At 45.6% G+C, this 56,980-nt stretch carries 53 protein-coding genes, 7 tRNA genes and 1 pseudogene (2 of these 61 only partly in view); 22 read left to right on the forward strand and 39 right to left on the reverse strand.

Features of this window, described 5'->3' with window-relative positions:
- Both ACE3T3_RS05695 and ACE3T3_RS05700 read left to right on the forward strand, forming a co-directional pair.
- Positions 1-364, forward strand: the 3' portion of a protein-coding gene (locus ACE3T3_RS05695; RefSeq protein ID WP_374664930.1) for a VIT family protein. The gene continues 338 nt to the left of window position 1, outside the view; the window shows 364 of its 702 coding nt (coding positions 339-702); its start codon lies off the left edge, out of view; it ends in the stop codon at positions 362-364.
- Between the two features lie 127 nt (positions 365-491).
- Positions 492-1,703 carry a YeeE/YedE family protein gene (locus ACE3T3_RS05700; protein WP_374664932.1) on the forward strand — a complete coding sequence of 404 codons (1,212 nt, stop codon included), beginning with the start codon at positions 492-494 and terminating at the stop codon, positions 1,701-1,703.
- A gap of 86 nt (positions 1,704-1,789) precedes the next feature.
- Here the strand turns inward: ACE3T3_RS05700 and ACE3T3_RS05705 are convergent, their stop codons facing one another.
- From ACE3T3_RS05705 to ACE3T3_RS05715, 3 genes are all read right to left on the reverse strand, one after another.
- Positions 1,790-2,308 carry a hypothetical protein gene (locus tag ACE3T3_RS05705; protein ID WP_374664934.1) on the reverse strand — a complete coding sequence of 173 codons (519 nt, stop codon included), beginning with the start codon at positions 2,306-2,308 and terminating at the stop codon, positions 1,790-1,792.
- A gap of 90 nt (positions 2,309-2,398) precedes the next feature.
- The gene (locus tag ACE3T3_RS05710) at positions 2,399-3,178 is read right to left on the reverse strand and encodes a TIGR03915 family putative DNA repair protein (RefSeq protein WP_374664936.1); all 780 of its coding nucleotides are present in this window, start codon (positions 3,176-3,178) and stop codon (positions 2,399-2,401) included.
- 2 nt (positions 3,179-3,180) lie between these two features.
- Positions 3,181-4,440 (reverse strand): putative DNA modification/repair radical SAM protein, encoded by a 1,260-nt coding sequence (locus ACE3T3_RS05715; RefSeq protein WP_374664937.1) that lies wholly within the window; start codon positions 4,438-4,440, stop codon positions 3,181-3,183.
- Positions 4,441-4,701: 261 nt separating this feature from the next.
- On the opposite strand from ACE3T3_RS05715, the gene ACE3T3_RS05720 reads away from it, so the two are divergent.
- Positions 4,702-5,745, forward strand: a complete 1,044-nt coding sequence (locus ACE3T3_RS05720) for an NAD(P)H-dependent flavin oxidoreductase (RefSeq protein WP_374664939.1) — start codon at positions 4,702-4,704, stop codon at positions 5,743-5,745.
- A 207-nt stretch (positions 5,746-5,952) separates the two neighbouring features.
- Positions 5,953-6,162, forward strand: coding sequence for a hypothetical protein (locus tag ACE3T3_RS05725; protein ID WP_374664941.1), 210 nt, complete (start codon positions 5,953-5,955; stop codon positions 6,160-6,162).
- 81 nt (positions 6,163-6,243) lie between these two features.
- Here the strand turns inward: ACE3T3_RS05725 and dusB are convergent, their stop codons facing one another.
- The 5 genes and pseudogenes from dusB to pgaB all read right to left on the reverse strand — a co-directional run.
- On the reverse strand, positions 6,244-7,287 hold the full coding sequence (dusB, locus tag ACE3T3_RS05730; RefSeq protein ID WP_374664943.1) for a tRNA dihydrouridine synthase DusB: 1,044 nt from the start codon (positions 7,285-7,287) through the stop codon (positions 6,244-6,246).
- A gap of 131 nt (positions 7,288-7,418) precedes the next feature.
- Positions 7,419-7,640, reverse strand: a complete 222-nt coding sequence (locus ACE3T3_RS05735) for a hypothetical protein (RefSeq protein ID WP_374664945.1) — start codon at positions 7,638-7,640, stop codon at positions 7,419-7,421.
- A gap of 29 nt (positions 7,641-7,669) precedes the next feature.
- Positions 7,670-8,086: a poly-beta-1,6-N-acetyl-D-glucosamine biosynthesis protein PgaD gene (gene pgaD / locus ACE3T3_RS05740; protein WP_374664947.1), complete on the reverse strand. Its 417-nt coding sequence runs from the start codon at positions 8,084-8,086 to the stop codon at positions 7,670-7,672.
- Positions 8,076-9,368 carry a poly-beta-1,6-N-acetyl-D-glucosamine synthase gene (gene pgaC, locus ACE3T3_RS05745; protein WP_374664949.1) on the reverse strand — a complete coding sequence of 431 codons (1,293 nt, stop codon included), beginning with the start codon at positions 9,366-9,368 and terminating at the stop codon, positions 8,076-8,078. The genes pgaD and pgaC overlap by 11 nt, the downstream gene beginning before the upstream one ends.
- A gap of 10 nt (positions 9,369-9,378) precedes the next feature.
- A pseudogene (gene pgaB / locus ACE3T3_RS05750) lies at positions 9,379-11,268 on the reverse strand (poly-beta-1,6-N-acetyl-D-glucosamine N-deacetylase PgaB); the annotation flags it as partial.
- Between the two features lie 706 nt (positions 11,269-11,974).
- On the opposite strand from pgaB, the gene ACE3T3_RS05755 reads away from it, so the two are divergent.
- Together ACE3T3_RS05755 and ACE3T3_RS05760 are read left to right on the forward strand one after the other, a co-directional pair.
- Positions 11,975-13,183 carry a DUF1615 domain-containing protein gene (locus ACE3T3_RS05755; RefSeq protein ID WP_374664951.1) on the forward strand — a complete coding sequence of 403 codons (1,209 nt, stop codon included), beginning with the start codon at positions 11,975-11,977 and terminating at the stop codon, positions 13,181-13,183.
- Positions 13,150-13,797: an HAD-IB family hydrolase gene (locus ACE3T3_RS05760; protein ID WP_374664952.1), complete on the forward strand. Its 648-nt coding sequence runs from the start codon at positions 13,150-13,152 to the stop codon at positions 13,795-13,797. The genes ACE3T3_RS05755 and ACE3T3_RS05760 overlap by 34 nt, the downstream gene beginning before the upstream one ends.
- A gap of 279 nt (positions 13,798-14,076) precedes the next feature.
- Here ACE3T3_RS05760 and ACE3T3_RS05765 read toward each other — a convergent pair whose 3' ends face one another.
- Positions 14,077-15,171, reverse strand: coding sequence for a fatty acid desaturase (locus ACE3T3_RS05765; RefSeq protein WP_374664954.1), 1,095 nt, complete (start codon positions 15,169-15,171; stop codon positions 14,077-14,079).
- Positions 15,172-15,186: 15 nt separating this feature from the next.
- Complete coding sequence (locus ACE3T3_RS05770) at positions 15,187-16,254, reverse strand: ferredoxin reductase (RefSeq protein ID WP_374665080.1); 1,068 nt, start codon at positions 16,252-16,254, stop codon at positions 15,187-15,189.
- A gap of 178 nt (positions 16,255-16,432) precedes the next feature.
- Between ACE3T3_RS05770 and fabR the strand changes: the two genes are divergently transcribed.
- Positions 16,433-17,089: an HTH-type transcriptional repressor FabR gene (fabR, locus tag ACE3T3_RS05775; RefSeq protein WP_374665082.1), complete on the forward strand. Its 657-nt coding sequence runs from the start codon at positions 16,433-16,435 to the stop codon at positions 17,087-17,089.
- 207 nt (positions 17,090-17,296) lie between these two features.
- Here the strand turns inward: fabR and ACE3T3_RS05780 are convergent, their stop codons facing one another.
- A complete protein-coding gene (locus ACE3T3_RS05780; RefSeq protein WP_374664956.1) occupies positions 17,297-18,106 on the reverse strand; it encodes an alpha/beta fold hydrolase in 810 nt (269 codons plus the stop codon).
- A 311-nt stretch (positions 18,107-18,417) separates the two neighbouring features.
- Positions 18,418-18,684: a PAAR domain-containing protein gene (locus ACE3T3_RS05785; protein ID WP_374664958.1), complete on the reverse strand. Its 267-nt coding sequence runs from the start codon at positions 18,682-18,684 to the stop codon at positions 18,418-18,420.
- A gap of 227 nt (positions 18,685-18,911) precedes the next feature.
- Between ACE3T3_RS05785 and ACE3T3_RS05790 the strand changes: the two genes are divergently transcribed.
- The gene (locus ACE3T3_RS05790; protein ID WP_374664960.1) at positions 18,912-19,199 is read left to right on the forward strand and encodes a hypothetical protein; all 288 of its coding nucleotides are present in this window, start codon (positions 18,912-18,914) and stop codon (positions 19,197-19,199) included.
- Between the two features lie 131 nt (positions 19,200-19,330).
- On the opposite strand, the gene rapA is transcribed toward ACE3T3_RS05790, so the two are convergent.
- From rapA to ACE3T3_RS05805, 3 genes are all read right to left on the reverse strand, one after another.
- Positions 19,331-22,168, reverse strand: coding sequence for an RNA polymerase-associated protein RapA (rapA, locus tag ACE3T3_RS05795; RefSeq protein ID WP_374664962.1), 2,838 nt, complete (start codon positions 22,166-22,168; stop codon positions 19,331-19,333).
- Positions 22,169-22,309: 141 nt separating this feature from the next.
- On the reverse strand, positions 22,310-22,954 hold the full coding sequence (locus tag ACE3T3_RS05800) for an RluA family pseudouridine synthase (RefSeq protein ID WP_374664964.1): 645 nt from the start codon (positions 22,952-22,954) through the stop codon (positions 22,310-22,312).
- Between the two features lie 132 nt (positions 22,955-23,086).
- The gene (locus ACE3T3_RS05805; protein WP_374664966.1) at positions 23,087-23,791 is read right to left on the reverse strand and encodes a phosphopantetheine-binding protein; all 705 of its coding nucleotides are present in this window, start codon (positions 23,789-23,791) and stop codon (positions 23,087-23,089) included.
- A 278-nt stretch (positions 23,792-24,069) separates the two neighbouring features.
- Here ACE3T3_RS05805 and ACE3T3_RS05810 point away from each other — a divergent pair, with 278 nt between their 5' ends.
- Together ACE3T3_RS05810 and ACE3T3_RS05815 are read left to right on the forward strand one after the other, a co-directional pair.
- Complete coding sequence (locus ACE3T3_RS05810) at positions 24,070-25,281, forward strand: ATP/GTP-binding protein (RefSeq protein ID WP_374664968.1); 1,212 nt, start codon at positions 24,070-24,072, stop codon at positions 25,279-25,281.
- A gap of 8 nt (positions 25,282-25,289) precedes the next feature.
- Positions 25,290-25,739, forward strand: coding sequence for a hypothetical protein (locus ACE3T3_RS05815; RefSeq protein ID WP_374664970.1), 450 nt, complete (start codon positions 25,290-25,292; stop codon positions 25,737-25,739).
- Positions 25,740-26,397: 658 nt separating this feature from the next.
- Here the strand turns inward: ACE3T3_RS05815 and ACE3T3_RS05820 are convergent.
- The 4 genes from ACE3T3_RS05820 to ACE3T3_RS05835 all read right to left on the reverse strand — a co-directional run bounded on the left by ACE3T3_RS05820 (position 26,398) and on the right by ACE3T3_RS05835 (position 29,907).
- The gene (locus tag ACE3T3_RS05820; protein WP_374664972.1) at positions 26,398-26,811 is read right to left on the reverse strand and encodes a heme-binding protein; all 414 of its coding nucleotides are present in this window, start codon (positions 26,809-26,811) and stop codon (positions 26,398-26,400) included.
- 105 nt (positions 26,812-26,916) lie between these two features.
- Positions 26,917-28,215 carry a glutamate-1-semialdehyde 2,1-aminomutase gene (gene hemL, locus ACE3T3_RS05825; RefSeq protein ID WP_374664974.1) on the reverse strand — a complete coding sequence of 433 codons (1,299 nt, stop codon included), beginning with the start codon at positions 28,213-28,215 and terminating at the stop codon, positions 26,917-26,919.
- A 40-nt stretch (positions 28,216-28,255) separates the two neighbouring features.
- Complete coding sequence (thiE, locus tag ACE3T3_RS05830; protein ID WP_374664976.1) at positions 28,256-28,876, reverse strand: thiamine phosphate synthase; 621 nt, start codon at positions 28,874-28,876, stop codon at positions 28,256-28,258.
- 647 nt (positions 28,877-29,523) lie between these two features.
- Positions 29,524-29,907 (reverse strand): Mpo1-like protein, encoded by a 384-nt coding sequence (locus tag ACE3T3_RS05835; RefSeq protein ID WP_374664978.1) that lies wholly within the window; start codon positions 29,905-29,907, stop codon positions 29,524-29,526.
- Positions 29,908-30,229: 322 nt separating this feature from the next.
- Here ACE3T3_RS05835 and ACE3T3_RS05840 point away from each other — a divergent pair, with 322 nt between their 5' ends.
- From ACE3T3_RS05840 to ACE3T3_RS05850, 3 genes are all read left to right on the forward strand, one after another.
- Positions 30,230-31,690 (forward strand): CYTH domain-containing protein, encoded by a 1,461-nt coding sequence (locus ACE3T3_RS05840; RefSeq protein ID WP_374664980.1) that lies wholly within the window; start codon positions 30,230-30,232, stop codon positions 31,688-31,690.
- A 239-nt stretch (positions 31,691-31,929) separates the two neighbouring features.
- Positions 31,930-33,468 carry a CHAD domain-containing protein gene (locus ACE3T3_RS05845; protein ID WP_374664982.1) on the forward strand — a complete coding sequence of 513 codons (1,539 nt, stop codon included), beginning with the start codon at positions 31,930-31,932 and terminating at the stop codon, positions 33,466-33,468.
- A gap of 346 nt (positions 33,469-33,814) precedes the next feature.
- A complete protein-coding gene (locus ACE3T3_RS05850) occupies positions 33,815-34,321 on the forward strand; it encodes a hypothetical protein (RefSeq protein ID WP_374664984.1) in 507 nt (168 codons plus the stop codon).
- 82 nt (positions 34,322-34,403) lie between these two features.
- Here ACE3T3_RS05850 and ACE3T3_RS05855 read toward each other — a convergent pair whose 3' ends face one another.
- The gene (locus ACE3T3_RS05855) at positions 34,404-35,036 is read right to left on the reverse strand and encodes a hypothetical protein (protein WP_374664986.1); all 633 of its coding nucleotides are present in this window, start codon (positions 35,034-35,036) and stop codon (positions 34,404-34,406) included.
- Between the two features lie 109 nt (positions 35,037-35,145).
- Between ACE3T3_RS05855 and ACE3T3_RS05860 the strand changes: the two genes are divergently transcribed.
- Together ACE3T3_RS05860 and ACE3T3_RS05865 are read left to right on the forward strand one after the other, a co-directional pair.
- Entirely contained in the window at positions 35,146-35,541 is a 396-nt protein-coding gene (locus tag ACE3T3_RS05860) for a DUF3144 domain-containing protein (protein ID WP_374664987.1), read from the forward strand.
- A 196-nt stretch (positions 35,542-35,737) separates the two neighbouring features.
- Positions 35,738-36,802 carry an amidohydrolase gene (locus ACE3T3_RS05865; RefSeq protein WP_374664989.1) on the forward strand — a complete coding sequence of 355 codons (1,065 nt, stop codon included), beginning with the start codon at positions 35,738-35,740 and terminating at the stop codon, positions 36,800-36,802.
- A gap of 178 nt (positions 36,803-36,980) precedes the next feature.
- Here the strand turns inward: ACE3T3_RS05865 and ACE3T3_RS05870 are convergent, their stop codons facing one another.
- The 3 genes from ACE3T3_RS05870 to ACE3T3_RS05880 form a co-directional block, all read right to left on the reverse strand.
- The gene (locus tag ACE3T3_RS05870) at positions 36,981-39,749 is read right to left on the reverse strand and encodes a M16 family metallopeptidase (protein ID WP_374664991.1); all 2,769 of its coding nucleotides are present in this window, start codon (positions 39,747-39,749) and stop codon (positions 36,981-36,983) included.
- Between the two features lie 230 nt (positions 39,750-39,979).
- Positions 39,980-40,813: a PhzF family phenazine biosynthesis protein gene (locus ACE3T3_RS05875; RefSeq protein WP_374664993.1), complete on the reverse strand. Its 834-nt coding sequence runs from the start codon at positions 40,811-40,813 to the stop codon at positions 39,980-39,982.
- 137 nt (positions 40,814-40,950) lie between these two features.
- Positions 40,951-42,339 carry an L-cystine transporter gene (locus tag ACE3T3_RS05880; RefSeq protein ID WP_374664995.1) on the reverse strand — a complete coding sequence of 463 codons (1,389 nt, stop codon included), beginning with the start codon at positions 42,337-42,339 and terminating at the stop codon, positions 40,951-40,953.
- Between the two features lie 224 nt (positions 42,340-42,563).
- On the opposite strand from ACE3T3_RS05880, the gene ACE3T3_RS05885 reads away from it, so the two are divergent.
- Positions 42,564-43,145, forward strand: a complete 582-nt coding sequence (locus tag ACE3T3_RS05885; RefSeq protein ID WP_374664997.1) for a flavin reductase family protein — start codon at positions 42,564-42,566, stop codon at positions 43,143-43,145.
- Between the two features lie 186 nt (positions 43,146-43,331).
- Positions 43,332-44,063 carry a hydroxyacylglutathione hydrolase gene (gloB, locus tag ACE3T3_RS05890; RefSeq protein WP_374664999.1) on the forward strand — a complete coding sequence of 244 codons (732 nt, stop codon included), beginning with the start codon at positions 43,332-43,334 and terminating at the stop codon, positions 44,061-44,063.
- 154 nt (positions 44,064-44,217) lie between these two features.
- Here gloB and ACE3T3_RS05895 read toward each other — a convergent pair whose 3' ends face one another.
- On the reverse strand, positions 44,218-44,490 hold the full coding sequence (locus ACE3T3_RS05895) for a hypothetical protein (RefSeq protein ID WP_374665001.1): 273 nt from the start codon (positions 44,488-44,490) through the stop codon (positions 44,218-44,220).
- 421 nt (positions 44,491-44,911) lie between these two features.
- On the opposite strand from ACE3T3_RS05895, the gene ACE3T3_RS05900 reads away from it, so the two are divergent.
- On the forward strand, positions 44,912-45,115 hold the full coding sequence (locus ACE3T3_RS05900; protein WP_374665003.1) for a hypothetical protein: 204 nt from the start codon (positions 44,912-44,914) through the stop codon (positions 45,113-45,115).
- 214 nt (positions 45,116-45,329) lie between these two features.
- Here ACE3T3_RS05900 and ACE3T3_RS05905 read toward each other — a convergent pair.
- The 9 genes from ACE3T3_RS05905 to ACE3T3_RS05945 all read right to left on the reverse strand — a co-directional run bounded on the left by ACE3T3_RS05905 (position 45,330) and on the right by ACE3T3_RS05945 (position 48,679).
- Positions 45,330-45,415 (reverse strand) — tRNA-Leu (locus ACE3T3_RS05905).
- A gap of 53 nt (positions 45,416-45,468) precedes the next feature.
- Positions 45,469-45,553: transfer RNA gene (locus ACE3T3_RS05910), tRNA-Leu, on the reverse strand.
- 37 nt (positions 45,554-45,590) lie between these two features.
- Positions 45,591-45,664: transfer RNA gene (locus ACE3T3_RS05915), tRNA-Trp, on the reverse strand.
- 37 nt (positions 45,665-45,701) lie between these two features.
- Positions 45,702-45,786: transfer RNA gene (locus ACE3T3_RS05920), tRNA-Leu, on the reverse strand.
- A gap of 104 nt (positions 45,787-45,890) precedes the next feature.
- Positions 45,891-45,975 (reverse strand) — tRNA-Leu (locus ACE3T3_RS05925).
- Positions 45,976-46,012: 37 nt separating this feature from the next.
- Positions 46,013-46,086 (reverse strand) — tRNA-Trp (locus tag ACE3T3_RS05930).
- Between the two features lie 37 nt (positions 46,087-46,123).
- Positions 46,124-46,208, reverse strand: a tRNA-Leu gene (locus ACE3T3_RS05935).
- A gap of 106 nt (positions 46,209-46,314) precedes the next feature.
- Complete coding sequence (locus ACE3T3_RS05940) at positions 46,315-47,190, reverse strand: protein kinase (protein WP_374665005.1); 876 nt, start codon at positions 47,188-47,190, stop codon at positions 46,315-46,317.
- Positions 47,168-48,679, reverse strand: coding sequence for a DUF3336 domain-containing protein (locus tag ACE3T3_RS05945; protein WP_374665007.1), 1,512 nt, complete (start codon positions 48,677-48,679; stop codon positions 47,168-47,170). The genes ACE3T3_RS05940 and ACE3T3_RS05945 overlap by 23 nt, the downstream gene beginning before the upstream one ends.
- 198 nt (positions 48,680-48,877) lie before the next feature.
- On the opposite strand from ACE3T3_RS05945, the gene ACE3T3_RS05950 reads away from it, so the two are divergent.
- A complete protein-coding gene (locus tag ACE3T3_RS05950) occupies positions 48,878-49,750 on the forward strand; it encodes an ATP-binding protein (protein ID WP_374665009.1) in 873 nt (290 codons plus the stop codon).
- Between the two features lie 72 nt (positions 49,751-49,822).
- Here ACE3T3_RS05950 and ACE3T3_RS05955 read toward each other — a convergent pair whose 3' ends face one another.
- On the reverse strand, positions 49,823-51,166 hold the full coding sequence (locus tag ACE3T3_RS05955; RefSeq protein WP_374665011.1) for an amidase: 1,344 nt from the start codon (positions 51,164-51,166) through the stop codon (positions 49,823-49,825).
- Complete coding sequence (locus tag ACE3T3_RS05960; RefSeq protein WP_374665013.1) at positions 51,163-52,443, reverse strand: MFS transporter; 1,281 nt, start codon at positions 52,441-52,443, stop codon at positions 51,163-51,165. Before ACE3T3_RS05960 ends, ACE3T3_RS05955 begins: the two co-directional genes overlap by 4 nt.
- Positions 52,444-52,555: 112 nt before the next feature.
- Between ACE3T3_RS05960 and ACE3T3_RS05965 the strand changes: the two genes are divergently transcribed.
- Complete coding sequence (locus ACE3T3_RS05965; RefSeq protein ID WP_374665015.1) at positions 52,556-53,524, forward strand: Lrp/AsnC family transcriptional regulator; 969 nt, start codon at positions 52,556-52,558, stop codon at positions 53,522-53,524.
- Positions 53,525-53,569: 45 nt separating this feature from the next.
- Here ACE3T3_RS05965 and tsaD read toward each other — a convergent pair whose 3' ends face one another.
- Positions 53,570-54,586: a tRNA (adenosine(37)-N6)-threonylcarbamoyltransferase complex transferase subunit TsaD gene (gene tsaD / locus ACE3T3_RS05970; RefSeq protein ID WP_374665017.1), complete on the reverse strand. Its 1,017-nt coding sequence runs from the start codon at positions 54,584-54,586 to the stop codon at positions 53,570-53,572.
- Positions 54,587-54,732: 146 nt separating this feature from the next.
- On the opposite strand from tsaD, the gene rpsU reads away from it, so the two are divergent.
- Positions 54,733-54,948: a 30S ribosomal protein S21 gene (gene rpsU, locus ACE3T3_RS05975; protein ID WP_001136722.1), complete on the forward strand. Its 216-nt coding sequence runs from the start codon at positions 54,733-54,735 to the stop codon at positions 54,946-54,948.
- Positions 54,949-54,987: 39 nt separating this feature from the next.
- Positions 54,988-55,434, forward strand: a complete 447-nt coding sequence (locus ACE3T3_RS05980) for a GatB/YqeY domain-containing protein (protein WP_374665019.1) — start codon at positions 54,988-54,990, stop codon at positions 55,432-55,434.
- Positions 55,435-55,612: 178 nt separating this feature from the next.
- Here the strand turns inward: ACE3T3_RS05980 and ACE3T3_RS05985 are convergent, their stop codons facing one another.
- The 3 genes from ACE3T3_RS05985 to ACE3T3_RS05995 all read right to left on the reverse strand — a co-directional run.
- Positions 55,613-55,975, reverse strand: a complete 363-nt coding sequence (locus ACE3T3_RS05985) for a hypothetical protein (protein WP_374665084.1) — start codon at positions 55,973-55,975, stop codon at positions 55,613-55,615.
- Positions 55,976-56,071: 96 nt separating this feature from the next.
- Positions 56,072-56,443, reverse strand: coding sequence for a GFA family protein (locus ACE3T3_RS05990; protein ID WP_374665021.1), 372 nt, complete (start codon positions 56,441-56,443; stop codon positions 56,072-56,074).
- A gap of 100 nt (positions 56,444-56,543) precedes the next feature.
- Positions 56,544-56,980: the 3' end of a M48 family metalloprotease gene (locus ACE3T3_RS05995; RefSeq protein WP_374665086.1), read on the reverse strand. It continues 991 nt past the right edge of the window; the window shows 437 of its 1,428 coding nt (coding positions 992-1,428); its start codon lies beyond the right edge, outside the window — the gene reads right to left on this strand; it ends in the stop codon at positions 56,544-56,546.

Genomic DNA, 56,980 nt, shown 5'->3' on the forward strand with positions numbered 1-56,980 from the left:
ACTTGCGCATGAGGTTGCTGTTCAGCTGACGGCCAAAGATGCTTTAGAGGCGCATGCCCGTGATGAAATCGGCATTCATGAAAACACAGCGGCCAATCCATTGCAGGCAGCAGGCTCATCCGCCGCCGCCTTTTCTCTAGGCGCGCTCTTCCCTATGCTGTCTATATTGCTCAGCCCAGATCAATATGTATCAAACGTGGTTATGGTGGTTGGGGTGCTGTCACTGGCTTTTTTAGGCGCGCTCTCAAGTTATTTTGCAGGCACGTCCATGCTGCGCGGCAGCCTGCGTGTCAGCATCTGGGGCATTATCGCCATGGCCTTTGCCGCGTGGATCGGCTCTATGTTTAATGTTTCACCCATCTAAACATATAAATTAAACTTATATTAAAAATCAAATATACACATTATGTATTTATACATAATGTGTTCTGAAGATATGTGAATTGCGTACAATATCCCGACTTTTTTAGTTTGAATTATCTCCTGTTCTTATGTCTGTTATTGCAGCACCTGCAAATCGGTCTAATGTGTCGATTTGGGTATCTTTTTTACTTTTAATTTTAGGTACACTTGGCGCATATCAAGTGGTTGGCATCACTCAAGCCTTATTATTCCTTATTGGCGGCGCGCTAGGCATGACGCTCTATCATGCATCTTTCGGCTTTACCTCAAGCTGGCGCGTCTTTATTAAAGAACGCCGCGGCCGCGGTTTACGCGCGCAAATGATCATGCTGGCCTTAGCGGTCTTGCTGTTCTTCCCCGCTTTAGGCGCAGGCGAACTGTTTGGCCAACCAGTCAAAGGCAATGTGAATCCAGTATCCATATCGGTGATGATTGGCGCATTCATTTTCGGCATTGGCATGCAGCTGGGCGGCGGCTGCGCTTCCGGCACGCTCTACACAGTCGGCGCAGGCAGCATGCGCATGATCGTGACCTTGATCTTTTTCTGCACTGGTTCTTTAATTGCGACAACTCACCTCGACTGGTGGTTCAGCTTACCGCATTTAGCGCCTATTTCCGTGGTGCAAAGCCTCGGGGTTATTCCCGCTTTGCTGGTCAATTTCGTACTCTTTGCCGCAATTGCAGCAGCAACCGTGTACTTTGAGAAAAAGCGCCATGGCAGTTTAGAAATTGAACCGGAAAGCCTAAACCAAGGCTTGAAACGCTTTTTGCGCGGCCCTTGGCCATTGGTTTGGGGCGGCATCATTCTGACTCTGCTGAACTTTGCGACACTAGCACTGGCTGGACGCCCTTGGGGAGTCACTTCCGCGCTGGCAGTCTGGGCAGCAAAAACCGCAAGCTTGATCGGCATTGATGTTGCCTCTTGGGCCTATTGGCAGCAGCCTGCCAATGCCAAAGCACTGACTGAATCTTTATGGTTTGATGTCACTTCCATGATGAACTTCGGCATTATGCTTGGCGCGCTCTTAGCCGCCAGCCTTGCCGGAAAATTTGCGCCGAACTTCAATATTCCAAAACGCTCACTCTTGGCAGCCATCATTGGCGGCTTAATGCTCGGCTATGGCGCGCGTTTAGCTTACGGCTGCAACATTGGCGCATATTTCAGCGGCATCGCCTCAGGTAGTGTGCATGGCTGGCTCTGGCTGGTCTTTGCCTTTCTAGGCAATAGCATTGGCGTAAAACTCCGCCCAATTTTCTTCCCAGGCGAACGCCCGCAGCCTGAAAAGCTGACAGGCTGCTGATTCAGATCTGCATCCTTAAAATAAAAAAGCCCATCTTTGGATGGGCTTTTTTGATTCAGCATGAATCTCAGTAAAGAGGCTTGAAATTATGGCGTTAAAGCATCACGCAAATTGCAGCCAAAGCCCATGATTTGCTGCGCTTGCTTATAGCTGCTGTAGTCATCCAATGCATAGGCATAAAAAGCATCGGCTGCTGCAAATTTCGGTTTCAATCCAGTCTGCGCTTTGCCGTTCAATACCGCGCCATCCAGCACATTCAAATTAAAATGCCCTAAGCGGTACAGCTCATTGAAATAGGCATTCATCATCTTGCAATACGCATCTTTCGTCGGCTTTAGCGATGTCGAGCTGACAGCATGCAAATGCAGGGTTTTAAAATTATTGACATCCAAAACAGACTGATCAGAAAAAGCCAAACTTTCTGTTTTTTTGAAGTTTTGGAAATCTTTAGAGAATTGCGCATTCAGCTGATCAATTTTCCGCTGCAAATCCTGCGTATTTTGGACGCGGTATGCTGCGGCATCTATCTCTGCCTGCGGTTTTTGATCCTGAGCACAGGCGGTCAATACGGCACATAAAAACACAGCAGCATAAATAGGTTTCATTTCACACTCGATTCAACATTCAATCTCGTGCGCCATTATGCCTGAAATCAGCTGCTAAAAAAGCCCATTGCCGATTTTAACCGTATCGTCTTACAGCATTTTCTCATTCATATAGCGCCAGTAGCGTTTAGGCACATGCTGGATGTGAAGCTTGATATTTTTACGCGCTTCAATGTTCACGCTGCGGAAATAGTCCTTCCAGAGCTGATCATACAGCGCCTCGTCTTCATCCAGTTCAATGCTGAAATCCTGGCTATGGCCTATCGCCGTTTGACGGTCCACAGCATGCGCATCCATCTGCACCTGATGCACATGGTTTAAATCATAATACAGGCCGTATTTGCGCTTTTCATCGTAGATTAACCAGCGCTGATCCTGATAACGGCGTTTAAAATGCCCTTCAATAACCGGCAGCACATTAAAATCCGGCGCAATCAAACTCAGGAATAAGCCATCCTTGCACTTTTTAAAGCGCACAAAGGCTTCCATGCGGTGCTTTTCCCGCCCGACCTGCTTCGCCCATTGCGACACTCCCAGCACATCGGCATGGCCATAATCCTGATCGACAGGCCGCTGTGACTGGAACACATACACTGCAAAATTAAAGCAGTGCTGAAAGGCCTGATCCTGCTCAGACAAAAAGCTGTAATAAAACCGCTCTAGCGCGCCCGCGGAGGCTTTCTGCTGCAGTCCTTGCCAAACGCGTCGTGCATGCTCATCTTTGGATACTACCTCTATAGAATCATCAAACAGCCCAGACTGCGCATGCGGATCGGCGCTCACAGACACATCAAATTCTTTAAATTGAAATGCTCTGAAGATGCAGCTCAGCAGGCCGGTCATGGTGCCGTCAAAGACATAGCGCGCCATGCTTAAAAGCCAAAGCCCAATTGCGGCGACAGCTGCTGCCTATATTTCGAATTTCCTGCCTGCAAAATCTGATTGCGGATTTGGCTGGGGCTTTGATCAGGCAGAAATTTAGGCGTACCTGCACAGCGGATAAAATGCTGAGCGCGGTTATAGGCTACCCCTATGCGTTTCAGCTGATCAATATGGATTTGGCCAAAACGGCGCGCCTGCACGATCTTTTTCGCCGAAGTGACACCGATACCGGGAACACGCAGAATCATGCGGTAATCCGCATGATTGATATCAACAGGAAAAGCTTCGGGGTGGCGCAGCGCCCAGCTCAATTTCGGATCGACATCCAAATCTAAATTGGGATGTGCATCGTCTACAATTTCCGCAGCGTCAAAACCGTAAAAGCGCATCAGCCAATCACTCTGATACAGCCGATTTTCCCGCAGCAGCGGCGGTGCAGAACCGATGGCAGGCAGCGCGCTGTCCTGTTCATTGATTGGGATATAGCCTGAAAAATACACCCGCTTCAGCTTAAATTCCTTATAGTGCCGATCCGCCATCATAATGACGTCCTGATCTGTTTCCTGCGCCGCGCCCACCACCATTTGCGTGGTTTGCCCTGCAGGTACAAATTTCGGCACAGAACGGATAATGTTGCGCTCATCTTTCAGCTGAATCAGCCGGTCGCGCACAATGCCTAAATCTTTTTGCACTTCGGCATGGCTTTTTTCCGGCGCAAACTGCTGTAAGCCTGCTTCGGTTGGCATTTCTAAATTAATGCTCATGCGGTCGACATACAGCCCCGCTTCCGTAATGATTTCCTGCGATGCGCCCGGTATGGTTTTTAAATGGATATAGCCATTGAAATTTTCTTCCAAACGCAATTTTTTCACCACTTGAAGCATGCGCTCCATGGTGTAATCGGCAGATTTAAAAATCCCCGAACTGAGGAATAAGCCTTCAATATAGTTGCGGCGGTAAAAATTCATGGTCAAATTAACCACTTCCTGCACCGTAAAAGCTGCCCGTTTCACATCATTGGAACGGCGCGACACACAATAAGCGCAGTCATAAATGCAGACATTGGAGAATAGAATTTTCAGCAGCGAAACGCAGCGGCCGTCTTCGGTATAGCTGTGGCAGATGCCGTTGCCCGCATTGCCGATGCCTTTATCTTTATTTTGGCGCTTGCTGCCGCTGGAAGAACACGACACATCATATTTAGCCGCATCTGCCAAGATTTGCAGCTTTTCACGGATCCGTTCAGACATGGGGACGCTTCACAGCAGATTGAATGTGGAGCGTGCATTATATGCTGCGCAGCTGGGCCAGACGGCTCGGGCCAGCTCTTTCACGACACAGCATGTCGTTTTGAAATGATGATTCGATCGTTTTCAAATCCTGCCTACATGCCCTATCTCAAATACTCATCAGCTTATTGCAGGCAAAACCATTCGGCAAAGAAATAATGAATATTATTTGCTTAATCTGCTGTGCTTGGGCAAAGTGAAGATATACAAGGAGATGCACCCATGACTTTATTAGAACAATTAGGCATTAAACATCCATTTCTTCTAGCGCCCATGGCTGGCGTATCTACACCGGAGCTGGCTGCAGAAGTTTCCAACCAAGGCGGTTTAGGTTCTTTAGGTTTAGGCGCCAGCACAGCATCTTCTGCCCGCGATCAAATTTTAAAAACCCAGTCGCTGACTGATCAGCCTTTTCAAGTGAACTTTTTCTGCCATCAGCCGGCTGTTTTAGATGCGCAAATCGCGCAACAATGGATTGATTATCTCAGCCCGCAATTTCAGAAATACGGCGCAACTGCGCCAGAACAGCTGCGCTGCATCTATCCCAGCTTCTTAGACAATGATGATTTCTTGAATATTGTACTGGAAACAAAACCGAAAGCGGTCAGCTTCCATTTTGGCATCCCGTATGCGCATCAAATTCAAGCGCTTAAAGCGGCCGGCATCATCACAATGGTTTCCGCTACAAATTTAGCAGAAGCTCAAGCGATAGAAAGCGCCGGGATTGATGTCATTATTGCGCAAGGCATTGAAGCCGGCGGACACCGCGGCATTTTCAACGAATCTTTTGACAGCAGCGTCAGAACGGCTGATCTGGTGCAATTGATCAAAAAGCATTGCCAGCTGCCGATTGTGGCTGCGGGCGGCATTATGTCCGGCCAGCAGGCGAAAGCGTTACTGAATTTGGGCGCCGATGCCGCGCAGCTGGGAACCGCATTCATTCAATGCAAAAGCTCAAATGCCAACCCTGCTTACCGCAAAGCGCTGTTTGATCAGCCCATTACACAAATCACCGCCAGCATTTCAGGCCGGCCCGCGCGCGGCTTGATCAATCATTGGCATATGGAAGTGGATACCCCGACCCGTCCGCAGGTTCCGGCCTATCCATATACTTATGACTTAGGCAAACAGCTGCATGCTGCGGCCGTTCAGCAAAATGATCATGGCTTCGGCGCTTTTTGGGCAGGCAGCAATGTTGCGCAGATCCGTGAATTGGCAGCCGCGGATTTAATCAATCAGCTGGTTTTGGAAATGAACTTTGCCTGATGCTGGATTGCAATTTTCTCATGCATTCACAGGGCAAATCGCGGGCGCTGCTTGATTCAGCCCCGCTATGGCCAAAGAGCTGATGAAGCATCGTTTTTTCTACGCAAGCGTTTAAAAATAATAGGAAAATACCCGAAAACAGGGATGCATATGAGTGCGGGCATTATGTTAGGATAAACACACTATTTTAAGAAACAGTACAATCGTATGGCTATCGCACTGCTTGCATTGGTTTTGGTTGGTTTTTCAGCAGATGCCATGATTCATTTCAAAAAAGACCGTGATGCGGCCAGCATGACGGTAGAACATCAGCCCTCAGAAAAATTGCAGGCTGCACCAACAGCGCAAGCGGCAACACAGTCACTTTCAGAAACAGAAGTTAAAGCTGCCAGTGAGCCTTCTCCAGCCGCAAAATAAAATGCGCTTAGAGCATTTTATAATTTAAAAAAGAATGCAATCACAGCGCGGGCAGATGCATCAGCGCTGTGAAATCCGCATTTAACTTTCTAGCAAATTCACGCTTTCAGTCTGCACATCGCTCATCAGATCGCCATGTGCAAGCAAATGATCGAAATAAGCCTCAACGACTTTATACTGATCTGCTGTTGATTCCACCTTATACATATTTTGACGGAATTCATTGCTGGAGCGCAGGCCTTTGGTGTACCAGGCAATATGCTTGCGCGAGATGCGGCAGCCTGAATATTCGCCATAGAATTCATACAATTCGCTTAAATGTCCAAGCAATACGGTTTTCACCTCTTCAATGCTCGGTGCCGCCAAATGCCCGCCGGTTTCCAAATAGTGCGCAATTTCCCGAAAAATCCATGGGCGGCCTTGCGCCGCACGGCCGATCATGACGGCGTCAGCGCCAGTATAGTCCAGCACATATTTGGCTTTTTCTGGACTGTCGATATCTCCGTTGGCAATCACAGGGATATTCAGCATGGCTTTCACTTCTTTGATCAATGAATAGCGTGCTGTATTCAAGTACATATCTTCACGCGTGCGGCCATGCAGCGCAAGGGCAGCAATCCCCGCGTCTTCCGCACGTTTGGCCACCCGCATAATATTTTCGTGGCCATTTAAAAAGCCCAAGCGGGTTTTCAGCGTGACCGGCACATCAACTGCCGCGACTACGGCATCTAAAATCCGCGCCACTAAATCTTCATCCTGCAGCAAAGCCGAACCCGCTAATTTATTGCAGACCTTCTTGGCTGGACAGCCCATATTGATGTCAACGATTTGCGCGCCGTTTGCCACTTGATAGCGAGCGGCTTCGGCTAAATCTTGAGGATCAGAACCTGCAATCTGTGCGGAAATCGGCGCAATTTCACCATCAAAATTGGCGCGGTACAGGCTTTTTTTACTCATACGCAGGGTTTTGTCTGAGGTCATCATTTCACTGACCGCATGGCCTGCGCCAAAGTATTTGCACAGTGTTCGAAATGGCCGGTCTGTAACCCCCGCCATCGGCGCCACCCATAGCTTTTGACCGATAGGCTTATCAAATAATTCTTTGATTACAGTATGCTGAGTCATGCAGTTTTTCCACGCGCTATGGGTTGAGGACGCTATTCCATAAATTGATCTTCCTAAAGATAAAACATATGCACTCAGGGCAAAACCGCATAAGCGGCTTACTGAACCCATTTGCGCTGCAAACAGATCAATCACTTTGGAATAGCGTGAAAGAGATTTTTAATGGGATGCAAGTCTAAAACTTTCTTCAGTAAAACTCTAGCCAAGCGGGCAATTAATGCTGAAGCAAAAGTATTTGGCTTCATCCATGAAAAACATGGCGCTGATCTGCAAAAGATCAGTCCCGCCCCCAGCACTGCAAACTGAACCAGCACTGAACAAAAAAGCCCTTTAAAAAAAAGGGCTTTGTTCATTTTCCGGCAATTTCAGCCCAGTCAGCGGCTTATGATTCAATCCTCACAATTTTACCGTGTTCATCATGGTGCACAATGCTGATTTTCTGCTGGCGGCCCTGTTCGACTTCCTGCACCGGAACATTAAAGTGATGCACATAATCCGTCATGGTCTTCACTTGCGTTTTTCTCACTTTTTTGGCCGGCACGTAGTTTGACCACAGCAGCAAGGCCGCTGCACAGGCAAATAAAGCCGTAATGCCATGTTCAAGGCCTAAGCCAAAAGAGCCGAATAAATGCTGCAGCACATGATGTTTCTGCAGGCTCATCAGCCCAGCTACAATCAGCACCGGACGCCAAAGCAGCAGCCAAATAGCCCACATCACAGCCGTGCTGGTGCTTGACGCATAACGTTTATGCCATGGCAGCTGGCGCCGTAAATCGATAATCAAACTATTACTTTTCATTGGTTTTATTCTCTAGTGAATTATTTAAGCGGATGCCCCGGTCTGGGCTCACCCAGCGCGCGCGCTGTCCAGTGCCTAATTTCAAAACTTTTGGAAATGCCACAATACTTGCTGTAATGGTGATCAGCCAAAATACAAAGGGATACCAGATCATCCAAAAATAATTTTTGCCCAGCGCCGGCTCGTAGCGGCTGTCCATCCATTTGCTGATCGCGAACTGCAGCAAGCAGGTTGCGCCAAGCAGCATGCCTGTACCATAAGGCAGGAATGGAGAATTGATTTCACCAATACCGCTAATCGGCACAATAAAATGCACCAGCCACACGACAGCCAAGATCAGCATGAGATACGACCATACCAAGGTCAGCATGAGCTCCATCATCAGCGGCCATAAAAAATTCAGCTGCGGCTTCAGCAATACATCAATATTTTTCAGCAGCACTTGCGCACCGCCCATGGCCCAGCGCAGACGCTGCTTCCATAAGCCCGTGAACGTCTCAGGCATTAAAATCCACACCAGCGCATTCGGTTCAAAATGGATATTCCAGCCTGCGCGCTGCAGCTTCCATGTGATATCAATATCTTCTGTCAGCATATCCGGCGACCAGTAGCCGACAGAATGCACGGCGCTTTTGCGAAAAGCAGTGATCACGCCGGATACGGTAAACAGGCGGCCAAAGCTCTGCTGCGCGCGCTTGATCATGCCGACAATGGAGGAGAACTCACCGACTTGAATCCGTCCGATTAAGGTTGAACGTGTACGGATGCGCGGGTTGCCTGTCACAGCAGCAACCGTTTCATCTTTTAAGAAATGGCGCATCATCCATGAAGCGGCATGCGGGTCGAGCAGCGCATCACCATCAATGCCGATTAAAAATTCAGCATCGGTCAGCAAACTGCCCGCCTGCAGCGCCATGGCTTTGCCTTGGTTTTTTGCCAAATGCACCACGCGCAGCTGTTCATATTGCCCAGCCAAGCGGTCCAGCACTTCGGCCGTATTATCTGAACTGCCGTCATTAATCGCGATCACTTCAAAATTTGGATATTGTAATGACAATGCATGACTGATGGTTTCTTCGGCATTGTCGCCCTCATTAAAGCAAGGCACCAAAACTGCGACTTTCGGCGATTCTGCCAAAACTGGCGGCTGCTGATACGGCGGGTCTTTACGTTCCTTCCAGTAAAAGATTATGGCGCCAATCATCCATAAATAAGACATGAACAGCGGATAATAAAAGACAAAGTGCAAAGCAGAATGCCAAAAGTGCTGGAGAGCTGACATATGAATTCCCCTAAGGAATAAGTTTGCTTGATTTCACATCAAAAGCTTTTCGCATCACCGCTGCATCTGGATGATCTTTAATCGGATCATCTGGATAATAGGCAACATGAATTGCACCCTGCTCATACAAAGACTGGATGGTTTTGGCCATTTCGTCCGATGGGATTTTTTGATTGCTGCGCCAATCGACCGCCTGCAATTCAAATACAGCTTTTTTCATGCCATCCGGATATTTTTTTACCCGGTTGATAATGTCTTTATAGAACTGATCGCTATTGGGCGCCTGCTCCATATAGGGCATTGCCATAATGGCAGTAAAGTCATAGCGTTTCAGCGACTCTTCCAAAGACTGTGAATACCAGTTTTCGGCATAAGGCTTCAAAGCCACTTGCGCATAGAGATTGCGCGCTGTCAGTAAAAATGGCTGATACAGGCGCACATCGGCCGCCAGCGACATTGCAAAATCATCAATCGCCTTGGTTTTAAAAGCCGTCCATTTCTGCAGGTCTGCATCATTGCCGCGGATAACGCTCAAATCAGTTGGCAAGCCAATGGCCGCATAGGCTTTCATTGCATCAGCGCTGGCGTCTTCGTAGTCTGACAATGTGGTATCGTCATGGAACAGCACGCCATTAAACGGTACAGATTTGGCTAAATCGGTATAAATGCCGGCAATGGTCTTACGCGCATCCGGTGAAAATGGGCTGAGGCGCTTATAGCCCATATTCAAGTGCTGGCTGTCACGGCTTTGCTGTGTCACCACCACATCATTGGCCACCGGATTGCTTTTCGGCAGCTCCCAAGCCAGCAGCGGCATCCATGCATAGACACGGCTGACATGCGTTCTCGTTTGAATCTGCCATGCCACACGGTTAAACAAATCCGCGCGCATCGGCAGGTAATGGTTCGGGAAATACACCATATCCGCTGAACCATTGGCATCTGGATCAGAAAACGCCTGCAGGTACACGGTATTCACTTTCATTGCTTCAATGCGGTCCAGCAGGTTGCCCAAATTGCGCTCCTGCTGCGCTGGATCTGGATCATAGATATAATCCAAATCAATATGCATGATTTTTTGCGGACGGTTATTGTCGCCTAAATGCTTTTCACGGTTTGCAATTTCCTGCGCCAAATCTGCGGTGCTCATATTGCCTTCCACCAAAATGCGGTTCAGCTGGCCCAGCGAGCCTTGCGCTGAATCCGCACCGTCATCCAGGCTGATGGCGATCGGCATGCCCAAATGCTTGGCGATAGACACTGTCTGCATGTTGTAGCGGCCATAAGGCCAAACCATCACCCGCGGCGACTGAATGCCATGCGCGGTCAGCAGTTTATTGTTGCGTCTCAAATCTTCAGTAATGCGCTGCTGATAATGCAGATCATCTTCATAAGCAGCCGTTTTAGGATCATACAAGCGCGTCACTGCCGCCGGCTCTGAATTGCCCTGAGGATTGCCCAGAATGCCGCGGTGCAGGTTATAGCTGTGGCTGGCGACTTCCACCAAGCCGCTGTTTTGCATTTCCTTCAGCTGCTCCCATGACAGCATGGCATTGCGCGGAATCATCTCATCGGAGAAATCCACTTTTTGATTGGCCGACGGTTCCAGCCATGAACCGACCACCGCTAAAACGGCTGGGATCTTATTCGCTTTCAGAATTGGGTAAGCATTTTGATAAAAAGATTCATAGCCGTCATCCACTGTCAACAACACAGGTTTGGACGGCAAGCGGTTTTTGCCTTGATGCGCTTTCAGCAGCTGGTCTATATTGATAAAGTGGTAGCCATTTTTCCGCAGCCACTCAATATGCTTTTCAAATTGAGCCGTAGTGACTGCATATTCCGGAATCAGCGATTTATTATTGGTAATTTCATGATAGCCAATAACAGTCAATGTTTGGTCACTTTGCGCATCTTTGCTCCATGCAGGAGAACAAAATAACGCAGCAGAAAGTGACGCAGCAAAAATATTTAGAAGAAAGCGAGTTTTCATGTAAAGGCTGCTCAAAATTAAAAGCAGAAACTGCAACTTAAACTTATTCATCATCCTGATGAATCGATTTTCCGTTAAGCATCATTTAAACCCAGTTCCCGTTTTGACTTTATAGCAAAACAACATGAAATGAATCTTAAAATTGCCAAACATAAGAGCGGTTTAGACACTATTCCTGCAAAATTTCACCCGCAAATCAGCGGTTCAAGATCATCTCGCATTTCTTGGAATACCGGGCTGCATCGCTGCTCTGAACGCAGAGGCCTCAAGCAGCAACATTAAAAACATGAATTTTCATCCATTAAAAAAACACTTTGCAATTCAATACATCCTAGATGCTGCGTTTCTATCAGCAGCCGGCTGCATTTAAAATGAGCGTTCCAAAAAATAAAACCGCGGCAGGCAGCGTAAACGCCCCCTTGCATAAGCCGCATAAAATACAGCCCTTCCGCCATGCCGCGCTCAAAAATAGTTCCCTGACAGCATAGACAAAGCCTGAAAACTTGCTGTATTTTCAACACGGGTTAAAAGATTAATTCATCTTTTTTTTCAGCAGCCATAGTATACTGCTTCTGCCAAGTGGCTCACCTTTTGGGAATATGCTTTCTTCAATATGAAAAACATTTTTGCATCCTCTGCTTGCGTCAAAACACTTTCTGTTTTGACGGTTTCTATCAGTTTGGCGGCCTGCGGCAACGGTTCTTGGTGGTCCAAAGATGATGAGCCGACTTTAAATGCAGAACAAATCCGCAAGGCGATTCCGCCGCGCGTGCATGACCGCACCTCTTGGGCGCAGGATATTTTTGATATTACAGACCAGCTTGGCATCCCTCAAACCAAACAAAATATCTGCTCCATCGTGGCTGTGGTGGATCAGGAATCCAACTTCGTCGCTGATCCTCAAGTTCCCGGCTTAGGCGAAAAAGCCGTTAAAGAAGTGCAGACCCGCCTGGATGAAAAGTTCAAAGACAAACTCGGTGACGGCATTGGCAGCACCGTGGCGGGCTATTTTGAAGAAGTGCTGAAAACTCAGCCGAGCCCTGACAATAATTATTTAAGCCAGATGCGCAAAGTCAAAACCGAACGTGAACTGGATGAGCTGTACCGTGAAATCTTCGACTATATGTCTAAGCATTATCATGTCAGCGCACTCACTGGCGCAGCCAAGCTGGTCGGCCAAGACTTTGGCGAAAAGATGAATCCGATCACTACTTTGGGCTCAATGCAGGTGCATATCGGCTATGCCAAAGACCATAAGCGCCAAGGCGGCAATATTGCCGAACTGCGCTCAGACATGTATACCCAATACGGTGGCTTGTATTACGGCATTCATCGTTTAATGATGTATCCGGCAGATTATGATAAGCCGATCTACCGTTTTGCTGATTATAATTCAGGCCGCTACTCTAGCCGCAACGCTGCATTCCAAAGCATGCTGAACGACTTGACTGCAGCCGAGCTCAGCTTGGATGGCGACTTGCTGCTGTACAATAAAGACGGTTCTCCGCGTTCGGCCAAGAGCGAATCTGAACGTGAATTGCTGAACGTTTTTGCGGCGAACAATGTCATTTTGACGCCGCGGCAAATCCGCTCAGATTTGAAAAAAGAAAAAGATAAAGACTTTGAAGATACGGCAACGTACCGCGCTGTCACCAAGCTTTATAAAGAAAAAACCGGCAAAGAGCCTTTTTATGCCATGATGCCTGAAGTGGTGATTTCAGGACCGAAACTGAGCCGGGAATACAATACCAACTGGTTTGCGAGCAGAGTAAATGGACGCTATCAAACATGCATGAACCGAATAAAACACCTAAAAATTTAGCGCTTTTTGATTTTGATGGAACCCTGTGCACCAAAGACAGCTTCACAGGGTTTATCTTTTATGCCTTGCGCAAGCGCCATATTGTGCGTCAGGGGCTAAAAATCCTGCCTTGGATTCAAGGCTACTACCTGAACCTCTACCCTGCACATGCCATGCGTCCAAAGCTGTACCGGGCCATGTTCAGTGAATCCAATGCCTTTGATGTGCAGCGCATGGCCGCCGAATATGCGCATACCTTGCTTGCGCATTTGAATCCTGAATTGCTGCGGCAGCTGCAGCGCCATCAAGCCTTGGGCGATGATGTTGTCATTGTTTCAGCGTCAGTCGATATTTACCTCAAACCCATTTGCGAGCTGCTGAATGTGCAATTAATCTGCACAGAACCGGTCATTTCAAATGGGCAATATACAGGCCACTATGCAACCCTCGATTGCAGCTGTGAACAAAAGAAACAGCGCATCTTAAAGCAGTTTGATTTATCTCAATACGATAGTGTTTACGCCTATGGCAACAGCTATGAAGATTTAGAAATGCTGAGCTTAGCGGATTACACTTACATGGCCGGTGAAAGTACCAAACTGCCCCCTCTTGAAAGCTTGAAGAAGATGGCCTGAGAGATTTCATTGCTGTTGTGAAAGCAATGTCATGAGGTGCATGGCAATCTTATTTACAATCAAGCCTGCACCGCAGCCATGAGGAAACAGCACATTGCTGATTAGCCTGAGTCTGGCTGCAGCTGCTCAGCGGCATGTTTGGTGCCATGAATAAGTTCATAACGAATGCTGTGAATAAAGAATGAATAAATCGTTCAGCGGTACAGCACGCTAAACGCTTGCATTAAAAAAGCCGCGGTAAAAGCGGCTTTTTTAATGCAAAACAATCTGCAAGGCATGTTATTTTTTGAATGGGAACGCATATTTCACAATGCGTTTTAATACACTGCCGTACTGCTTCACAAGGCTCGCATTGTTGTAATTCAAGCCATATTTTTCGCACACAGCCTGCACTTTTGGCGCCATTTTACGGTAACGGCGCGCAGGAATATCCGGATATAAATGGTGCTCAATTTGATGGCTTAAATGGCCAGTCAAAATATGAAATGCTTCCGATCCCGTTAAATTCGAAGAACCTCGGATTTGACGCATGTACCAATGGCCGCGGCTTTCATTCTGCAAGACAGATTTCGGGAACACCTCAACATCTTTAGTAAAATGGCCGCAGAAAATAATACTGAATGTCCAGACATTTCGGATGCCGTTTGCGACCAAATTGCCGGTAAACACAGGCAATGCTGCAGGGCCAGCAATCAGCGGGAAGAAGAAATAATCTTTAAAGAACTGCTTGCCGATTTTTTTCTGCGTCGGCTTCCACTCCTGCACAAACTGTTTCCATGTTTTGCGCTTATAAAGCACCTTGCCAATTTCAAGGTTTTGTATCGCCACGCCCCACTGGAACAGCAGGCAGAACGGAATGCTGTACAGCGGCTGCAAAAGATAGCCGGGCTTCCAGCGCTGTTCAGGGAATAAGCGCACCAAGCCATAACCGATGTCATCATCCATGCCTTTAATATTGGTATAGGTATGGTGCTTATAGTTATGGGTTTGACGCCAGTTGTCCGCAGTCCCGACAATGTCCCATTCATAGCTTGGGCCATGGAATTTCGGATCATTCATCCAGTCATATTGGCCATGCATCACATTATGGCCTAATTCCATATTTTCCATGATCTTGGCAAAGCCAAGCAGCCCTGTGCCCAATAGCCATGCCGGCGGGAACCAGCCAGCAAACAGCAAAGCGCGGCCGGCCAAAGACGAATAGCGGACTGTTGAATACACACGGCGGATATATTCGGCATCTTTTTCACCGATATCATCCAGAACTTCCTGCCTAATCGCATCAAGTTCGCGCGCAAGATTATCCAAGTCAGCCTGAGTCAGCTCACGATTTTTCGGGTTTCTAAAATATTCAATTTTTACAGGCATGTTCATATTAATTGTCCTACCTTATAAATCAATCACGAGATCAGACTGAGCTGAATTCACACAAATTTTAAGCGCATTGCCCGGTTCGGCATTCTGCGCGCCATTTAATAAATTTTTGGTTGCGCCTTCCGCTTTATTGCATACGCATTTATTGCAAATCCCCATGCGGCAGCCATGCGCAGGCTTGATATTCTGCTGTTCCAAACTTGCCAAAATAGACTGGCCTTTAGGAATGCTGAGCACTTTATTCGATTGGGTCAGCGTTACATTGACAAAGCCAATGTCATCATATACAGCCATGCTCATGCTGAATGCTTCGCTTTGGAAAGCCTTGGCTGCATGCGCAAATAATTCTTCCGCTTTAGCGGCAAAACCGGATGGGCCGCATGCGTATACGGTGCTTGCCGATAAGTCTGCAATAGCGGAGGCATGCGCGTCATTTAAACGGGCATCCGCTTCATCGGCTTGAGTATAGAAAATTTTGAAGCTGAAATTTTCATGCGTTTTCGCCAGCTGCTCAAAATAGCCTTTAAAAGCCGCATCTTCATGGCGCTTCACCCAATACAGCAGCTGCACTGGCTGTGCCTTCAACTGGCCGGATGCCTTTAAGGCATTCAGCATGCTGAACATCGGCGTGATGCCGCTGCCCGCTGCCAGCAGCACCAGAGGCGTGTCTGCAGGAACTGTCATATCGCCAAACGGCAGGCCGAATTCGAGAATATCGCCCTCTTTTACTTGCTCAGTCAGCCAAGTGCTGGCCTTGCCGCCTTCTACTTTTTTAGCGCTCAGCAGCACATGCTGCTGATCTAATTTGGTCAAGCTGTAGGTACGTTCATAGCGCACGCCATTTACAGTGATAAATACCGGATGATGCTGTCCAGCTTCGCCAAATTTAAAATGGCGGTTGACCAGCAGGGTCAAACTAACCAAATCGGCAGCAGCCATTTCTTTGTGCACGACTTTGGCTAAAGCTTGATTGCTTGACCACAGCGGATTGAATTTTTGCAGCCAAAAATTGACAGCATTCAAGTCAGCAACGCTTTCTGTAAAGAAGCTCAACGGCTGTTTAGTTTTTTGAAGAGCATGCATGGTCATGGACATCTCATTGCGGTTTTTAATTATTATACACATGTATATATATTTGTATATATATTCGTGCATTTAATCTATACCCTACAAAAACTGTAAGCTTTTGCTGTATTATGGTATGGTTTCCAATCCATTGAAAAATATGGCTCCGTCTGCATTGAAAGCGAAAATAGGTCCTATGCCCGAAGAACAAATACTCCCTGAAACGGTGACAGTGCGCACAGTTGGGCGTAAAGCAACCATTACAAAAGAAGAACTGTTTCAAGCAGCATTGCATTTAATTGGCCCGCAAAAAAGCATCGCCTCTTTGAGCCTGCGTGAAGTCGCACGCGAAGCAGGTATTGCACCAAATAGTTTTTACCGGCATTTCAAGGATATAGATGAACTTGCCATTGAGCTGATCGACCGTTCAGGCTTGGTTTTGCGTCAAATTTTGCATGAGGCGCGCTTAAAAGCTTCAAGACAAAACAGCATTATCCGCAGTTCGGTAGAAGTTTTTATTGATCAGCTGAATGAGGATGAAGGCAATTTAAGCCTGTTGCTGCGCGAAGGCTATACAGGTTCCACCTCATATAAGCAGGCTGTTGAGCGTCAGCTGAATTTTTTCCAGCAAGAATTGAAGGAAGATCTAATTGTGCTGGAACGTCTAAACAACAGCAAATTGTCGCACCCTGAAATTGTGGCCAAAGGCATTACTCAGCTAGTTTTCAATATGGGCGCCAAAGTGATTGATTTGCCGGCAGACGAACGCAAAGAAGTGGCTGAACAAACTATGATTATGATTCGGATGATTTTAGAAGGCGCGCGGCATTTGGATGAGGCGAAGATCCGCTAAACTCTCCATAAAATAAAAAATCAGCCTAGGCTGATTTTTTTTAAACGCATGCACTGATCTGCTCAGAATATTACTCAAGATATAGATTTTCAGCTTTACAATTGCTGCCAGCAGCCATTGCGTTTGAAATAGCTCTCATTAAAAAATCATTAATAGCAGCCTCATACCCATTATAAACAATTCATTTAAAACAATATTTGTGAAGTTTTAATGTATGTGCTGCATTTCAATAATTTTTGCAACTTTAGATGCCGTCATTTCAGGACTTTCCAGCGGAAACATATGCCCGCCCTCAACAACACTGAAATCTATGCCGTAGGCTTTTTTCATGCCTTGCGGCAAGCCCTGCTTATAAAAATGACTGTGCTCTGCTGTGATTAAATGTACGGGCATATTCGGCGCTTTACGCGGCGTGCGCCACCACCATGCCGGCACCGTGCGGAAAATATGCGCTTCCACATTTTTGGGAATGCTTAGGGTCACGCCGCCGCGGTTTTCATCTGCTCGAATGCCATGCTCGAAATAGTCATCAAAACATTGCTGATCAAAACTTTTAAACAGGCGGTTATTGCGCAGCGCAGCATAGGCCTCATCAAAACTTTGCCAGTGATCATTTCGCTTGAGGGTAATCCCGGCTGGAGTAATTTTATCCACCGCTTTCAGCTTTAACTTTTGCATGCCTTCAAAAATGGCGGATTTAGGCCCAATCACAAAGGGCGGATCCATAATCACCAACTGAGAGAACAAGTCTGGACGCTGATACGCGGCCATTAAAGTCACCAATGAACCAAATGAATGGCCTAATCCAATCACCTGCTGCTGCCCAAACTGCTGCTCAATATCTTGAATGACCTGATTGACCAAATGCTTCCAGGTATATGTCACAGGAAATCTGGAACTCATCCCCAGCATAGGAATGGCTTTAATGCTGTAGCCTTGGCCCAAAGCGCTTAAAAATTTTTGATAGCTGGCAGCGGGAATGCCATTGGCATGGGTGAAATGAATCGGCTGAGTCATAAATTGCAGAATAAGCGTAAGAATGCGCTCAGCCTAACCTGTAATTAGAAATTTTGTAATTGCACATTAAAATTTTAATTTGAATGCAGAGTCATTTCCTTTCTTCAGCCGGCATTTTTCAAAGTCGGTTTTGTATAGGCAGCCGTCTGTGCAGATGCAGACCCGCGTTATCGCCATCAACATGCTCTAGATATTTGAGCTGATGCTCATTCAATCCAATATTGAGGTTTAGCTTCAATAGGCCTGCCATGCAATCTCAGTTTATTAAAACTATCTCACCGAGGCTGCTCGATGCATTTTGCTTATTTCGCTTATTTTGCCGATACAACCAAATTTTGATTCGGCATGAAAGTCGCTCCGCAAGTGGTCTTATCCCCCGCAATCACAACCGCCCGACCTTTTACCGTTGTGGATTGGTCGGATGCGACGGCAGCCACAGCAGCATTGCATTTGGGACAGTAATGCTTCATGCCGTTTAAATGCACTGCAATGCCATTGATCGTAAATGAGCTTTCACATTCAGTAACGATGCCGCCATGCGAGGTCTGCGAGCCTAATGTCACCAGCGCTTTTGCCATGATTATGATCCTTTTTTATAATTTTGCGCATATTCTAGCCGAAAACCTGTGCATGCTCTAGATTTTTCCGCGTCGATGATTGCCATTTTCTTTATGGATGATTTACGCGTGGAAATTTTGCCTGACTGTTCGGCAATTCAGCGCCATCTTTTCGCAGCAGTTCAGTTTTATGCTGTATTAGCGATATAATGGCTTCAAAATCAATCATCCGCTTAGCGAGGCGCACCATGAACTCAGAAGAACGTTCTGAATTATTCATTCAGCAAATTCAAAACGTGCTGCTGCACGACTGGGATCCGTTAAATATCCGTAAAGATGCAGCCATGCAGGATGAATATGACGCCTATATTGCAGACATCTTAGATATTTTAGAAGATGAGCACGCCACAGCGGCTGAAATTGCAGATTGCCTGCAAGAAATCGAACATGAATTTTTGGGCCTTGCAAAAAACACGCCGCGCGCCGAAAAAGCGGCTGCTAAAATTTGGCAGCATTTTGAAGACTTTTTAGCTTAACGTTTTTCACTTCATTTTTAGTCCTGTACATTCAACGCCAATCAGAGCAAATTTCGCAACTGATTCAGCACATGCAAAGCAATAAAAAAGCGCCTTATCTAGGCGCTTTTTTATTCAGTTCAGCCTGAAATTTAAGGCTTCACCACCACCATCACTTGAATGGCTTCCGGCGTTACCGACAAGCCTTCCAGCAAGCCTAGGCCTTCTTTCTGCAATTTTTGCAGACGCGAAATTTCATCTTCACGGATGCTTGGGTTGAATTGCTTCAAGTAAGTCAAACGGTCAATTTCATATTGCCATTTGCTGCCATAAACTTCTTTTGCCTGCTGTTTAAAGTTTGGCAATGCCGCTTTGGCAATCTCCAGCGCTTGATTATAGCGTTCTTCAATCACGTCACGGCGCGCTTTTACCACTTGACGGCAGCTGTTGCTGTCCAAATGATGCAAATACGGTTTCAGAATTTCTGGCGCAATTTTTTGCGACAGGTCTTGGCCTTTTTCGCTGAGCAGTACACGTACCAATTGCTGCGGCAAGCTGGACGGCAAGTTCAGCGCTTTAGGCGCAATCACATCCACTTTAAACCACACTTCAATCAGCACCGAACCTTGCGGAAGCGCCGCTGATTTCAGCACCGCGACGTTGGTGCTGCCGAAACCTTGGGTGTTGATCATTTCCATCACGCTTTCCGTGAATGGATGCTCCAAAGTCAGGTATTGCGCATCTTCACGCAATTGCGCTTGGTCACGGTAGAATGTTGCAGTCATGCCATCTTCATCTAATGTCAGGCCTTGCACCTGCATTTGATCAGTTGGCTTAATGATGACCGTACCGTTGCTTTGCTCATCAAAATCAATATTAGTCGCCGCCATAAAGCGTTTCATAAACATTGGCAAAGTGGTGTTGTCGTCGTAATCTTCCAATGCAGTCACAATTTCCTGCGCCACAATTGGACGGCAAGAGTTGTATTCTAACAAGCGGTCACGGCCAGCCTGCAATTCAGCTTCCAGCGCTTCACGCTGCACAGAAACTTCTTCCAGCAAATCTTCAAACTGCTGGCCTAAATCTGCCAATAGGCAGTCTTTAAGGTTCACAATGAAGTTTTCCTGCAAGGTTTGCGCCGTCGGCGAAATATTGCTGAAAATGTTTAAGCCTTCGTTATACCAGCGGAACATGCGCTCTTGCGCAGTGCCGGATAAATACGGCACATGAATTTGAATGCGGTTTTCCTGGCCAATACGGTCCAAACGGCCGATACGCTGTTCCAGCACATCCGGGTTGGCCGGCAAGTCAAACAGCACCAGATCAGAAGCAAACTGAAAGTTGCGGCCTTCGGAACCAATTTCAGAACACAATAAAATTTGCGCGCCGTAAGATTCTTCTGCAAAGTAGGCTGCCGCTTGGTCACGTTCCAGCAGGCTCATGCCTTCATGGAACATCGCAGTACGGATGCCGGCATGCAGGCGAAGCACATTTTCCAGCGCTTCAACTACTGGCCCACTGCGGGCAATCAACAGCACTTTATTGTGTTTCAAATCTGTGCGCAGTTTTTCCATCAGCCACATCACGCGTGGATCATGTTCCATCCATGCGCCGTCCAGCTGCGCTTCTTCAGGCCACATTTGCTCACGCAGCTTGCCGTCTTTTGACCAGTTTTCCGGTGCCGGCAATGGCGCTGGCTGGCAGTCACGGCCCGGGAAGCCTTGAATCGCTTCGCGCGTATTGCGGAACAAAATACGGCCTGTGCCATGACGGTCTAAAATTTCGTGAATCGCGCGGAAACGCTGTTCCGGCGTATCTTCAATGCGCTGTCCCAATAAGGCTTCAACGGCATCTAAATGGCCTGCTTCCAGCGGAAAATCGGACATCAGCACTTCAGCAATTTTTGCTGTTTGCTGATACTGCTCTTCTTCATCCAAGAAACGGTCCAGCGAATTGAAACGTGATGGGTCAAGCAGGCGCAAACGCGCAAAATGGCTTTCGACACCCAGCTGCTCAGGAGTCGCTGTTAAGAGCAATACACCTGCCGTCTGCTGCGCCAATTCTTCAACCAGGTCGTAACGGTCGTTGCCGCCCTCTTCTTCATTCCACATCAAGTGATGCGCTTCATCGACCACCAGCAGGTCAAAACCGGCTTCTAAGGCTTGTTCACGCAAGTCATCATGGTCAATCATTAAATCAATGCTGGCGATGATGCGCTGTTCAGTCAAGAACGGGTTTTGATCTGGATCATGTTCTTTAATTGACGCTGTACGGGTCAAATCAAACAGAGAAAATTCAAGATTGAAGCGGCGGCGCATTTCAATCATCCACTGATATTGCAGTGAATCCGGCACTAAAATCAGGATGCGTTCAGAGCGGCCGGTTTTGAGTTGCTGATGAATAATCAGGCCTGCTTCAATGGTTTTACCCAAACCGACTTCATCGGCCAGCAAAACACGCGGCGCAAAACGCTTGCCGACTTCGTGGGCAATATACAGCTGATGCGGAATCAGGCCAACGCGCGAACCGACCAGGCCGCGCAATGGGCTAGACTTCATATTGGCCTGCATCAGCATGGCTTCAATACGCAAGTCGTACCATTCTTTATAGTCAATTTGACTCGCCAATAGGCGGTCTAAAGGCTTAGACAGCTGAATGTTCGCGCCAATACGGGTTTCATTCAGCGCTTTGCGCTCTTCAGTGCCGTCGGCTTGCGTGCGGATCACGTTATAGCGCAGCACGCCATTGCGGTCTTCAACCGATTCAACTGTCCAAGCTGTGCCTTCCTGATCCTGCAGCTCATCGCCTGCATTGAAGACAATGCGGGATAAAGGCGCATTGTGGCGCGCATATACCCGAGTCTCATCGCTTTTTGGAAAAAGAATGCTGACCGATCGCTCATCTACGTCAATGAGAACTCCTAATCCCAGTTCTGTTTCTGTGTCTGATAACCAACGTTGACCAATAGCGAACTGCTGCAATTTTTCCACCTTTTTCTTAAGTCAGGACTGCAAATTTATGATTCAAATCGTGTTTGATATTTGATCAAAAACCCGCACCGAATAGCAATAGATTTTGACATAAAGCCCACTAAAAAGTGAGCATCATTTTAAATGTTTAACAGGTATTTTCTAGAATGGCGCCGGACAGAAAAATTCAATCATTTTTTCTGCCGCAGGATGTTGAAAACTCAAGCGCTCTGCATGCAGGCAAAGACGCGGCATCAGCGCCTGATGCTGCTCATCTGCATACAGCGTATCCCCCACGATTGGGTGTCCTAAATACTGCATATGCACCCGCAGCTGATGTGAGCGGCCGGTAATCGGCGTCAGTTTAACCCGGGTTACAGGCACACCATTTATTTGGAAATTTTCAACCGCTTCCCAATGGGTAAGCGCTGGCTTATTGTGTGCAGGGTCTGCAATATGCAGTGGCGGACGTCTTGGATCATAGACCACGGGAACATCAACAGTGCCCTCGCCTTGCAACGTACCCGCCACAACAGCATGATAAGTTTTGGAGGTTTGGCGCTCTTGAAATTGACGGGAGATGCGGTTTTGACCTAAGCGGGACAATCCGAAAACCAAAATGCCCGATGTATCGCGGTCTAGGCGGTGAATCAGCAAGGTTTTCGGTTCTTCTTGAAGCAGGCGGCTGATGAGGCAATCCTGCAAATCTGGCGTTTTTCCTGGAACAGTGAGCAAGCCTGCCGGCTTATGAATCACCATAAAATCTTCATCACGATGAATCAGATGTTCTGTCAGGAAACTATTCAATGTTTAATCCAGGCCAATCGCGAAAACAAGGGCGCAATGATAAAAAGCTTAGCCAAGAAATACAATGCAAAATGGCCAATTTGATAATGATTTTTACGATTTAGCAGAAATATTTTTCCAATTATCTGCTTTTTAATTTTTAACCAGCAGAATTTGCAGCAAATCCTGCAAAGCAGGATGCTCAAAGAAATCTTCATAAGTGATATTTGCGCCATTGGCGCGCCATAAGCCAATCAGGCTGACCATCGCCACAGAGTCCAACCCGTACTGGCGCAAATCCACAGAAAGATCAATTTCGAGCGCTTCCATCTGCAGCTGTTCCGCTACCGCCAGCAAGATGCCTTTGACGGACAGCACATATTCTGTCGGCGCGCTTAAGCTCCATAAGCGGCTGATGCTGTAACTGTTCATATGATGGATGCCTTGCGCGGTGAGGCTATCCACCCATTGAATATGCAGCTCTTGATTGGGCAATAAAATAGCGTCATCAATAATGCAGATTTGCGCTGTGACGGTCATTAAATGCGGCAGGATCTGTTTCAGCAGCGGCGTGATCTGCCCTGCAATCATCAATTGCTGATAAGTGGACATCAGCTCGCCCAGCCGCTGCATGCCGTTCATCGCACCTGCACCGGATAAATCAACAATCGGAATATCCAGCGCTTTGGCTTTAGCCATGATGCTGTTTAAGTTTTGCATCAGCTCACTGTCTGAAAGTTCTCGGTTTGCCAGTAATTCACTCAGCCCTGCCACAGCCAAAACCGATTGTGTGGAGGCTGCCGCCCATTTTGCAGTGGAGGGTGCAAGTTGAATTTTCTTGGGCATGGAATACAGCATATGATCTCAGTGCAAATAAACGAACTTAATATGGGTATTCGGATGCTAACGCAGAATGAATCGCTGTGATTATTTTAGTGATGTGATTGCTTATTCTTTCAGCATGGGATGGGCTTTGATAGAAGGATATATTTTACAAGGTTCTTATTGCTTTACATTCAGTATACGAGATTTTATGTTAAATATGATTATTAAAATCAATAAAAATAACTTTTAATGGTATAAAAATGGTATAAATTGATAAATATTAAATATTATTGTTGAATAATTGGTGTTTTATGCTTCTAAGCTTTTCTTTTTCAAACTTTGCTTCATTTAAAAGTGTGCAAACTTTTTCTATGTTGGCATCGGAAAAAAATGTTGAGCATCCAGAGAATTTAATTGCTGGTAAAGTCTTAAAAAGCTCTTTAATTTATGGAGCTAATGCTAGTGGAAAAACAAATTTTGTCGATGCCTTCTATGACTTTAGAGATATCATGTTAGACTCAACAAGTTCAGAAGAAAAAGAGCCACAAATTAGCCAAACTTCACCATTTCTTTTGGATGACGAAAGTAGTGATGAACCCACTCAATTTGAAATTGTTTTCCAGGAAAATGCTGTAACCTATAGATATGGATTAGCATTCAATGAATTTGAAATATTAGAAGAATGGTTATACACAAAAACGGTAAGAGAGACAGAGGTCTTTTTTAGAGAGAAGCAAAAAATTATCTATAAAAAATCAAGATTTACAGAGCTTGATTCTTTTATTGAAAATGATGAACTTACTATAGATAAAACAATTCCTGTTGTTAGCGTTGCTGCACTATCTTCAAAAGAAATATGTAGAACTATTATTAATTTCGTGAAAAAAGTAAGAATTATTTCTGGGATTAATGAACGTGGTTTTAAAGCTATAACTTACAAATTATTTGAAGAAGATGAACAGTTTAGATCATGGGCCCTGAGCATCTTAAAAAATTTTAATATTCATAATTTAAATATTGAGCATATTAAAGAAGAATCAAGCCATATTAGGTCAAAAGTAACTCGATTAAAAGTAGAGGTAGTAAAAAAAACTAAGGATGGATTTGATGATTTCCCTATAAGTTTTGAGTCTGAGGGAACAAGAAAAGTTTTGTATCTTCTAGGACCTTTATACGATTCAATAATTTCAAATAACTTGTTGATTATTGATGAGTTTGATTCAAAATTTCATACTTTATTAACAAAAGAAATTTTAAAAATATTTCACCAATTCAGTAATAAAGAATCTCAATTAATAGCTGTTGTACAAGATTCTTGTTTAATGGATTCATCCTTATTAAGACCTGATCAAATTTGGTTTGTAGATAAAGATCAACTTACGAATGAGAGTCAACTATATTCATTGATTGAATATAAGATTAAAAAGAAAGAAAGCTATAGTAGTGATTACTTAGAAGGGCAATATGGAGCCATTCCATTATTTTCAAGTTACACTGAAATAGATGAGCTAATGAAAGGGTAAGCTAAAAAATGGTAAAAAGACCCTCTAAAGCTCCTTTAGGATCGAGTAATCGTAAGGATGGTACACGAGCTTTACAGTCCACAAATAGTGCTAACAATGTTCAAAATTTAGTCGTAATTAGTTTTTCATACTTTATAGATCAAGATACGGAATATTGTCAGTCTTTAAAAACATGGGAAACACTCAATTTACTTTCACTTATGAATATAGCATTTATCCAATTATGCAAAGAAAGCTCAGTAAACCCACAAAGAATTACCAAATATGGACACTATCCTGAAAGAGAAAAAACAAAGTTTCCTGTATGCCCTAAAAATTTATCTTCATCAGCAAACTGGTCATCATTGCGCTTACAAGGATCTGTTAGGGTAATTGGGATTATGGATAATAATATTTTTTATGTGGTATTTTTAGATAAAGATCATTTGTTTTATTTATCGCCAAAGAAGCATACATAATTAGGATTACCTGAACCAAATTTAGACAATTCCCCCGACATTCTGTCGGGGTTTTTCATATTTGATGCTTAGGTATCTCCTATCGTACCTCACATTCCTTGTATCTAATCTTGTTATTATTATTTGGAGCATCCTGATATCTATATCCCCATGATAAGAAATCAGCGTGAGGTCGTATAGTAGCAAAGGGCAGGAATTTTTGTGAGCAAATACGTACAAAACTGCTTAAATTTCACCCCAAAGGTTATCCGCAGAAATTGCGGGATAGTTTGAGCAATGGAAGGGTGGATAACATTCAAAATAGCAAGTTGGCTTCCTCACATGGAGGATCTTCAATGAAGTAGCGAGGAAACTTATACTTCATATTGTAGTTATGACTGAAAACATCTGAAAACTAGTAGGACATACAAAAAAATTACCTACAGACAGGCATTCACACATATTTTTTTGTTCTTTAAAGTTTTTCTAAAATTAACATCATACACGTTATGCGAAATGCTTTAAATTTTCTTTTTAGCATCAATTTTTTAGTAAAAACCATTCCAAGCTTAAGCGCAATGAAACGGCATTTTTATTGATATATCACGTTCCACGCATCATTAACTATGGAACTGAGACATCTGTATAAAGTTAAACTTACGAAACTTTATTAAAATAATTATACCTGCGCTAAAAACTTCTCAATCGCCTGCTGTGCAATTTCCGCATCCTGAAAAGACTTCACACCAGACACTCCCATTGCGCCAACCAGCTGCCCTTCATACAAAATCGGCTCACCGCCTTCCAGCATGCCGTTAAATGTCGGCATAGTCAGAAAGCCCATCTGCCCGCCTTTGATTAAATCTTCAAACAGTTTAGATGGCCGCTTGCTGACCGCTGAACATTTGGCTTTTTCCAAACATAGATTGGCTGTCATTGATGATGCCCCATCCATACGCTTCATTGCCAGCAAATTGCCGGTTTCATCCGTTACCGCAATGCTGACATTAAAACCATGTTCAATAGCATATTGATGCGCTTGATTCAGTAAAAATTCTGCATCGACCAAAGTTAAATAATGCTTAGTTTTCATTTAAAAATCCTTTTCTTAATACCTACTGAATCATGCGGAAACAATAAAGCCCGCAGCTGGCTGCGGGCTTTATTCTAAATCAGAATCAGCTGATTTAAATGAAAATTACTTCATTTCTGCAAAAACTTCTTTCGCCATTTCAATGGTAAACGCAATATCTTCATCGCTGTGCGCGCTTGAGAAGAAACCTGCTTCAAAAGCAGACGGCGCCAAGTTCACACCGCGCTGCAGCATACCGTGGAAGAATGTGCGGAAAGCGTCTACATCACATTTCAAAATAGAATCAAAACCAGTGATTTCAGTTTGATCCGTGAAATAAAGTCCAAACATGCCGCCGACTTGCTGCGTAAAGAATGGAATGCCCGCTTCATCTGCAGCAGCCTGTAGACCTGCAAGCAAGCCTGCCAATTTTTCAGTCAGCGTTTCATAGAAACCCGGCTGGCGCAGATGCTTGAACATTTCAATACCGGCACGCATGGCCAATGGGTTGCCTGACAATGTGCCCGCTTGATACACCTTGCCCAATGGCGCAATGCATTCCATCACTTCGCGTTTACCGCCAAATGCGCCGACTGGCAAGCCAGCGCCAATGATTTTGCCCAAAGTGGTTAAATCAGGCGTTACGCCATAATGCGCTTGCGCGCCGCCTAAGCCTACACGGAAACCGGTCATCACTTCATCAATGATAAAGACCGAACCATGCTCATCACACACATCGCGAATCGCTTGCAGGAAACCGTCAATCGGTTTCACCAAGTTCATGTTGCCCGCAACAGGCTCAACAATCACACCGGCAATTTCTGAACCGAATTTTGCAAAGCATTCTTTGAGCATTGCAATATCGTTATACGGCAGGGTTAAAGTGTGCTTCGCAAAATCTGCAGGCACACCCGCAGACGTCGCTTCGCCCTCACCTTTGGTCAGCAAGCCAGAACCTGCTTTTACTAAAAGCGAATCTGAATGGCCGTGGTAACAGCCTTCAAATTTCACAATTTTGTCACGGCCAGTATAGCCGCGCGCAAGGCGGATGGCGGTCATGGTCGCTTCAGTGCCCGAGTTGGTCATGCGCACCAATTCAATTGACGGCATAATTTCACAAATGATGTCCGCCAAAGTCGTTTCATGCACGGTTGGTGCACCAAAGCTTAGACCATCGACTGCTGCTTCCTGCACTGCTTTAATAATATCTGGCTGTGCATGGCCTAAAATCATTGGGCCCCAAGAACCGACATAATCTACATAACGTTTACCATCTACATCGTAAAGGTATGCGCCTTGCGCTTTTTCAATAAATACTGGTGTACCGCCTACACCATTAAATGCACGCACAGGAGAGTTCACACCGCCAGGTATATGTTTGCTGGCTTGTTTAAAAAGCTGTTCTTGTTTAGCAGATAAAGTCATGAAAAATACTCAACAAAAAAATTAAAACACAAATCTACAATTATGCTTTTTCAGCAAAAAGCTCTGACCAGTCGTATACACGCTGCCCGACAACAGACATCGAACGGCCCAGCACGTCACTGATGACAGCGCAAAGGTCTGCACCCGCTTCGATTACTTCGGCAGAGTTTTCTACGGTCAAACCGCCAATGGCGCAAATCGGGACATTCAGTTTCGCTTTGGCCTGCTTTAAGGTTTCAAGGCCAATATGGCCTGCTTCAGGTTTAGTCTCAGTCGCAAAAATTGCGCCAAATGCCACGTAATTAGCGCCATCCGCAATCGCCTGTTCTGCAAGCTCTATAGAATTATTGCAGCTGCGGCCAATTAAGACATTTTTTGGCAAACGCGCCACAGCATCTGCAATTGAACCGTCGTCTTGTCCTAAATGCACGCCTACACCGTAGTGCACCGCTGCTTCTAAATCATCATTAATCACAAATGGCACTTTGTACTGTGCGCATAGGTGTTTCATATAGCCAATTTCATAGTCCTGATTTTCTTTTGCAACATTTTTACGGCGATATTGCAAAACAGCGACTTCATAAGTCGCCATTGCGCCTTCCAGCTTCGCCAAAAGCAATTCAATAGGATCATCATTGGTAATTAGATATAAACCGCGCATACAACATTCACAACTTTTAAGTTGCCCCTATTATAGGCAGAACTCTAATAAGATTAAGCATTTCTTGCCATAAAAATACAATGTTCAGCATTATTCAGCGGCATTGCCCTCTTCATCCGCATAAAAGTGATAAATAAATTTTTTTTAACGCAAAATACCCAAATTTGGGGATATACACGGCTCATTGGGTTTGTACAATTAAACACATAAGAACAATAAAAAATAAACTTCATAAAAAAGAACTACGCGCAAGATTAGGCTTTTTGATGATTCAGCAAAACGTTTGGGGAACGTGAATCATCAAAAAGCCTGCCCTATTTTATCGATTCATCAACTTTGTAATAAAAATTTCAACAGCCTGTTTTTACATGATTTATAAATAAGCGGCATAAAAAAAGCCTAGAGAAAGGTCGCTCTAGGCTTGGAAAACATTGAATTTTTCAAGATCATGCTGAGTGTCTGATCTGGCGATAAAATTCATTCAATTATTTTTAAAGCAATTATTCTAAAAATGCAATATCAAACATACGCTACAAACTCAACCATTTGATAAAAAAATAAATTAATCCCAAAAATCTGAATTCAACCCAAGATCGCTTGCACTTTTCATCCATCACATGCTTTAAAAATACAGTAAAACCCGGCTATCAGCTTTCGATTTTATCCAGATCCCGATGTTTCAGGCTTAAATTTCCGCGCAGCACATCTGACAGCATGCGCCAATCCGAAATAAAGCTGTACAGCGGCTGCTTAAAGCTGGCAGGCTTATTTTTTTCAAAAACAAAATGCCCTACCCATGCGCAAGCATAGCCAGACAGCAATCCCAAGGCAAAATATTTTGCTTTGCGCTGGCGAATGCCTTTAGAAAAAAAATACAGACCGATCGTACTGCCGGCCACATGCAGGCGCCGGCTCATAATATTGCGGTGCTCTGTAAGATAAAAACGGTAGAATTCTGAATAATTGCTGATCGGCATGACAGCCTGAGGTTCAGATGGCGGTTCTTGCGGAACTGGAGCTTGAGCATTCATGGACATCATCCTGATGATTTTTAATCACCATAGCGCAAATTTCAGCCGCTGAAAAGCCAATCCCATGACCAGCTGGATAACCGGTTTAAAGCATTGCAAGCGGCAAATGAACATCGCGCCGCAGCTTGCTGCTAATCTCTGCTCGATTAGGCGCTTTAATCCTGCGTCAAGTCTTACATCAATTTTGTTTTTGGTTAGAATCAGTAATTAAAATGACAGCAAGGCATCACTGCAAGACATCCTTTCGCTCTGCAGCCACAATGGCGTAGCGCAATAAAGCGGATGAACCGCGGTCATGCCCAATATAAATTAGGACAGAAACATGGTTGAAGTTGAGTTGAAATTTCAAATTCCTGAAGCGCGCCGCACTGCGCTGCTCAAGGCAATTGATCCAAAAAAATCACAGCAGATTCAACTGAAAGCCAAATATTTTGATACGCCAGACCGTTTAATGGCGCAAAAGCATGCCGCTTTACGTCAGCGCCTTGAAGGCAGCCGCTGGATTCAGACCTTGAAAGCAGCGGGTAAAAGCCACATCGAACGCTTTGAACATAATCTAGATCTAGGCGAACTAGAACAGGCACCTGAGCTTAAACTCGACATTTATGCAGACCATCCAGAAGCGAAAACCGTCCTGCAAAATGCATTAGGGACAGAGCAAGATCAGTTAACCCTGCAATTTGAAACAGATATTACTCGAACTTTCCGTGTGATTGAATATCAAGATGCGCAAATTGAAGTGTGCTTAGATATTGGCTGTATCCGTACTGCATCTTCAGAACAGGAAGTACATGAAGTTGAATTTGAACTGAAAAGCGGTTCAATTCAGTCTTTATTGGCCTTTAGTTTTGAATGGGTTAAAAAATATCAGCTTTGGCTTGATGTGCGTAGCAAAGCTGAACTGGGCAATTTATTGGCAATGCAGCAGGCGGCTAGCCCGGCAACCCAATCCAAAGAGTTTGTGCTCAGCAAAAAAGACCCAGCCAATAAAAACCTGCGCCAGCTGGTTGCGCAGCAGCTGCAGCACCTACTGCCGAATATTGCCGCCATGTCTGCGCAAACCGCGTCGCAGGAACATATTGATGAAGCACAATTGGCGCTGCAGCACTTGCAGCTGACTCTTTCCCTCTTTAAGGATTGGAACAGTGATATCTCCGATAAATGGGGCTATCAGCTAGAAGCTTTTGAGCAGCAGTTTGCGCAGCTGCAGCATTTTGAACATATGCAAAACACGTTGGGCACTTTCTTGCAGAACCGTACAACGTCTGAGAGCTTGGCCAAAGACATTCTGTATGCCAAAGAAAAGCTGCATAATTTAGTGAAATCTACCCTGAATGTGCATCACTATTTAGAGCTAATGATGTTCAGCCTGAATACTCAAGATCAGCCGCAGCAGCATGACTTAAAATGGTATGCGCAAAATACCCTGCAAAATCAATATAAGGCGCTGCAGGAATGCCTGAATGAAGCGGATATTGCCAACTTTGAAAGCCTAGATGCGCTGGCGGCCAGAATTCAGGAACTGAAATTCAGTTTCCCAGTTTTAACCTCAATTTACGATGTCAAAAATCTGCAGAAATACAGCAAAGCCTTGAATGATGCGCAATTGGCTGCGAAAGAGTATCAAGTGCTGGCGACATCTGCCGCGTATATTCAGCAGACCGAACTGGAAGCCAGCGACTGGTTTGTCTTAGGCTGGCTGACCGCCAAGCAGGAAGTGTATGCGCAAAAGCTGCTGGAAGCGACTGAACAGTTTATGGTGAGCCGCAAGTTCATTAAATAATGCGCTTTTAATGTTCCTAACGACTCCGAAGCTTAGAATACAATCCCTATCACCTGCCAACGCTGGTGATACAGGTGCTGTTTCAGCTAAGAGCGTTAAACCAATGCGGGCATTCATCTGTCCGCATTTTTTATGCTGCCAGCATAATCCACATGTATATTTATTAATCAATTCATTCTATAGTTGAATCTCTTGCTGATGCGCCGCGGCTTTTATTTGAGCATAAGGATTGTACTGCGATGATAGAGATTGAGCTTAAATTTCAGATACCTGCGGCCAAACGTAAAGCCTTGGCCCGCGCTGTGCTACAGCAAAAGCCTGAACACGTTGAACTGCATGCCAAGTATTTTGATACCGCAGATCATTTTCTGCAGCGGCATCACATCTCGCTGCGTCAGCGCCAAGAAAATGGCCAATGGCGGCAAACCTTAAAAGCGCCTAAAAACCATCTTGAACGCATTGAAATCGAGACGGAGCTTGACAGTGAAGATCCCTCCCATGCAGCAGCGCTGAATGATGCTGACAGCCGCATTGATGTGCTGCCCTATCTGCAGCAAAAAAACCTGCGTAAGCTGCTCAAACCGCTTGTGAAAACGGCATGCAGCCTGCAATTCGAAACGCAGATCCGGCGCCAGCGCTTTATTCAGTTCATCCATTCCCCTCAAACCCACTCTCCTCCAGAAGACAATGGCGCGATCAATGCTGAAACAATCAATGCCAGCCAAATTGAAGTTTCTTTAGATCAAGGCCTGATTTTAGCCAATGGCAACAGCCATGAAGTATATGAAATTGAATTTGAACTGAAGCAAGGCAGCATTCAGGATTTAATTGACACGATCAAACCTTGGATCAAAAAATACGGCATCTGGCTGGACAGCAGCAGCAAAGCGCTTTGCGGTCAGCGGCTGCAGCAAGGCTTAAACACAGCGCCCGTACAGTATCAAACCGCCCTGCTGCTGAATCAACAAGACAACAGCCGCAGCGCGCTGCAAAAAATGACCGCCAATTGCCTTGAGCATCTGCTGCCAAACTCCAGCGCAATTGCACTGAATCAGTATCAGCCTGAGCATGTGCACCAAGCCCGTGTTGCAATACGGCGCTTGCGCAGCGCACTCAAAACCTTTGCTTTTGAAGCGCCGATTATCTCAAGAGCGGCCATTTGGCAGCAGCAGCTCGCAGACCTGTTTCGGCAGCTGGGCAGCACCCGCAACTACGACGCCCTCACAGAAAGCCTCATGCCTCAGCTGGCGGCTGCCGGTTCGCCCATCCTGCAGTTGCCGCCGGCACTGAATGAGACAGAGCAGAACATCAGCCTGATCTTTCAAAAACAGGAGACGGCTTTTCTGTTGCTGGAGCTGATTGCATTTGCGCATGCCGTGCCGCAAAAAAGCATCGAACTGGACAAAGCGTTGAAAAAACGGCTGCACAGCATGCATTCACGCATTTGCCAAGCCGCACTGCAGTTTGAACACCTGCCGGATGAAGACAAGCACCGTTTGCGCAAACGCGTTAAAACGCTGCGCTACAGCATCGAATTTGCAGCATCACACTATGAAAAAAAGGCTGTCAAAGCCTATTTAAAAGCGCTAAAACCCTTGCAGGAAGATTTGGGCCGCTTGAATGACCTCGCTGTCGCGCACGCTATTTTTGAGGCCGCGGCTGCTGAACAGCCAAAACATTGGTTTGTATTGGGCTGGATCGCGGCGGAAAAACAGCAGATCACCAAACACATCATGCAAAGCCTGAAAGCATTTCGCCAAGCCAAACCCTTTTGGTAAGCACCTATTCAGTTAAGCAAGCTAAATCAAGTAAGCCAAGTTCTGAGCTGCCGCAAAATCCCTCAGGCTCTTGCTATAGATTTGGCATAGGCCTGAAAATGATCGCTTTGAGCAGCACATATTTGAAGATTAGCAGTTGATTTTAAAACTATGTCAAAGCTGAAAATCAGGACATTTTAGAATTTTGAATAGCTGACCGCCTGCAGATCTTACAGCCATTGCAGCCGTGTTATCAGAACATACTTTTTATCAGACCAAACCATTCATCTGGGTATTCATGCGGATATTCATACAGGTATCCGCGCTGGATTTTCAGCCTCAATCATCAACTATAGAGGGACGTTAGATGATGAATAAAATGCTTTCAGCCTTGATCTTCAGCTGGCATCTCAGCACCTGCAGCGAGCCAAACTCACAGCCGCAGGATCATGCTTCCGCCTCATATTCCAATACTGCGCAAACTGATCCTTCCTCGGCAAACAGCAGCAACCCTTCGGCCTCTCGCAATACAGCGCATAATCAGCCGAATCCAGATAAAAACATATCTCAAAACGATAGGCAGAAAAGCGCTCCGCCCGCGGACGCGGCTCAGCGCAAAGCCAACAGCAAAGTCTTTAAAGTTTTAGACAATAATCCAGACAATTACGGCGAAGAATCCTATCAGATTCAAACCACAGAAGGACAGTTAAGCATCTATACGCTGAATTTATCCAGGCACAATGCAGCGGCGCTTTCCGAAGTCAAAGCAGGTGACTGTTTAAAGCTCACATTGCAAAGCGGTACTTTTCAGGCCATGCAGGGATTTATTGCCATTGATGAGCTGCAGAATGCCTCAATTCAGGCATGTCCTTAAAAGCCCGTCTCCCCAGCAAACCATGCCATACACAATCTCTCTGAATCACCCGGCTGAGCAGCGCTGCATTTTATAGCAGCTGTTAACGGTATTTGCCAAACACTTTCCAGGTTTTATTGTCTGCCAGCGGGTCACTGTAGCTGTCATTGCGCTGTTTACGCGGCTTATCACGCGCATCGACCAGCTGAAAATCATTTTCCACACTCAGCACGATGCCATTCACATAAAACCGCGTGCGGGTATATTCGCTTTGCCCATATTGGAATACATAGGTGCGTAAATCGATAAACTCACGGTGCGCCACCAAAGCCGCGCTGTCATCTGCATCCAGCCAGCGGTGCATAGCGGCGATTTCATGCGCTTCAAATTGCCCGCATTTCTCCACCAGGCTGGCAATGCCGCGGAAAGTTTTGGATTCTTTGGCGCGGGTTTTATTAATGCGGATGCGATCCACATGAAAATAGAACAGCGGCAGATTCAAATGGCTCGGCAGATGCACAGCATCCAGCACCTCATCTTCCATAAAAGGCTGAAACAGATCCTGCGCCCGCTCAATCAGCCCTGCCCATTGCTTATAGTATTCATCCACCTGCGCTTTGCTGCCGTAGTAAATCGGCAGGCCCTCCACATTGGCTAAATTTGCCGGCGGCCAGATGTTTTGACGCAATAAAGCAATGTCGCTTTTTAAACTTTGTACTGCAATTGCATCTTGCATGGGAACGGTCCATATTGCTTAGGCTATTTTTAGATTAAGTCAATGGTTTTGTTTCTGCAAGGCTTTGCCTATAATTAGCCTTTAAGATTTTAGATGTCAGGAAAAATTCATGGTTCAAAAGATTGATGCAGCCGATGTAACGGAAGAAGAAGCGTTAAATGCGGCTTTCTTTGAACGTGCTGATGAATTTATCAAACTTGCAAACGAATTCAGCCGTGCAGAAAAAGGCAGCCAAGAAAAACCGGCAGAAAAGCGCGGTCAAGTCAGCGCCGCCATGCTGTTCGGCACAGCCCGTTTCAATACATGGGTAGCCGCCAACAACTTCAAAGACGGCAATGAAATGCGCGATGCGAAAGATCAAGTGATGTCTTATATTTTGCAGCAGTTCCAAATGATGCTGGAAGACAATTACGACGAATACTGCGAACAGTTCGAAAACTATTTGCGCTTCCGCCACAATGAAGAATTCCATGCCAATAAGCATGATCATGACCACGATCATTAAACGCGCCCCGTTTGAGCGCAGCCTTTTATTGCTGTGCTAAATAAACGATTTAAAAGCCCTGCGGGGCTTTTATTGTTTGCATGGAGCGCATTTTTCCACCATCAAATCAGCAGCGTTTTGTCAATTTTTTACAGATTTGCTTTATTTTTATGATAAAAGTTTGATTGATCATTATTTCTGCACTTTAGGGAAAATTATGCAGCAGCTCGATTTTGGCATTATTGATGCACATATACACCAATGGGATCCCTATCACACGCCGCATGCGGCCTCTGCTGCTGTAAAACTGCTGGGCAAGCATCCCAAGCTGCTGGACAAAATGATGCGCATGCTCAAGCCTGACGATCTGATTGAAACGCTCGGCCTGACTCAGCATGTCACCTCGCCCTATCTGCCTGCCCATTATAAAGCCGATACAGGCCGCTATGCTGTCGATCAGGCGGTGCATGTCGAAGCCAGCTGGCATAACAGCAAAGGCAAAGGCGTCGTTGGTGAAACTGAATTTGTCTCTCAGCTGCCTTTTGAGCAGGAAGGCTTAAAGCTGGGCGCAATCGTCGGCACAGCAGACCCAAGGGACAGCAGCTTTAAGAAAATTTTAAAACTGCATCAAAAAGCGTCCAGCCGATTCCGCGGCATCCGCAAAATGGCCGCTGTTCATGAAGACCGCCGCATTCATGCCTGGGCGGATGAACCGCATTTGTACAGCAATAAAAAATTCATGAAAGGTTTTGAAGCGCTGGCCTCCATGGATTTAAGCTTCGATGCCTGGGTTTATTCCACACAGCTGCCGGATCTCATCCAATTGGCAAAAGCTTTTCCAGAAACCTCCATTGTTTTGGATCATTTCGGCACGCCTGCCGGTTTATTCGGTTCTATCGGCGCATATACCGGTGTCACCAAAACAGCGCGTGAAAATATCCTGTTCCGCTGGCAGGAAGATATTGCTGAACTGTCGCGCTGTCCGAATGTCTATACCAAAATGTCCGGCTTATTTATGCCCGTATTGGGCCACGGCTTTCATAAAGAGCGCCGTTTAGCCAGCAAGGAAGAAATCTTTGATTTGGCGCATCCGCTGATCAGCCATGCGCTCAGCTGCTTTGGCCCCTACCGCGTGATGTTCGCCTCCAACTTCCCGATGGACAGTGTCAGCGCTTCACTGGTCAGTCTTATTGATGCTTTCAGTGATGCGGTCGCCGCGTATGATCCCGATGCGCTGCCGCAGGTCTTTAGAAATAATGCCAAACAGTTTTACCGCATGTGAATCTGTCTTGAACTCCGCTGCTCTAAAACAGCTCACACTGCTCCCAATAAATCAAAACCCCGCAATAAAAAACTCCCAGAGCTTGAAGCTGCTGGGAGTTTTTTGCTGAAGCTCAATCAAGCTGATTGGGTTCCAAGGCGTTCAGCAAAGCCATAACGCTTTAAAAAGCGCCATCACTTTATTTTTTAGCAGTACCCTGCGCCTGGCCATATTGATCCGCCATCACTTCCACCAGCTGATCGAGGCGGATATATTTTTTAATCGCCGCGTCTACATCTGCCTTGGTTAATTTCGCAATGTCTTGATCGCGTTTTTCACGGTCAACCAAATCGCGCCCTTTTTCCAGCTGCGGAATCAGCATGCTGTGAATACGGCGCTCATCTTCCAGCGCAGTTACACGCTTTTTCAGCAGCGAAGCCTTTGCAGACTCTAGCTCCTGTTCAGTCACGCCTTTATCCAGCATGCGCTGCAGCACTTGATGCACGGTTTGTGAAACCTGTGCGGATTTTCCAGCGGTATAATTAGCGCTGATCAGCAAAGCGCCTGAATCCGTCCAGCTGTCAAAATTCACATCGGCGCCAAAACCATACACCAGCGCATTTTTCTCACGCAGCTCTTGCGCTAAACGTGAAGACAGCTGCGAATCGCCCAAAATATGACGGAACACTTGCAATGCCGGCATGTCTGGGTTTTCTATCCCCACAGGCAAGGTCAGCATAGCTTGATAGCTGCCAAACTCGCGCTGCTCTGACAAAGCATGCACTTTCTGCGCTTTATAAACGGTATATTCATCGGTTAAGCGCGCATAAGGCTCAGAAGTTTTCCAATTGCCGAATTCTTTTTTCAGCAGCTTTTGCATGCGTTTGGCATCAAAATCACCAGTAATGGCAATTTGTGCATGATTGGTTTTAAAGAACTGCTGATACAGCTGCTGCACCTGTTCACGGGTGGCGGCCTGATATTGCTGCTTCGCCAAGTCCGGTTCAAAATGGTAGCGCAGGTCTCCCGGCTGATGTATTTCAATTAAACGCGCCATAGTCAGCGCCGCCACAGTATCCGGTTCGGTATACGGACGGTCTAAGCTGGACAGGCTTTGCGATTTAATCAGATCAAACTGTGTCTGTTCAAATTCAGGCGTTTTCAGCGCTTCTAAGAAATATTTGAAGAAATCTTCAAATTGGTCTTTTTTCGCTGAAATTTGCAGGTTAAAGCTATTGCCGCTGGCGCTGACACTGGCAGAACCGCCGGATTCAATAATTTTATCCGCAATCTGCTGCAGGCTCTTGCCTTCAGATGCGCGGAACAGCAGATAGGCGGCCAGATCTAAAGTCACATCTTTATTCATCAGCGATTCGGCTGTGCCAAAATCCAAGGCAATCGATGCATAGGTTTTGTCATCGCGCGTTGCGGTTGGGTACAGTGCATATTGAATGCCATTTTTCAATTTGCCGCGCTGAATCTGCTTTTCTTTCTGCTCTAAATAGTCTTTAGACTGCTGCAGGTATTGTTGCACTTCCGCTTTATACACACTGGCATCTTTCAGCGGCTCTTCCTGAGCGGCTTGCTGATCCAGTGTTTTTGCCGGCCCTTCTTTTTTCTGCTCCACCGCCTTTTTTTGATCTTCCGGCGTTGGCAAAATGTCGCCGCTGATGCGGTGCGCTGGTGTCAGAAAAGCTTTATAAGCTTGATTGACTTCGGCCGGCGTCAGCTTTTGAATGCCATCCAAATCTTTAAAGTATTGTGTCCAGTCACCATTATGCGCCACATAATAATCACTGATGCGCGATCCCAAAGCCGCGGCATTGTTCTTAATGTTATCTGCCTGATTGCGTGTCATGCTTTTGACACGGTTCAGCTCCGTCTCATCAAAATCATTGCTGTGCTCGACACCGTTATTCAGCTCAGCCTGAACTTTTTTGGCATCATGATTCGGCGCGTATACTGCGCCTAAGAACACCAAATTAAAATCTTTATCCAGCCAGGTCGAAGCCATTACTCCCGTGGCCACCCCGGTTTCGACAATGCTTTTATACAAATGCCCGCTCGGCTGCATGGTATAAAGCACCGGCGTTAACGAAAGCGCTTTCACAATAGACGGATCTTCGCCATTCAAATAAATATTGAACTTGGCAAGATCGCTGCCTTTTTGCACGCTGAACTGGCGCTGCTGAATTTTACTGCCATCCAGTTTCGGCACAACCGCCTGCGCGGGTATGGCGCGTGAAGCAATCGGGCTGAATTGCGCATCAATTTGCTTCAGCACAGCGGCTTTATCAAACTTGCCCGACAGCACCATGACCGCATTATTCGGCGCATACCATGCACGGTAGAATTGATTCAGCTCGCGCATATTAATCGACTGCAGCTCATTCAAGTCGCCAATCGGCAAACGGCCCAAATCCTGATTGCCGTAGGCGCTTTTAAACACCTGATCCATCAGCACTGCAAACGGCTGATCCAAACGGACTTCACGTTCGCGCTTTACAATCGCAATTTCCGACGGTACATATTTTTCCTGCAGCACCAGCTTGTCCATACGTTCAGCTTCAAGATGAATCACCTCATTTAAAGCCGCCTGTTCAGGACGCACAATATTGGTATATTTGGTCGAATAATAATCCGTACTGGCATTGGTCGATAAAGTATATTGATCTAAACGGCGCTGGAACTCATCGCCTTGAACATTCTGCGTGCCTTTAAAGGCCAAATGCTCCAGCAAATGCGCCAAACCGCCTTTGCCTTTTGGATCGTTCAATGAACCCGTCTGATAGACCGTATTCATAAAAATTTTGTTTTCTTTATTATTCTGCGCAAGAATAATGCGGAAACCGTTATCCAATTTATATTCTTCAATATTTTGTTCTGTTTTCACCAGAACAGGCTGCGCGAATATCGCTGAACTGCAGCCAAGGAAAAAAAGTGAGAGAGTCAGCTGTTTAAAACGCATGGATAAAATCTTTCCAATCAAGTCTATTAATTTGTAATGCTGTTCATTTTAGAGAATGATTCTCATCATATACCGTAATTTGGCATTTTGGCTGTATCTTTTCTGCATCTGCCGCATGAATCCAGCAAAGGCACGAAGATGCGCTCAAACCATGCCTGCTATGCGGAATAAGAAAATACGGAATAAAAATTAACGGGCAAAACTGAATGCCCGCTTAATTTTCTGCAATTTTACGCGTCTATTGAAATTTCCGCCTGCATATACAGCTTGGCATAACCCGAAATTTCAATCCGCTCATTCTCCAAAATACGGCAATACAGCTCACCGCCGCGCGCCGAAGCCTGATACGCCATCAGCTCATTTTTACCCAGCTTAGCGGCCCAAATCGGCACGATGCCAGTATGGATCGAACCCGTCACCGGATCTTCAGGAATGCCGTTTGCCGGTGCAAAATAGCGGGATACGCAATCGTACTGCGGACTGTTTGAGGTAATAGCAACATCCAGCGAAACATCCGCATCTGAAGCGGTAATCGCTGTACGGATGCGGCCCAATTGCTTCAGCAGCTCAAAATCAGGCTGCTCATCCAGCACATCCTGCACCGATTCATATTCGACAATATAGGCCTGCGCGTTCAAATACACCTGCTTAAACGGCTTCGTCAAAGCCTGCCTTAACAGTTCAGGATAGTCCTGCACGGCCTGCGCGCGGCGCATGGGAAAATTCATTTGAATCTTGCCATCTGCGGCCTGCTCTACTGTAAAGATGCCTAAATTTGCAACATGAAACTGAATCTGTGAAGCATCGGTAAAATCTTTGAATATGACATGGCTGCTGGCCAGTGTGGCATGGCCGCAAAAGTCCACCTCTGTGGTCGGTGTAAACCAGCGGATTTCATAATTTTGCGCATCCAGCACTTTGACGAAAGCCGTTTCAGATAGATTATTTTCCAGTGCGATATTTTGCATCAGCGTGTCATCCAGCCAGTCGTGCAGCACAATAACCGCTGCGGGATTGCCTTTAAATAACTGCTGTGTGAACGCATCTACCTGATACATTTTCATGTATATCTTCCCCTGCTTGATGAACGGATAAGCTCTGCCCGCCAGACTTTTCCAGCTAAAAAAATAAAAGCCAATACATGCGGTATTGGCTTTTATCATTGAACTTATAGGATGAACCATATGTTCAGATTGTGGCTTTAAACATGCGTTAAATCCACATCATCTTGATTGAAAATTGTTTTATTTGTTTGCCCCAGCAATTGACTGGTCACTGTTCCGGCAGTCATTGAGCCGCTCACATTCAATGCCGTACGGCCCATGTCAATCAGCGGTTCAATCGAAATCAGCAAAGCCACCAAAGTCACCGGCAGGCCCATGATCGGAAGCACTATCAGCGCAGCAAATGTCGCGCCGCCGCCGACTCCAGCAACCCCAATCGAACTGAGGGTAACCACTGAGATCAAGGTCAAGATCCATAAAGGGTCCAGCGGGTTAATGCCGACTGTCGGCGCCACCATCACCGCCAGCATGGCTGGATACAGTCCAGCGCAGCCATTTTGCCCAATGGTTGTGCCAAAGGAGGCAGAAAAACTGGCGATCGATTCCGGCACGCCAACGCGGCGGGTTTGCGCTTCAATATTTAAAGGAATACTGGCCGCGCTGGAACGGCTGGTAAAAGCAAACGCCAAGACCGGCATGACTTTTTTAAAGAATTTCAGCGGGTTGATGCCTGTCATAAGCAAAATCAGCGCATGTACAGCAAACATAATCGCGAGGCCGATATAAGACGCCGCTAAAAATCCGCCGAGATTCCATATATCTGCCGCATTTGAACTTGCGACAACTTTAGTAATTAAAGCAAACACGCCATATGGGGTCAGCAGCATGACCAGACGCACCAGTTTCATGACCCAGCCTTGCAGCGTTTCAATCGCAATCAGCACCCGGTGGCCTTTTTCAGCATCCTCATTAATCAGCTTAATGCCGGCCATGCCCAGCATCGCTGCGAAAATCACCACGCTGATGATAGACGTTGGATGCGCGCCGGTCAGTTCAGCAAAAGGATTGGTTGGAATAAATGACAGCACCAAATCCGGTACGCTTAAATCCGTCACTTTAGATATGTATTCAGTATTCAGCTGGTTTAAACACTCCGTTTCCTGCGTGCCCTGCACCAACCCAGCAGCCGTCAGGCCAAATAGGTTTGTTACGATGACACCAACCAAAGCGGCAATAAAAGTCGTGATCAGCAGCGTGCCAATGCTGATGACACTGATTTTCCCTAATGAACTGGCGTCATGCAGCCGAATGACGGCCCCTAAAATTGAAACAAACACCAGCGGCATCACCACCATTTGCAGCAGCCGGACATAGCCGCTGCCGACAATATTGAACCACTGAATTGATTCGGTTAACACCTCTGGCGAACTGCCGTAAACCGCATGCAGCCCAAAGCCAAATAATACCCCTAAGCCCAGACCCGCAAAAACTTTCTTTGACAGGCTCCATTGGGTTTTATGCATTTGCGCCAAAACGAGCAAAAGCGCAATAAACACTGCAATATTCAGTATTAATGGCGTATTCATGATGATTCCTTGATTTCCATTTGGCTATTATACCCTTGCTGGCGGTTGATCCCAGCGGCATATTTTGTAATAGTCTAAAAATGGATTTCGGCTGCTGGTCAGAAATAATCCATTGATGCAGATCAGATTATTCCAGGCTTATTCAATATTTCGCTTGCGTCCTGCTCAGCAGCACAAACATCCCGCCTTATCTTTAAAATAGAGTCTTAATTCAGGTTTACTGCATGCTTTCACATCTTCTTCCCGTTGAGTTGGAAAAATCATACCGCTTGCTGAATCATGGCCCGACTGTGCTGGTCTCCGCCCAAGATGGAGCTCATGCCGATGTCATGACCGCCGCTTGGGCATGCGCCTTGGAATTCAGTCCGGCGAAAGTGACGGTCGTGCTGGATAAAAGCACAAAGACCCGTGAAATCATTGAAAAATCCGGCTATTTTGCCCTGCAGGTGCCGACGCTCAAACAGCTCAAAATGGTCTATGCCTTGGGCATGATCAGTTTAAAAGATGCGCCGGAAAAGCTCCGCCAATCCGGTACGGAATTATTTCACTTTCCAAATTCCACTATTCCCGCCGTTGCAGGCTGTTCTGCATGGCTGCTGTGTGAATTGATTTCCGAACCGCATAATCAGCAGTCTCATGATTTATTTATCGGCAAAGTCATTGCCGCCTATGCGGATGAACGGGTTTTCAGAGATGGCCACTGGCATTATGAAGATGCCGATGACGAATGGAAAAGCCTGCACCATGTCGCCGGCGGTCATTTTTACACCATTGGCAGCCCGGTCAGCATCGGCCATGATGAATAGGCCCTAAAATTCACTCAGCCCTAAAGATGAATAGGCTTATAAATCCCTTGAGGATTCAAAACTGATCTGCACATTCTGCCGTCTTTTTTGAAGCGTATTCATCTCAATATTCTTGATCGAAGATTCAACTTTTTGGATTTAGATGCTACATTGATTTCAATGCAAAAATTATGAGAAGTGTATCCAATGACTTTTAAAATCCACTGTATAGACGTCAAAAATGCGCTTCAAAATTATATCTGGCTGCTCGAACATGAAAGCTCGCATGACGTCATTGCTGTTGATCCCACTGAAGCCGATTTAGTCGAGCAATACTGCCAGGAACATCAGCTGAACTTAACGCAAATTTGGCTGACGCATTGGCATAAAGACCATATCGGCGGCGTGCCTGCGCTGATCGCTGGGCGCAATATTCCGGTATATGGCCCGCGGGATGAACTCAGCAAAATACCGTTTATCACTCATCCGCTGGCAGATGAAGGCCATGTGGAGTTTCATGGCTTGAATATCGATATTATTGCCGTACCTGGACACACTCTAGGCCACATTGTTTATTTTATTGATGCGCTGGATGTGCTGTTCTGCGGCGATACGTTATTTGCCATGGGCTGCGGCCGCGTCTTTGAAGGCACGCATCAGCAGATGTTCAGCTCCTTGACCAGCTTGGCTGCCCTGCCGCCGCGCACCAAAGTGTACTGCACGCATGAATATACGCTTTCCAACGCCCAGTTTGCACTGCAGGCAGAACCGCATAACAAGGCCATACAGGAACGCTTTGAGCACGTTGAAGCGCAGCGCATGCTCGGTCAATGCACTTTGCCCAGCACCATTGAGCTGGAACTGGAAACCAATCCATTTATCCGGGCAGAAAATACAGCTGAATTTCAGCGCTTAAGAGAAATGAAAGATAACTTTTAAGTTTAGAACTTTTAAATCTTCAATGATGATTCACGTTTTAATGCTGAAAAAGCCGAGCTTAATTGCGGGTCATCGGCTCTACGCATTCAAACATATGGATATTCGCTTTAACGCTTAAAGGATGCGTAATATCCCATCCACGCCGGCAATCCAATTACAGAATTTGATTGCCTTGCGCAAACTCATCCAGTTCAGGCTGTGTGACCACACGCAGCGCATGCATTTCATCTACACGGACTAAAAGCAAACCGCCTAGCGCCGGCTGATAGCGTCTCGCGCTGCCAAAGGGTGTGTAAGCCACCTCTGACTGCTCCGCAAAGATCAGCCAATCTTCATGCCCCAGCATGACCGCAGCCGGCTGCTGATTGTCCTGCTGCATTTTTTCAATGCGATTGGCCACAAATTGTTCAATTGTTTCGGACCGCATGCTGATTGCTCCTTCTTTTCTGTTTTTCATCTGCAGGTTGAATAAAGGCAAAATGCGCCCTGCTTTATTTTAAACATAAAGCAATTCAGTCATATGATGGCATATTAGTGTGATCGGCATGTTTATATTCTTTTTATAACAGATGAATTGTTATCATTTGCATGATCTGCAGTCAATCAAGCCAGAGTATAAGACCTATTGATGAACTATTTGTTTCAAGTTAATTCTGAATATAATTGGTTACATTGTTATTTTTTAATTTTAAATCAGCAACATATTCTATGATTCAGATCAAATCACCACTTATCTCAGTTTGTTTTTCAAGCAAAAAAATGTAATTTAGAAAAATATTGATTTTTGCCCTTTAAAAAATATTTAAACATCCCTATTAAATATTTATTAATGAATAAGGAGTTCGCTCGTGAAAAAAGTGGTTAAAGCAAAAAATCTGATCGCATTTCGTCTTTGGCTTGAAAAATTAGGCTATAACGTCCGGACTTTAGCAGACAATAAAGGTTTCTCTTTCAGCTTTAAAAAAGAATACGGCTTGGTGACTTATGACCTTAGCGGCAATGCTTTAGCCATGCAGCTGGGTGAAGAATTTGAAGATCATCTGAAGGCATAAATCATCTTTGCCAATTTTGATCGAGAAAAATGGATTTTTCGGAACAAATACAGCCCTCCTCTGCGAGGGTTTTTTAATGCGCAGAATTTGATTGATATGATCTTTGCGCCAGCCTATATATTTTTCAGCCAGCTCGCTGCCCGGCCATAAATCCAATGCCTGCGTTATTTCAGGCAATAAAAAAGCAAGGCCTATAGCCTTGCTTTTTTGAATTTGGTGGGGATAGAGAGACTCGAACTCTCACGCCCAGAGGGCGCTGCGACCTGAACACAGTGCGTCTACCAATTCCGCCATATCCCCGTAGGTCGCCAATTATACTCGCATATAAGTGGACTTTTAAGCTTTATTTACGATGGTGGGGACGGAGAGACTCGAACTCTCACACCTCGCGGCGCTGGAACCTAAATCCAGTGCGTCTACCAATTTCGCCACGTCCCCATCAGGGTGCTGACCTAAGTCAGTCTTTCTTAAAGCTTGGCAGAGGATCAAGGACTCGAACCTTGACGAACGGTTTTGGAGACCGTCATGCTACCATTACACCAATCCTCTATTTTCTTAATCCTCAAGCTTGCGCTCAAGTTTTAAGTGGTGGGGACGGAGAGACTCGAACTCTCACACCTCGCGGCGCTGGAACCTAAATCCAGTGCGTCTACCAATTTCGCCACGTCCCCATCGGGTGCCAGTTATATCAAAATAAATGGACTTTCTGTACTTTTTTGCTTCAAAATCCTGCAATAAAAAAGCAAGGTAAAACTGACCTTGCTTTAATACTTGATGGTGGGGACGGAGAGACTCGAACTCTCACACCTCGCGGCGCTGGAACCTAAATCCAGTGCGTCTACCAATTTCGCCACGTCCCCATCAGGGTGCTGACCTAAGTCAGTCTTTCTTAAAGCTTGGCAGAGGATCAAGGACTCGAACCTTGACGAACGGTTTTGGAGACCGTCATGCTACCATTACACCAATCCTCTATTTTCTTAATCCTCAAGCTTGCGCTCAAGTTTTAAGTGGTGGGGACGGAGAGACTCGAACTCTCACACCTCGCGGCGCTGGAACCTAAATCCAGTGCGTCTACCAATTTCGCCACGTCCCCGATGGCTGTGTATATTATAGAGATCACCTGTATATGACAAGCCTTTTTTAGAAAAAAGCCTTTTGTTTGCTTAAATAAAAAACAAAAAAAGATTTCAGCGCTTTTCTTAAACAATTTCAGTCATTAAGCGCATTTTTATTTGATAATAATCACGTATTCTGAGCGTTTTTTTCTTGGCAAGCATGGTCTGCAAAATCGGCAGGAATACCTCAAATTGTTCCGGAAGATCAATTATTAACCACTGGCAATGCAAATATGCCCAGTCCTGATAGCTGCGGGCCTGCAGCCTTTGCCCCGTCAGCCATTCCAGCAGCACAATCCCCAAAGCATAAATTTCGCTTTGCATGCTTTTTGCTTCACCATGAAACAATTCCGGCGCCATATAGCGCGGGGTCGCATTCATCACTGCCGGAGGTTCAGCCTCCATCATGACGGCCTGCTCAAAATCAATCAGCTTGACTTGCCCCGCATAAACAACGAAATGCTCAGCTTTTAAGTCGGCATGAATCCACCCTGTTTGCGCCAAGGCATCTAAAGCATTCACCGCCTGCATGATTAAGGCGGCAATAGCATCGCTGCGCAGAGATTTCGGGTCTTGCTCAAAAAATGACGGCGCATGCGGCAGCAGCAAGGCTTGCGGATGCATCTGCGCGCCGCCGATTTCTACGGGCAGCTGCGCAATGGAAAGAATCTGATGCGGAAGCAAAAAGCTGGCCCGCTGCTCTGACCATTGCTGATACGAGGACAGCTCTTGCAAAAAACCGCTTTGCGCATGCTTGGAGCCATTGGGCTGCATGCTCTGCCCTTTTAGCCAAAACGCTGCGGCACCCCATGAAGCATCAGCAGATGTTTCAATGCACTTAGCCGGATTGAACTGCAGCTGATATAAATAACGGCCAAAGCTCAAACTTTGCGTTTTGCTCATGCATTGAACATCAGCATTTTGCAGCAGTCGAAGATCAAACGGCAATATATTCGGCATGCTGCTGTTCAGGCGCGTTTTTATAATTCAGCACTTCCAAGCAGTGCTGAATGGTTTTGCCCACCCGCGCATGGATTTCAATCAGTGAAATTTTAGGCCATGTGGCCCGCTCGCCTTCGCGCTGCAAGGTTTTAAATAAATATGGACGGGGATTCTGTAGCATGTAGCTGTAATGGCGCAGGCTGTGCTTGCCGACAATATTCACATCGCCATAATAACGCTGATCGACCACACCATAGCCATGATCCAGCAAACGGCGGATAGGCGGCACGCTTCCGACACGTTCCCGGGCAAAATCCATCACGCCTTTGGTGATCACTTTACCCTGCCGGCGGATAATCCGTTCCGGCCAGCTCAGCATATCTTTACGAAATCTGGACACGTCATTTTGCATAAACGGCACAATGTGCGGATTCACCTGGCTGGCAATCGTATAATTGATATTGTACAGGCGCGCCATTTTTTCTTGCGGAAAATCACTGCGTACACTGCCATCCACCCAGCGGGTAGATGCCATATACGGCGTATACTGGCCATCATAACGCTTGCTGGTCAGCTTCACAGGTGGAAATAAAATCGGCACAGCACACGATGCCAGCACGGCGCTCCACACCAGCAAGTCTGGCGAGGTATAGGCATTCATAATGCGGGCATCTTGCGAGGTGTCATAAGGAGCAACTGCAATATTGATATTCAGGCCCGAATTTTTTTGCGCTTCAGCAAAAGTCACATCACCCAAATTTTCCTTGAGGAAGTTTTTTAAATATTTAACATCGGCCAAGCCGCCATTGCCGCGCAGCAAATCGCTGAGCTTTCTAAAATGAAAGGCTTCGCTGTAAAAATTATGGCCTTTTAAAATTTCCATAAAGTCGGAAGGCTTAGATACGCCCAGCATGCCCGTCATAATGGCGCCCGCGCTCGATCCAGACAGCACTTTAGGCATCAAATCCTGTTCCATCAGCGCCTTGCATACACCGGTATGGAACAACCCCAATGTAGAACCGCCAGAGAACATCAGCGCCGGCTGGCCAAATGCTTTCTGGCTGTGTTCAAAAAACGTGATTTTCTCTTCAAGGCTCAGGCATTCGCATTGTTCCGAAGCAATATACGCCAAGCTCTCACTCACTTCTGCAACGTAGTCTTCAATGATTTTTTTGGTGCCGACATAGGTCACTGAAAATAAAAGCGGATGCGCAATATTGGCAATATCATAGGTTAAGCCTTCACTTAAAATATACATTAAATCGCGCGTGCGGTTTTGCTGCCTGTAGCGCTTCAGCAGCGACAAGCGGTGCACAATGATTTCGGCATCAAAATAAGGAGAACAGTTGTCCAGCTTCCATTCCTGAGCGCCGGATTCTTCGTCAATTTTCAGTGCAGTATTCTTCCATTCTTCGTAGCTTTCCGCAGTGTCCAATTTGCGCTGTAATTTTTTTATGCGATACGCTTGGTGCGGATTAATATCCCTAGCAAAGTCTTTCAGTAGCATATCTATCTCTCTGCGCTGGCTTTGATTGTCTGCATCTTTTATGCATATTCAACTGTTGCAAAATTTGAACTTCAATTCAATAGCTAAAATTTTGCAACAGTTGGCATATCTTGCCGAAATGCTATACATTATTGAAATACTATACATTATTAATGCAATACTGCATCTATTCATTGATTAATCACAAGCTGAAAACTCATGCCAACCATTGATTTGCCAGATAATATTTTAGAGTCACTCTCTACTGTGCTCTTGCAATTGCAGCAAAGCTTGCCTGAAATTAAAAAAGCGCCCGACTTTTCCAGCGCCGCCTATAAATGGCAAGACAAACAGCTCAAAGCCATTCATCAGCCCAAGAAAATGTATCTGGACGATTTAAAAGGCATCGAACGGCAAAAAGAAAAAGTGATTCAAAATACATTGCAATTCTTACAGGGCTTGCCGGCCAATGATGTGCTGCTGACCGGTTCCCGCGGAACAGGAAAATCATCCATTGTCCGCGCCCTGCTGACCGAATATGAATCTGCCGGTTTGCGCCTGATTGAAATTGAACGCGACGATTTATCTGATTTGCCTGAAATTCAAAAACTGATCGCGGATCGCCCAGAAAAATTCATCGTGTATTGCGATGATTTAGCGTTCAATGCCGAAGATGAAAATTACCGCAGTTTAAAAAGTGTTTTAGATGGTTCTTTGCAGTCCGGTTCCAGCAATTTCATCATTTACGCCACCAGCAACCGCCGTCATTTGCTGCCTGAATTCATGCATGAAAATACGCCCGTCACCAAAGTCGACGTGCCGCAATATACCGAGCTGCATCCACAGGAAGCGATTGAAGAAAAAATTTCACTGTCTGACCGTTTTGGCTTATGGCTCTCTTTCTACCCAATGGATCAAAAACTGTATTTGGAAATTGTTGAGCACTATTTGGCGAAAGCATCTATGCCATGGACTGAAGAAGCGCGCGCTGAAGCCTTAAGATGGTGCCAAAGCCGCGGGCAGCGTTCAGGCCGTGCAGCGTATCAATTTTCAAAGCATTGGATTGGTTCGCAGCAGTTGAAACAAATATAGTCATCAATAAAAAGAACCGCTTTTGCGGTTCTTTTTTGTCTCAGCTTTAAATCTCAGGAAGCATTAAACAATTTAATCCTGACAGCGCGGCGGCAAAACAGATCGAATATTTAAGCCATTCGCAATTTTTTGCACAGCATTCATCACTTTCGCATCATTGCCCTGATATGAGGCCAGCTGAATTCCCATAGGCAAGCCATTCTCACTCTGCCCTATTGGGAAGGCATAACTAGGCGCATCTAGATAATTAAATGGCCGAGTATATTCACCTACGTGGCTAAACTCAGTATCAGCCGCGCTTGATACTGCTGAAATAAATGGACTCACTGGAAAGAGCAAACACTGGCCATTTAAAGACGCCTCAAAATCTTGCTGAAATTGAGCACGCTCTGCAATTAACGTCTCATATCGCTGCGGGGTAATTGTTTTCCCGCGCAGAATACGCTGTCGAACCAGCTCCCACATCGGAATTTCATGATTTTCAGCTGAATCACCATGATATAGATAACTTTCATACGCAATAATGTCGGACGTTCGATCTGACAAATCCTGAAAATCAAAATTCAAAGGCGGCTGCCAAGCTTTAACTTCAATCCCCAAAGATTCTATGCGTTTCACCCCTTCACGCCATAGAGCCAATACTTCCGGCTCGAGCGGATAAGGAAATGCAGATTCATCCAAAGCGTAAATCACATTTTCAGCTGAAGCGGATTCAGCACTTACCTTACTTAGCAGCGGAAACAAAGTGCTGATATCATCAGCAAAACGTGAAAAAGGCCCTAATGTATCCAAGGTTTTAGATAACGGAACTGCACCATAGCCTGCAATTTGATAACTCGATGGCTTAAACCCAAACACGCCATTTAAAGCTCCAGGAGTTCGAATTGAACCGCCAGTATCGCCGCCAAATGCCATAGGACACAGACCGGAAGCCACAGCGACAGCTGAGCCAGATGAAGAGCCGCCTGGAGCAAATTGCTGTTCAGCCCAAGGATTTTTAGGTGTGCCCTGCATTGGGTTCTGTCCTGACAGGCCAAATGCCAGCTCCGTCATCTTGGTTTTACCCAAAATCACAAAGCCCAAAGCCTGCAGCTGATCTGCAAGTTCGCAGTTCGCTTGCGCTATTTGATCGAGATAAACTGTTCCAGCATGCGTGATATGACCTGCCACATCCAAATTATCTTTCAATAAAATTGGCACGCCATGAAATGGGCTCAACCGCGTGCCTTGCTGAAGCAGCTCATCCAAATGTTTCGCTTGTTCCAAAGCCTCAGACTCGAACAGTTCCGAAATGCAGTTGAGATCTTTAAATTTCAGATTTCGATCAATATAAAATTGAACTGATTCAGCTGAAGTTATCTTTTTGCAGGCAATTTGACGGCCCAGCTCAAGTGCAGATAAATTCACTATATTCATTTTATATCTTCCAAACCTTTTCCTGCCGTTTCAGGCATTTTAATAAATGTGATTAACGTTAATAAAGCGCCGACTAAAACCATAAAATAGAAGTAATCCTGCTTACCGATACTTTGCAGCCAAGTGAGCACGTAAGGCGTTGTACCGCCGAGCAAAGCCACCATTAAGTTATATGGCGCGCCAATGCCTACGGCTCGGACTTCCGTTGGAAACTGTTCTGACATAACCGCTGGGCCAATGGCCGTATATAAAGCATATAAAACCAGTCCAAAAAGTTCGACCAATAAAATCGAAGCAAATGTTCCATCCATCCATTTAATAATTGGATAAAAGAAAACCAAATAGCCAACAGCAAACACGATCAATTGCGGTTTACGGCCGATTTTATCTGATAACCATCCAAAAACAGGCTGGCACAGCATAAAGATAATCATGCTGACTGTATTTGCAGCAAAAGCTGTCTGCGGCTCAGCACCCAGCACTTTAATCGCGTAGGTCGGGACATAAACCACAAAAATATAGAACGCAAAGGTCGTTAAAATTGAAATGCCGACAATCCGCATGGTTTCTTTTGGATGGCGTTTAATCAGCACAGCCAAAGGGTTCTTTACCGTATCTTTTTTATGGGTCATTTCGCTGTCAGGTACGGACTTACGGATCCACATGCCAATTAAGCCGCCAATTGCGCCAAGAATAAAAGGAACACGCCATCCGTATTCATTCATTTGCATCTCAGTCAAAGCGCTTGTTAAGCCCCAAGCAAGACCTGATGCCATTAAAATACCAATCGCCGAACTAAAAAACATAAAGCTCGAATAAAAACCGCGCTTATGTTTTGGCGCCATCTCTGAAAGATAGGTCGCGGCTGAAGCAAACTCACCGCCTAAAGATAAGCCTTGCAGCAATCGCGCCAGCACCAGAATAATCGGCGCAAAGATACCGATTGATTCATACGTTGGAGAAAGGCCGATCATCAATGAACCGCCCGCCATCATGATGATGGTGGCAGCCAATGCCGCTTTTCGGCCAAAACGGTCAGAAAAGATGCCCAGCACGATTCCGCCCAGCGGACGCATAAAGAATCCGACAGCAAAAATTGCAAAGGTCGCAAGCAATGATGCCGTTGGATCATCTGATGGGAAAAACTGTTTTGAGAAAAATACCGCAAAAGTCGCATAAATCGTCCAGTCAAACCATTCAATAGCATTTCCTACAGTTCCTGCAAGAATAACTTTCTTTTGTGATACATTTCCCTCGGTGGAAATTGTTTTTTGCATTTTAGACTCATCCATAAGCGTCTCATTTAATATTTAGACATAAATACACAATGTATTTTATTTTCTAGACTTAAATTAAGATTATAATTAGTTTTTAGACAAGTCAATCATCATGAGTGAATCTTTTAGTCTCGACGAAATCGATATAGCATGTATCAAAGCGTTAATATCCAATCCAAGAGGATCATGGCGCGAACTCAGTCAGACCAGCGACGTTCCTGAAAAAAAGCTTTCGCGGCGGCTCAGTAAATTGCTGGATGAACAGGTTATACGCACCGCTATTGAATTGAATCCTGTAGTCGCCAATAAAGGCTATACCGTTCATGTGTGGATCAGCGTGAAATTTGGCAAAGAAAAAGAAGTGGCGCAATTTTTCGCAAATCGCCCAGAAGTCCGCATTGTTTTCTTAACCACAGGACTTGCCGATATTTTTCTTGAAATTGGATTAGAAAAACCCGCGGATCTTTCTGTATGGATGCATGACTTTGTCACTCAAATACCTGATATTAAAACGGTAGAGACTCAAGCCGTCTTAAAACCATTTACCTGGGCCAGCAAGCCTAAAACGCTAGAAGGCTGCACCGATAAAAATGTAGGTTTCAGATCTTTAAGTGAAATAGAATTAAAACTCATTCATTTGCTTTCAATCGATGGCCGTTCATCCATCAAAAGTTTGGCTGAACAAATTGAATTGAGCGAGCATAAAACTCAGAAATTACTGAATGACTTATTGGAAGAAGGGATTTTCAATATTCGAGTCGATGTCGAACCGAGTCTAATGGGGTTTAAATCCGAAGCCATCATTTTGATCAAAGCTCGGCCAGATGCAGCCAATAAAATTGCCAGTACTTTATCGGAACTTAAAAATACGCGCTGCCTGTTTGGCATTAGTGGGGATTCACAATTTTTCTGGCATGTACTGTGCAATGATTTAAGTGATTTATGGCAGTTGATTACTGAAGATTTAGGCAATTTTGAGGGCATTCAGTCCTGCAATACCAATATGGTGACCTTGGCCTTAAAACGCGCCGGCTTTATGCGTAAAATCAGCAGCGCGCAATTATTCTCAGGCCTAGATTAAAATAAAAAAGAACCGCATTTGCGGTTCTTTTTAAACTCAGCTCAATTAGGCTTCATTCGGATTACTCAGCTCAGTCATTGGCCAGCGCGGTGTCGTGGTCACAGCCAAACCATCGTGCTGCCCTGCTTTTAACCGCTGATAGCCAGCAAAAGCAATCATGGCGCCATTGTCAGTACACAAGGCTGGTTCAGCATAGAACACCGTTGCGCGGATTTTGGCTAAATCCGCTTCCAAGCGTTCACGCAAGCGTTTATTGGCACTGACCCCGCCTGCAATCACTAAGCGCTTCAAGCCAGTTTGCTTTAAGGCTTTGACAGATTTTTTAACTAAGGTATCCACCAACGCTTCTTGGAAAGATGCCGCAATATCCGCTTCACGGCCTTCGCCTTCCACTTTTTTCAATTGCACAGATACCGCAGTTTTTAAACCGCTGAATGAAAAATCCAAACCTTGATGCAGCATTGGACGCGGGAATTCAAAGGCATTCATGTCACCTTCCATCGCCAATTTAGAAATATTTGGACCGCCGGGATAAGCAAGACCCATCATTTTCGCCACTTTATCAAAAGCTTCGCCCGCCGCATCATCAATCGACTCACCCAGCAGCTCATATTGGCCAATACCGTAAGCGGCCATGAGTTGGGTATGGCCGCCTGAAACCAATAGTGCAACAAAAGGAAATTCCGGCGGTGTTTTCGACAGCAATGGCGCCAGCATATGGCCTTCCATATGATGCACGCCAATCGCAGGCTTATTCAGCGCAAAGGCTAAAGTTCGGCCAAACAGCGCGCCAGTCATCAGCGCGCCCATCAAACCCGGCCCGCGAGTGTAGGCAATCGCATCAATTTCAGATTTTTTGATGCCGCTGTCTGCCAAAAGCTGTGTAATGAGCGGAATTAATTTGCGCACATGATCGCGTGAAGCCAGTTCTGGCACTACGCCGCCATATTCTGCATGCAGTTTAATCTGGCTATACAGCACTTGCCCGCGCAAACCCAACTCGCTGTCATACAGCGCAAGTCCTGTTTCATCACAAGATGTTTCTAAGCCTAAAACGATCATTAAACTGCCTATAACCTGTATCAAATCTGTCGCGGAGCCTATTATAGACTTGTGGTCTGAGATGTAAATGAGTAAAATACTGACCTTCACTTGTGATCAAAGGCAATTCTGCCTAGATCTTATCCATAACTTAATGAGGATTCTTCATGCCACAAGTTAAATTGAAAGAAGGCGAACCAGTAGACGTAGCTATCCGTCGTTTCAAACGTTCATGCGAAAAAGCAGGCGTTCTTGCTGATGTTCGTAAACGTGAATTCTACGAAAAACCTACTCAAGAACGTAAACGTAAAAAAGCTGCTGCTGTTAAACGCTACCAAAAGAAATTGGCGCGTGAATCAGTACGTACGACTCGCCTTTACTAAGATTAATTTGTGATTGATTGACTAACCTGGACAAGATAAATGACTACTTTAAAAAACCAAATAACTGAAGTTTTAAAAGCCGCTATGCGTGCTAAAGAAATGGATAAGTTAACGGTAATACGTAGTCTGCAGGCAGCAATCAAGCAAATTGAAGTCGATGAGCGCATAGAGCTTGACGATAAGCAAGTTCTTGCGGTCATTGAAAAGCAAATAAAACAACGTAAAGAATCGATCAAAGCCTTCAGTGGCGCTGGTCGAGAAGATTTAGCTAGTAAGGAACAAGCCGAACTTGAGGTTTTATCTCAATTTCTACCAGAAGCTATGACTGAGGAAGAACTTGATTCCATTATTGCGCAAACAATTGCTGCGCAAGAAGCTACTAGCATGAAAGATATGGGTAAGGTGATGAACTCTCTGCGTCCGCTCATAGCCGGACGCGCCGATCCTTCTCAAGTTTCTGTAAAAATTAAAGCAAAACTTGCTTAATCCCTAAATTGCTTCCCTCTTTTGCGTTGAACTGCCTTAATCTGTAAATACAACCTTTAAGACAGTTCTTCTGTAAATTTTAAATCAAATAATGTTTAAAACTAAATAATTTAAAAACCAAGCATTTTCAATTCCAGACACTCTATTTCAAAGCACCGAAAATCATTCTGCTGTTTTATCAATTCAAACTGCATTGAACATCATAGCGTTTCAGCATCTGCATCTCTTTAGAGCTTAATACCTGCGCAATCACATCCTTCTTGGTAAGATTGGCAAATTGCTTGTCCAAATAAGCTCGATTTGTGTCCGCTGCCGCGTATAAATCATCCGCATATTTACCCAGTATTTTACAAAAATCCGCCTGCTGCGCAGCAGTGAATCCCCGCTGCATTGGATCCAAGGTATTTAAAAAATTACGTGTGCTCTGTTTATAGCCTTCATTGATTTTATCAACAGCCAGCACATACTGTTCTGCGCTTGCCGCCTGAACTGGCTGACCAAGCTGAAGCAGCAATCCCAAACCCAAGCAGGCAAATTTTATTTGTTTCATATCGTTAATCTTTTTCATCATTGAAAGCGCTCAAGCGCATTGTAACATTAGCCAAGGCGCACGCCCAAATACAGCATCAACACCAATTCAAAACCCATGAATGCAAATAAAATCAGGCTGATGCTGCTGATAAGCCAACTCAGCAGGCGCCGGCACATAACCTTCTGTCACCGTGCCTAAACGCAGCCGCAGCACATTCGGCAGATCGGTGCGGAAAGAATAAATTGGGCTGCCGCACTGACTGCAAAAGACCCGCGCTTTGTTTTCTGTGTGGAAATATTCTGTTAAGTATGGATGCCCTTGCAGCAACTCAAACTTAGATTGATCAATGGGGCTATTCCAGCCAAATGCAGCGCCTTGCGCCAATCTGCAATGCTGGCAAAAGCACAAAATGCTTTGCGGCAGCTCAGCATGATATCGGTATTGGACCGCACCGCATAAACATTGCCCCTGAATCATCCCATTCCTCTTTCTTATAATAATGACAGAACTATCCAACATAAATTTTTTGATTTAAATCATCTGCTCAGTTCTGAAACCGCAATGCCCAGAACATCATTTAGACGTTCAGCTGGCGTTCTTTCTGCATCTGAGTCAAGCGCTGCTCAATAACCGGCAATAGTGATTTATTGTCTTTTGCCAGCCGTTTTGCATGTAAAAGCGACTTAATAGCATTTTCTTCACTGCCCGACCAAAATTCCACTTCTGCGCGGTAACGCAGCACATTAACCGAACGCAAGGCTGATGCGCTGTCCGCATTTGCAGATTGCTGCATCAGCCTCCAGCCAGACACATCACGCGGATTGCTATTCAAAAATTGGCGCACAATCATTTCAGCCCGAGCAGACTGCTTATTGCGGATTAACGCCTCTGCATATTTATAATTCAGCGCGCGATTTTCCGGCATAATCGTGGCCGCGCTGCTAATGAGTGCCAGCGCATCACTGATCTTATTTTGCCCCAAATAAATATCGGTTTGCAGCAAAGTCATCAGTA

The organism is Acinetobacter sp. (assembly GCF_041919735.1).
In the GTDB taxonomy this organism is placed as follows: Bacteria; Pseudomonadota; Gammaproteobacteria; order Pseudomonadales; family Moraxellaceae; genus Acinetobacter.

Excerpts from the sequence above, each read along its gene's own strand:
- ACE3T3_RS05765 (WP_374664954.1), bottom strand. The coding sequence starts at position 15,171 with ATGAACATGCCTGTAAAAATTGAATATTTTAGAAACCCGAAAAATCGT.
- ACE3T3_RS05845 (WP_374664982.1), top strand. The coding sequence starts at position 31,930 with ATGATAGAGATTGAGCTTAAATTTCAGATACCTGCGGCCAAACGTAAA.
- gloB (WP_374664999.1), top strand. The coding sequence starts at position 43,332 with ATGACTTTTAAAATCCACTGTATAGACGTCAAAAATGCGCTTCAAAAT.
- tsaD (WP_374665017.1), bottom strand. The coding sequence starts at position 54,586 with ATGATCGTTTTAGGCTTAGAAACATCTTGTGATGAAACAGGACTTGCG.
- ACE3T3_RS05705 (WP_374664934.1), bottom strand. The coding sequence starts at position 2,308 with ATGAAACCTATTTATGCTGCTGTGTTTTTATGTGCCGTATTGACCGCC.
- ACE3T3_RS05950 (WP_374665009.1), top strand. The coding sequence starts at position 48,878 with ATGCCAACCATTGATTTGCCAGATAATATTTTAGAGTCACTCTCTACT.
- ACE3T3_RS05980 (WP_374665019.1), top strand. The coding sequence starts at position 54,988 with ATGACTACTTTAAAAAACCAAATAACTGAAGTTTTAAAAGCCGCTATG.
- ACE3T3_RS05755 (WP_374664951.1), top strand. The coding sequence starts at position 11,975 with ATGAAAAACATTTTTGCATCCTCTGCTTGCGTCAAAACACTTTCTGTT.
- ACE3T3_RS05790 (WP_374664960.1), top strand. The coding sequence starts at position 18,912 with ATGAACTCAGAAGAACGTTCTGAATTATTCATTCAGCAAATTCAAAAC.
- rpsU (WP_001136722.1), top strand. The coding sequence starts at position 54,733 with ATGCCACAAGTTAAATTGAAAGAAGGCGAACCAGTAGACGTAGCTATC.
- ACE3T3_RS05940 (WP_374665005.1), bottom strand. The coding sequence starts at position 47,190 with ATGCCGAATATATTGCCGTTTGATCTTCGACTGCTGCAAAATGCTGAT.
- ACE3T3_RS05865 (WP_374664989.1), top strand. The coding sequence starts at position 35,738 with ATGCAGCAGCTCGATTTTGGCATTATTGATGCACATATACACCAATGG.
- ACE3T3_RS05835 (WP_374664978.1), bottom strand. The coding sequence starts at position 29,907 with ATGAATGCTCAAGCTCCAGTTCCGCAAGAACCGCCATCTGAACCTCAG.
- ACE3T3_RS05700 (WP_374664932.1), top strand. The coding sequence starts at position 492 with ATGTCTGTTATTGCAGCACCTGCAAATCGGTCTAATGTGTCGATTTGG.
- ACE3T3_RS05815 (WP_374664970.1), top strand. The coding sequence starts at position 25,290 with ATGGTAAAAAGACCCTCTAAAGCTCCTTTAGGATCGAGTAATCGTAAG.
- ACE3T3_RS05960 (WP_374665013.1), bottom strand. The coding sequence starts at position 52,443 with ATGCAAAAAACAATTTCCACCGAGGGAAATGTATCACAAAAGAAAGTT.
- dusB (WP_374664943.1), bottom strand. The coding sequence starts at position 7,287 with ATGACTCAGCATACTGTAATCAAAGAATTATTTGATAAGCCTATCGGT.
- ACE3T3_RS05725 (WP_374664941.1), top strand. The coding sequence starts at position 5,953 with ATGGCTATCGCACTGCTTGCATTGGTTTTGGTTGGTTTTTCAGCAGAT.
- ACE3T3_RS05850 (WP_374664984.1), top strand. The coding sequence starts at position 33,815 with ATGATGAATAAAATGCTTTCAGCCTTGATCTTCAGCTGGCATCTCAGC.
- thiE (WP_374664976.1), bottom strand. The coding sequence starts at position 28,876 with ATGCGCGGTTTATATCTAATTACCAATGATGATCCTATTGAATTGCTT.
- ACE3T3_RS05875 (WP_374664993.1), bottom strand. The coding sequence starts at position 40,813 with ATGAAAATGTATCAGGTAGATGCGTTCACACAGCAGTTATTTAAAGGC.
- ACE3T3_RS05895 (WP_374665001.1), bottom strand. The coding sequence starts at position 44,490 with ATGCGGTCCGAAACAATTGAACAATTTGTGGCCAATCGCATTGAAAAA.
- ACE3T3_RS05840 (WP_374664980.1), top strand. The coding sequence starts at position 30,230 with ATGGTTGAAGTTGAGTTGAAATTTCAAATTCCTGAAGCGCGCCGCACT.
- pgaC (WP_374664949.1), bottom strand. The coding sequence starts at position 9,368 with ATGTCAGCTCTCCAGCACTTTTGGCATTCTGCTTTGCACTTTGTCTTT.
- ACE3T3_RS05885 (WP_374664997.1), top strand. The coding sequence starts at position 42,564 with ATGCTTTCACATCTTCTTCCCGTTGAGTTGGAAAAATCATACCGCTTG.
- ACE3T3_RS05955 (WP_374665011.1), bottom strand. The coding sequence starts at position 51,166 with ATGAATATAGTGAATTTATCTGCACTTGAGCTGGGCCGTCAAATTGCC.
- fabR (WP_374665082.1), top strand. The coding sequence starts at position 16,433 with ATGCCCGAAGAACAAATACTCCCTGAAACGGTGACAGTGCGCACAGTT.
- ACE3T3_RS05810 (WP_374664968.1), top strand. The coding sequence starts at position 24,070 with ATGCTTCTAAGCTTTTCTTTTTCAAACTTTGCTTCATTTAAAAGTGTG.
- ACE3T3_RS05780 (WP_374664956.1), bottom strand. The coding sequence starts at position 18,106 with ATGACTCAGCCGATTCATTTCACCCATGCCAATGGCATTCCCGCTGCC.
- ACE3T3_RS05715 (WP_374664937.1), bottom strand. The coding sequence starts at position 4,440 with ATGTCTGAACGGATCCGTGAAAAGCTGCAAATCTTGGCAGATGCGGCT.
- ACE3T3_RS05820 (WP_374664972.1), bottom strand. The coding sequence starts at position 26,811 with ATGAAAACTAAGCATTATTTAACTTTGGTCGATGCAGAATTTTTACTG.
- ACE3T3_RS05990 (WP_374665021.1), bottom strand. The coding sequence starts at position 56,443 with ATGATTCAGGGGCAATGTTTATGCGGTGCGGTCCAATACCGATATCAT.
- ACE3T3_RS05710 (WP_374664936.1), bottom strand. The coding sequence starts at position 3,178 with ATGGCGCGCTATGTCTTTGACGGCACCATGACCGGCCTGCTGAGCTGC.
- ACE3T3_RS05720 (WP_374664939.1), top strand. The coding sequence starts at position 4,702 with ATGACTTTATTAGAACAATTAGGCATTAAACATCCATTTCTTCTAGCG.
- ACE3T3_RS05785 (WP_374664958.1), bottom strand. The coding sequence starts at position 18,684 with ATGGCAAAAGCGCTGGTGACATTAGGCTCGCAGACCTCGCATGGCGGC.
- ACE3T3_RS05805 (WP_374664966.1), bottom strand. The coding sequence starts at position 23,791 with ATGCTGTATTCCATGCCCAAGAAAATTCAACTTGCACCCTCCACTGCA.
- ACE3T3_RS05880 (WP_374664995.1), bottom strand. The coding sequence starts at position 42,339 with ATGAATACGCCATTAATACTGAATATTGCAGTGTTTATTGCGCTTTTG.
- ACE3T3_RS05855 (WP_374664986.1), bottom strand. The coding sequence starts at position 35,036 with ATGCAAGATGCAATTGCAGTACAAAGTTTAAAAAGCGACATTGCTTTA.
- ACE3T3_RS05770 (WP_374665080.1), bottom strand. The coding sequence starts at position 16,254 with ATGCATGCTCTTCAAAAAACTAAACAGCCGTTGAGCTTCTTTACAGAA.
- ACE3T3_RS05760 (WP_374664952.1), top strand. The coding sequence starts at position 13,150 with ATGCATGAACCGAATAAAACACCTAAAAATTTAGCGCTTTTTGATTTT.
- ACE3T3_RS05860 (WP_374664987.1), top strand. The coding sequence starts at position 35,146 with ATGGTTCAAAAGATTGATGCAGCCGATGTAACGGAAGAAGAAGCGTTA.
- hemL (WP_374664974.1), bottom strand. The coding sequence starts at position 28,215 with ATGACTTTATCTGCTAAACAAGAACAGCTTTTTAAACAAGCCAGCAAA.
- ACE3T3_RS05945 (WP_374665007.1), bottom strand. The coding sequence starts at position 48,679 with ATGCTACTGAAAGACTTTGCTAGGGATATTAATCCGCACCAAGCGTAT.
- ACE3T3_RS05870 (WP_374664991.1), bottom strand. The coding sequence starts at position 39,749 with ATGCGTTTTAAACAGCTGACTCTCTCACTTTTTTTCCTTGGCTGCAGT.
- pgaD (WP_374664947.1), bottom strand. The coding sequence starts at position 8,086 with ATGAAAAGTAATAGTTTGATTATCGATTTACGGCGCCAGCTGCCATGG.
- ACE3T3_RS05735 (WP_374664945.1), bottom strand. The coding sequence starts at position 7,640 with ATGAACAAAGCCCTTTTTTTTAAAGGGCTTTTTTGTTCAGTGCTGGTT.
- ACE3T3_RS05965 (WP_374665015.1), top strand. The coding sequence starts at position 52,556 with ATGAGTGAATCTTTTAGTCTCGACGAAATCGATATAGCATGTATCAAA.